Origin of the sequence: Mesorhizobium sp. M0016, assembly GCF_040324035.1 — a bacterium.
Lineage (GTDB): Bacteria > Pseudomonadota > Alphaproteobacteria > Rhizobiales > Rhizobiaceae > Mesorhizobium.
Map to the genome: position 1 here is coordinate 1 of NZ_JAMYVM010000016.1, position 56,390 is coordinate 56,390.

The 56,390-nt window shown below is 59.8% G+C and carries 54 protein-coding genes, 4 pseudogenes and 1 other annotated feature (1 of these 59 running past the window's edge); of the genes and pseudogenes, 33 read left to right on the forward strand and 25 right to left on the reverse strand.

Annotation, left to right across the window (positions count from 1 at the left end; genetic code table 11):
* Both NKJ88_RS21445 and NKJ88_RS21450 read right to left on the reverse strand, forming a co-directional pair.
* Positions 1-1,711, reverse strand: a 1,711-nt coding sequence (locus tag NKJ88_RS21445) for a DUF4347 domain-containing protein (RefSeq protein ID WP_352445329.1), incomplete at its 3' end; no start/stop codon positions are given.
* A 91-nt stretch (positions 1,712-1,802) separates the two neighbouring features.
* Positions 1,803-2,117 (reverse strand): hypothetical protein, encoded by a 315-nt coding sequence (locus NKJ88_RS21450; protein WP_155923361.1) that lies wholly within the window; start codon positions 2,115-2,117, stop codon positions 1,803-1,805.
* A gap of 982 nt (positions 2,118-3,099) precedes the next feature.
* Between NKJ88_RS21450 and NKJ88_RS21455 the strand changes: the two genes are divergently transcribed.
* Both NKJ88_RS21455 and NKJ88_RS21460 read left to right on the forward strand, forming a co-directional pair.
* Positions 3,100-6,819 carry a glycosyltransferase gene (locus NKJ88_RS21455; RefSeq protein WP_352445331.1) on the forward strand — a complete coding sequence of 1,240 codons (3,720 nt, stop codon included), beginning with the start codon at positions 3,100-3,102 and terminating at the stop codon, positions 6,817-6,819.
* Positions 6,820-6,829: 10 nt separating this feature from the next.
* On the forward strand, positions 6,830-7,957 hold the full coding sequence (locus tag NKJ88_RS21460) for a tetratricopeptide repeat-containing glycosyltransferase (protein WP_352445333.1): 1,128 nt from the start codon (positions 6,830-6,832) through the stop codon (positions 7,955-7,957).
* A gap of 80 nt (positions 7,958-8,037) precedes the next feature.
* Here NKJ88_RS21460 and NKJ88_RS21465 read toward each other — a convergent pair whose 3' ends face one another.
* Together NKJ88_RS21465 and NKJ88_RS21470 are read right to left on the reverse strand one after the other, a co-directional pair.
* Positions 8,038-8,766, reverse strand: a complete 729-nt coding sequence (locus tag NKJ88_RS21465; protein WP_081726976.1) for a glycosyltransferase family 25 protein — start codon at positions 8,764-8,766, stop codon at positions 8,038-8,040.
* 103 nt (positions 8,767-8,869) lie between these two features.
* Entirely contained in the window at positions 8,870-10,057 is a 1,188-nt protein-coding gene (locus NKJ88_RS21470) for an FkbM family methyltransferase (protein ID WP_352445335.1), read from the reverse strand.
* Between the two features lie 647 nt (positions 10,058-10,704).
* Here NKJ88_RS21470 and NKJ88_RS21475 point away from each other — a divergent pair.
* From NKJ88_RS21475 to NKJ88_RS21495, 5 genes and pseudogenes are all read left to right on the forward strand, one after another.
* Positions 10,705-11,424 carry a class I SAM-dependent methyltransferase gene (locus NKJ88_RS21475; RefSeq protein WP_156940827.1) on the forward strand — a complete coding sequence of 240 codons (720 nt, stop codon included), beginning with the start codon at positions 10,705-10,707 and terminating at the stop codon, positions 11,422-11,424.
* Between the two features lie 127 nt (positions 11,425-11,551).
* The gene (locus NKJ88_RS21480) at positions 11,552-12,460 is read left to right on the forward strand and encodes a hypothetical protein (RefSeq protein ID WP_352445336.1); all 909 of its coding nucleotides are present in this window, start codon (positions 11,552-11,554) and stop codon (positions 12,458-12,460) included.
* Positions 12,461-13,068: 608 nt separating this feature from the next.
* The gene (locus NKJ88_RS21485) at positions 13,069-14,487 is read left to right on the forward strand and encodes a coiled-coil domain-containing protein (RefSeq protein WP_023699089.1); all 1,419 of its coding nucleotides are present in this window, start codon (positions 13,069-13,071) and stop codon (positions 14,485-14,487) included.
* 1,050 nt (positions 14,488-15,537) lie between these two features.
* Positions 15,538-16,009, forward strand: a pseudogene (locus NKJ88_RS21490) (FecCD family ABC transporter permease); the annotation flags it as partial.
* A 23-nt stretch (positions 16,010-16,032) separates the two neighbouring features.
* Positions 16,033-16,353, forward strand: a complete 321-nt coding sequence (locus NKJ88_RS21495) for an ATP-binding cassette domain-containing protein (protein ID WP_023825271.1) — start codon at positions 16,033-16,035, stop codon at positions 16,351-16,353.
* Positions 16,354-17,983: 1,630 nt separating this feature from the next.
* Here the strand turns inward: NKJ88_RS21495 and NKJ88_RS33025 are convergent.
* Positions 17,984-18,238, reverse strand: coding sequence for an exopolysaccharide production repressor protein (locus NKJ88_RS33025; protein WP_023699083.1), 255 nt, complete (start codon positions 18,236-18,238; stop codon positions 17,984-17,986).
* Between the two features lie 105 nt (positions 18,239-18,343).
* Positions 18,344-18,667 (reverse strand): annotated as a pseudogene (locus NKJ88_RS21505) (SulP family inorganic anion transporter); the annotation flags it as partial.
* A gap of 70 nt (positions 18,668-18,737) precedes the next feature.
* Positions 18,738-18,793 (reverse strand) — a sequence feature (sul1 is cis-regulatory element that is thought to sense ions involved in sulfur or methionine metabolism; They are found in Alphaproteobacteria).
* A 159-nt stretch (positions 18,794-18,952) separates the two neighbouring features.
* Between NKJ88_RS21505 and NKJ88_RS21510 the strand changes: the two are divergent.
* Complete coding sequence (locus NKJ88_RS21510; protein ID WP_502896648.1) at positions 18,953-19,174, forward strand: DUF302 domain-containing protein; 222 nt, start codon at positions 18,953-18,955, stop codon at positions 19,172-19,174.
* A 318-nt stretch (positions 19,175-19,492) separates the two neighbouring features.
* Positions 19,493-19,654: a GNAT family N-acetyltransferase gene (locus tag NKJ88_RS21515; protein ID WP_352445341.1), complete on the forward strand. Its 162-nt coding sequence runs from the start codon at positions 19,493-19,495 to the stop codon at positions 19,652-19,654.
* A gap of 11 nt (positions 19,655-19,665) precedes the next feature.
* On the opposite strand, the gene NKJ88_RS21520 is transcribed toward NKJ88_RS21515, so the two are convergent.
* Complete coding sequence (locus NKJ88_RS21520) at positions 19,666-19,884, reverse strand: carboxymuconolactone decarboxylase family protein (RefSeq protein WP_352445342.1); 219 nt, start codon at positions 19,882-19,884, stop codon at positions 19,666-19,668.
* Between NKJ88_RS21520 and NKJ88_RS21525 the strand changes: the two genes are divergently transcribed.
* A complete protein-coding gene (locus NKJ88_RS21525) occupies positions 19,817-19,981 on the forward strand; it encodes a hypothetical protein (protein ID WP_352445490.1) in 165 nt (54 codons plus the stop codon). The genes NKJ88_RS21520 and NKJ88_RS21525 overlap by 68 nt on opposite strands.
* A gap of 503 nt (positions 19,982-20,484) precedes the next feature.
* On the opposite strand, the pseudogene NKJ88_RS21530 reads toward NKJ88_RS21525, so the two are convergent.
* From NKJ88_RS21530 to NKJ88_RS21570, 9 genes and pseudogenes are all read right to left on the reverse strand, one after another.
* A pseudogene (locus NKJ88_RS21530) lies at positions 20,485-20,613 on the reverse strand (DUF736 family protein); the annotation flags it as partial.
* Between the two features lie 453 nt (positions 20,614-21,066).
* The gene (locus NKJ88_RS21535) at positions 21,067-21,759 is read right to left on the reverse strand and encodes an amino acid ABC transporter permease (protein ID WP_352445343.1); all 693 of its coding nucleotides are present in this window, start codon (positions 21,757-21,759) and stop codon (positions 21,067-21,069) included.
* Between the two features lie 14 nt (positions 21,760-21,773).
* On the reverse strand, positions 21,774-22,490 hold the full coding sequence (locus tag NKJ88_RS21540; RefSeq protein ID WP_352445345.1) for an amino acid ABC transporter permease: 717 nt from the start codon (positions 22,488-22,490) through the stop codon (positions 21,774-21,776).
* A gap of 67 nt (positions 22,491-22,557) precedes the next feature.
* The gene (locus NKJ88_RS21545; RefSeq protein WP_352445346.1) at positions 22,558-23,385 is read right to left on the reverse strand and encodes a transporter substrate-binding domain-containing protein; all 828 of its coding nucleotides are present in this window, start codon (positions 23,383-23,385) and stop codon (positions 22,558-22,560) included.
* 25 nt (positions 23,386-23,410) lie between these two features.
* Entirely contained in the window at positions 23,411-24,151 is a 741-nt protein-coding gene (locus NKJ88_RS21550) for an amino acid ABC transporter ATP-binding protein (RefSeq protein ID WP_352445348.1), read from the reverse strand.
* Between the two features lie 57 nt (positions 24,152-24,208).
* Positions 24,209-24,772, reverse strand: coding sequence for a peroxidase-related enzyme (locus NKJ88_RS21555; protein WP_352445350.1), 564 nt, complete (start codon positions 24,770-24,772; stop codon positions 24,209-24,211).
* The gene (locus tag NKJ88_RS21560; RefSeq protein WP_352445352.1) at positions 24,769-25,251 is read right to left on the reverse strand and encodes a CMD domain-containing protein; all 483 of its coding nucleotides are present in this window, start codon (positions 25,249-25,251) and stop codon (positions 24,769-24,771) included. The genes NKJ88_RS21555 and NKJ88_RS21560 overlap by 4 nt, the downstream gene beginning before the upstream one ends.
* Complete coding sequence (locus NKJ88_RS21565; protein WP_352445354.1) at positions 25,248-26,717, reverse strand: NAD(P)-binding domain-containing protein; 1,470 nt, start codon at positions 26,715-26,717, stop codon at positions 25,248-25,250. The genes NKJ88_RS21560 and NKJ88_RS21565 overlap by 4 nt, the downstream gene beginning before the upstream one ends.
* Complete coding sequence (locus NKJ88_RS21570) at positions 26,714-27,685, reverse strand: LysR family transcriptional regulator (RefSeq protein ID WP_352445356.1); 972 nt, start codon at positions 27,683-27,685, stop codon at positions 26,714-26,716. Before NKJ88_RS21570 ends, NKJ88_RS21565 begins: the two co-directional genes overlap by 4 nt.
* Positions 27,686-27,916: 231 nt before the next feature.
* On the opposite strand from NKJ88_RS21570, the gene NKJ88_RS21575 reads away from it, so the two are divergent.
* Entirely contained in the window at positions 27,917-28,987 is a 1,071-nt protein-coding gene (locus NKJ88_RS21575; protein ID WP_352445357.1) for an NAD/NADP octopine/nopaline dehydrogenase family protein, read from the forward strand.
* A gap of 138 nt (positions 28,988-29,125) precedes the next feature.
* Here the strand turns inward: NKJ88_RS21575 and NKJ88_RS21580 are convergent, their stop codons facing one another.
* Together NKJ88_RS21580 and NKJ88_RS21585 are read right to left on the reverse strand one after the other, a co-directional pair.
* On the reverse strand, positions 29,126-29,818 hold the full coding sequence (locus tag NKJ88_RS21580; protein WP_023708294.1) for a flavin reductase family protein: 693 nt from the start codon (positions 29,816-29,818) through the stop codon (positions 29,126-29,128).
* 39 nt (positions 29,819-29,857) lie between these two features.
* Positions 29,858-30,538: a GntR family transcriptional regulator gene (locus NKJ88_RS21585; RefSeq protein WP_352445360.1), complete on the reverse strand. Its 681-nt coding sequence runs from the start codon at positions 30,536-30,538 to the stop codon at positions 29,858-29,860.
* Between the two features lie 171 nt (positions 30,539-30,709).
* Here NKJ88_RS21585 and NKJ88_RS21590 point away from each other — a divergent pair, with 171 nt between their 5' ends.
* The 6 genes from NKJ88_RS21590 to NKJ88_RS21615 all read left to right on the forward strand — a co-directional run bounded on the left by NKJ88_RS21590 (position 30,710) and on the right by NKJ88_RS21615 (position 37,477).
* Positions 30,710-31,900, forward strand: coding sequence for an amidohydrolase family protein (locus NKJ88_RS21590; RefSeq protein WP_352445362.1), 1,191 nt, complete (start codon positions 30,710-30,712; stop codon positions 31,898-31,900).
* A gap of 151 nt (positions 31,901-32,051) precedes the next feature.
* Entirely contained in the window at positions 32,052-33,629 is a 1,578-nt protein-coding gene (locus NKJ88_RS21595) for a nickel ABC transporter substrate-binding protein (RefSeq protein WP_352445363.1), read from the forward strand.
* A 12-nt stretch (positions 33,630-33,641) separates the two neighbouring features.
* The gene (locus NKJ88_RS21600) at positions 33,642-34,577 is read left to right on the forward strand and encodes an ABC transporter permease (protein WP_352445364.1); all 936 of its coding nucleotides are present in this window, start codon (positions 33,642-33,644) and stop codon (positions 34,575-34,577) included.
* Positions 34,568-35,476, forward strand: coding sequence for an ABC transporter permease (locus NKJ88_RS21605; protein WP_031196315.1), 909 nt, complete (start codon positions 34,568-34,570; stop codon positions 35,474-35,476). Before NKJ88_RS21600 ends, NKJ88_RS21605 begins: the two co-directional genes overlap by 10 nt.
* The gene (locus NKJ88_RS21610; RefSeq protein ID WP_352445366.1) at positions 35,469-36,464 is read left to right on the forward strand and encodes an ABC transporter ATP-binding protein; all 996 of its coding nucleotides are present in this window, start codon (positions 35,469-35,471) and stop codon (positions 36,462-36,464) included. Before NKJ88_RS21605 ends, NKJ88_RS21610 begins: the two co-directional genes overlap by 8 nt.
* Positions 36,461-37,477: an ABC transporter ATP-binding protein gene (locus NKJ88_RS21615; RefSeq protein ID WP_352445368.1), complete on the forward strand. Its 1,017-nt coding sequence runs from the start codon at positions 36,461-36,463 to the stop codon at positions 37,475-37,477. The genes NKJ88_RS21610 and NKJ88_RS21615 overlap by 4 nt, the downstream gene beginning before the upstream one ends.
* A gap of 157 nt (positions 37,478-37,634) precedes the next feature.
* Here the strand turns inward: NKJ88_RS21615 and NKJ88_RS21620 are convergent, their stop codons facing one another.
* The 3 genes from NKJ88_RS21620 to NKJ88_RS21630 are packed head-to-tail and all read right to left on the reverse strand — an operon-like array spanning position 37,635 to position 39,492.
* The gene (locus NKJ88_RS21620; protein WP_352445370.1) at positions 37,635-38,282 is read right to left on the reverse strand and encodes a transmembrane anchor protein; all 648 of its coding nucleotides are present in this window, start codon (positions 38,280-38,282) and stop codon (positions 37,635-37,637) included.
* 37 nt (positions 38,283-38,319) lie between these two features.
* Complete coding sequence (locus tag NKJ88_RS21625) at positions 38,320-39,054, reverse strand: HupE/UreJ family protein (RefSeq protein WP_352445371.1); 735 nt, start codon at positions 39,052-39,054, stop codon at positions 38,320-38,322.
* Between the two features lie 48 nt (positions 39,055-39,102).
* Positions 39,103-39,492, reverse strand: coding sequence for a hypothetical protein (locus tag NKJ88_RS21630; protein ID WP_050590885.1), 390 nt, complete (start codon positions 39,490-39,492; stop codon positions 39,103-39,105).
* Between the two features lie 103 nt (positions 39,493-39,595).
* Between NKJ88_RS21630 and NKJ88_RS21635 the strand changes: the two genes are divergently transcribed.
* The 10 genes from NKJ88_RS21635 to NKJ88_RS21680 all read left to right on the forward strand — a co-directional run bounded on the left by NKJ88_RS21635 (position 39,596) and on the right by NKJ88_RS21680 (position 49,302).
* Positions 39,596-39,877: a metal-sensing transcriptional repressor gene (locus NKJ88_RS21635; RefSeq protein ID WP_023669876.1), complete on the forward strand. Its 282-nt coding sequence runs from the start codon at positions 39,596-39,598 to the stop codon at positions 39,875-39,877.
* Between the two features lie 11 nt (positions 39,878-39,888).
* Positions 39,889-41,226: a cation diffusion facilitator family transporter gene (locus NKJ88_RS21640; protein ID WP_502904761.1), complete on the forward strand. Its 1,338-nt coding sequence runs from the start codon at positions 39,889-39,891 to the stop codon at positions 41,224-41,226.
* A gap of 69 nt (positions 41,227-41,295) precedes the next feature.
* Entirely contained in the window at positions 41,296-42,618 is a 1,323-nt protein-coding gene (locus NKJ88_RS21645; protein WP_352445374.1) for an MFS transporter, read from the forward strand.
* 9 nt (positions 42,619-42,627) lie between these two features.
* The gene (locus tag NKJ88_RS21650) at positions 42,628-43,068 is read left to right on the forward strand and encodes a YqaA family protein (RefSeq protein WP_023722123.1); all 441 of its coding nucleotides are present in this window, start codon (positions 42,628-42,630) and stop codon (positions 43,066-43,068) included.
* Positions 43,069-43,201: 133 nt separating this feature from the next.
* Positions 43,202-44,764, forward strand: a complete 1,563-nt coding sequence (locus NKJ88_RS21655; protein WP_352445376.1) for an ABC transporter substrate-binding protein — start codon at positions 43,202-43,204, stop codon at positions 44,762-44,764.
* Positions 44,765-44,792: 28 nt separating this feature from the next.
* Positions 44,793-45,734 (forward strand): ABC transporter permease, encoded by a 942-nt coding sequence (locus tag NKJ88_RS21660; protein ID WP_352445378.1) that lies wholly within the window; start codon positions 44,793-44,795, stop codon positions 45,732-45,734.
* 4 nt (positions 45,735-45,738) lie between these two features.
* Positions 45,739-46,647, forward strand: a complete 909-nt coding sequence (locus NKJ88_RS21665; protein WP_352445380.1) for an ABC transporter permease — start codon at positions 45,739-45,741, stop codon at positions 46,645-46,647.
* The gene (locus tag NKJ88_RS21670; protein ID WP_352445382.1) at positions 46,644-47,657 is read left to right on the forward strand and encodes an ABC transporter ATP-binding protein; all 1,014 of its coding nucleotides are present in this window, start codon (positions 46,644-46,646) and stop codon (positions 47,655-47,657) included. The genes NKJ88_RS21665 and NKJ88_RS21670 overlap by 4 nt, the downstream gene beginning before the upstream one ends.
* Positions 47,650-48,633, forward strand: a complete 984-nt coding sequence (locus NKJ88_RS21675) for an oligopeptide/dipeptide ABC transporter ATP-binding protein (protein ID WP_352445384.1) — start codon at positions 47,650-47,652, stop codon at positions 48,631-48,633. Before NKJ88_RS21670 ends, NKJ88_RS21675 begins: the two co-directional genes overlap by 8 nt.
* Before the next feature lie 141 nt (positions 48,634-48,774).
* Positions 48,775-49,302: a hypothetical protein gene (locus NKJ88_RS21680; protein ID WP_352445386.1), complete on the forward strand. Its 528-nt coding sequence runs from the start codon at positions 48,775-48,777 to the stop codon at positions 49,300-49,302.
* 40 nt (positions 49,303-49,342) lie between these two features.
* Here the strand turns inward: NKJ88_RS21680 and NKJ88_RS21685 are convergent, their stop codons facing one another.
* Positions 49,343-49,768, reverse strand: coding sequence for a TetR/AcrR family transcriptional regulator (locus NKJ88_RS21685; RefSeq protein ID WP_502904762.1), 426 nt, complete (start codon positions 49,766-49,768; stop codon positions 49,343-49,345).
* Positions 49,769-49,853: 85 nt separating this feature from the next.
* A pseudogene (locus NKJ88_RS21690) lies at positions 49,854-49,928 on the reverse strand (hypothetical protein); the annotation flags it as partial.
* An 88-nt stretch (positions 49,929-50,016) separates the two neighbouring features.
* Between NKJ88_RS21690 and NKJ88_RS21695 the strand changes: the two are divergent.
* The 3 genes from NKJ88_RS21695 to NKJ88_RS21705 all read left to right on the forward strand — a co-directional run bounded on the left by NKJ88_RS21695 (position 50,017) and on the right by NKJ88_RS21705 (position 51,366).
* Complete coding sequence (locus NKJ88_RS21695; RefSeq protein ID WP_352445388.1) at positions 50,017-50,610, forward strand: CatB-related O-acetyltransferase; 594 nt, start codon at positions 50,017-50,019, stop codon at positions 50,608-50,610.
* Positions 50,611-50,685: 75 nt separating this feature from the next.
* The gene (locus NKJ88_RS21700; RefSeq protein ID WP_352445390.1) at positions 50,686-50,910 is read left to right on the forward strand and encodes a hypothetical protein; all 225 of its coding nucleotides are present in this window, start codon (positions 50,686-50,688) and stop codon (positions 50,908-50,910) included.
* Positions 50,911-51,150: 240 nt separating this feature from the next.
* Positions 51,151-51,366: a hypothetical protein gene (locus tag NKJ88_RS21705; protein ID WP_352445391.1), complete on the forward strand. Its 216-nt coding sequence runs from the start codon at positions 51,151-51,153 to the stop codon at positions 51,364-51,366.
* Between the two features lie 46 nt (positions 51,367-51,412).
* On the opposite strand, the gene NKJ88_RS21710 is transcribed toward NKJ88_RS21705, so the two are convergent.
* Both NKJ88_RS21710 and NKJ88_RS21715 read right to left on the reverse strand, forming a co-directional pair.
* Complete coding sequence (locus NKJ88_RS21710) at positions 51,413-51,883, reverse strand: chromate resistance protein ChrB domain-containing protein (RefSeq protein ID WP_352445393.1); 471 nt, start codon at positions 51,881-51,883, stop codon at positions 51,413-51,415.
* Entirely contained in the window at positions 51,880-52,839 is a 960-nt protein-coding gene (locus NKJ88_RS21715; RefSeq protein WP_352445394.1) for a Fe-Mn family superoxide dismutase, read from the reverse strand. Before NKJ88_RS21715 ends, NKJ88_RS21710 begins: the two co-directional genes overlap by 4 nt.
* A gap of 201 nt (positions 52,840-53,040) precedes the next feature.
* On the opposite strand from NKJ88_RS21715, the gene NKJ88_RS21720 reads away from it, so the two are divergent.
* From NKJ88_RS21720 to NKJ88_RS21730, 3 genes are all read left to right on the forward strand, one after another.
* Positions 53,041-53,940: a chromate resistance protein ChrB domain-containing protein gene (locus NKJ88_RS21720; protein ID WP_352445396.1), complete on the forward strand. Its 900-nt coding sequence runs from the start codon at positions 53,041-53,043 to the stop codon at positions 53,938-53,940.
* Between the two features lie 17 nt (positions 53,941-53,957).
* On the forward strand, positions 53,958-55,373 hold the full coding sequence (gene chrA / locus NKJ88_RS21725) for a chromate efflux transporter (protein WP_352445397.1): 1,416 nt from the start codon (positions 53,958-53,960) through the stop codon (positions 55,371-55,373).
* Positions 55,374-55,459: 86 nt separating this feature from the next.
* Positions 55,460-56,390, forward strand: partial view of a Cj0069 family protein gene (locus NKJ88_RS21730; RefSeq protein WP_352445399.1) — the 5' portion only. It continues 107 nt past the right edge of the window; 931 of the gene's 1,038 nt are visible here — the first part of the coding sequence; its start codon is at positions 55,460-55,462; its stop codon lies off the right edge, out of view.

A 56,390-nucleotide genomic window follows, 5' to 3' on the forward strand; every position in this document is an offset into this window, starting at 1 on the left:
TCGAACCTGTCGCTCCCGTATCGCCGGTCGCACCTGTGGCTCCGGTTGCACCAGTCGCGCCAGTAGCGCCCGTTGCTCCGGTCGCGCCGGTATCACCGGTTGCTCCGGTCGAGCCAGTCGCACCAGTCGAGCCGGTGGCGCCGGTCGAACCTGTCGCTCCCGTATCGCCGGTCGCACCTGTGGCTCCGGTTGCACCAGTCGCGCCAGTAGCGCCCGTTGCTCCGGTCGCCCCGGTATCACCTGTTGCTCCGGTCGAGCCGGTTGCACCGGTAGAGCCGGTCGCACCTGTCGCTCCGGTATCGCCGGTTGCTCCGGTCGAGCCTGTTGCTCCAGTCGAGCCAGTCGCACCAGTAGAGCCAGTCGCACCAGTAGAGCCGGTTGCTCCGGTCGAGCCGGTGGCGCCGGTCGCTCCCGTATCGCCAGTTGCACCGGTCGCGCCGGTATCACCGGTTGCTCCGGTTGAGCCTGTCGCTCCCGTATCGCCGGTCGCACCTGTGGCTCCGGTTGAACCAGTAGAGCCAGTCGCTCCGGTATCGCCGGTCGAACCTGTGGCGCCCGTTGCACCGGTCGAACCAGAAGCACCCGTCGCGCCAGTCCCACCAGAAGCGCCCGTGGCGCCGGTCGCGCCAGTTGCACCGGTCCCACCCGAAGCACCTGTCGCGCCCGTCGCACCGGTCACACCTGAAGCACCCGTGGCGCCAGTGGCGCCAGTGGCGCCCGTTGCACCGGTCCCGCCTGAAGCACCCGTGGCACCTGTCGCGCCAGTCGCGCCCGCGCCTGTGGCGCCCGTCGCGCCGGTCGCACCCGTTGCACCCGCGCCGGTCGCGCCTGTGGCTCCGGTCGGACCGGTGGGGCCTGCCGGGCCTGTCGCGCCTTGGCTCGTAACAGCCAGGTTGCCGCCAACAAACGTATCACCGTTTTTGCCGTTGTTGGTAGAATCGGGGCTGAACGCGAACGCAGTTCCGCCAGCGCTGTGTATAAGCGTGCCATATATGTTAAAGCCGCTGTCATATATTGCATAGTCATGCAAAGTATCTGGGATCGAAATCGTTATAGCAAAATTTGGGGCAACAGTATTAGCGGAGGATGGAAGAACGAAGCTGCCGACAACGGTGTTGGTTGTTGTATCGATAATGTAAAATGTATTGATGCTTTTACTGCTTCCGGATGAGACAGTACCAGTGAGCGTCAAATTGCCCCCTGCCAGGACCTCAGTGTAGGCCGCCACGCCAACCGATGTCATCGGCGGCAAGCGCGAGCCGGCCGAGTTTTCGGGCATCTCCCATGAGCCGCCCAGCTTGGCTGCGCCAACCAGCGACCTGGATGCGCAAACGTCCGCGCCGATGGCTTCTTGCAGCGCCGTTACGAAGGTCTCGCCCGCAACCCCCGATGCCGTCTCGCAGCTCCACAGCCGCAGTTCACCGTCCGCGGCAAGCGCCCTGCCGATTGCGGCAAGATCCTCAGCATCTTCCTTCAGTGTGGCGGCCGACCACTCTCCGGCTGTGAAGCTAACCCGGCCAGGCGCGCCATGCGCCATAATATGGATCGCGTCGAGCCCTTCATGCCCTGCGAGCGCCGCAGCGATCTGCCGCGCCGCCGGCCAGCGGCCGTCGAGCACAATCGCTTGAACCTCGGGGCGCACGTTGCCGAGAACCGTCTGCAGGTCGGAGACTGAAGGATCGACAAAAAGAATTTCAGAGGCACGGGCCATGACTGGCTCCTGTTGGCTTCGAACTCAGTTCAAGCGGAAACCGCCCACCGGCCTGGCTGGCGAGCGCTCGGGATCAGCGGCTTGAGAGGCCTCATCTTCCGGACGGTCCGACGGCGCCGTCGGGATGTTCGACAGCGGGGCTCTCTACGCGGAGGAAGCTGCAGGCCTGGAAATTCCCGCCATCGTCAAACGTGCCAATCGCCAATGAACCGGCTGCGGCCGGAACCTTGACGGTGACAGCGACGGCGAGGCTTCGCTTGACGGCCTTGGGAAGAATGACTTGACCGACGACGGCGCTCTTGGCCGTGTCCAGGATAAAATATGGCACATTTTCGGTCGTGTCGCCGATGGGCAAGACGCCTCTCACGGCAACTTCCATGACCGCAAACCCCGTTATATAGCTCATGATTTCCTCCTCGGTCGGCAGCGGCTGCGCCGCCGTTTGTCTTGTTTCGTGCCTAGGTTTCTATCGCTGCCGAGCGCCCGCGCCAGCTGGGGCCTGTCGCAGCTTCTACGGGCGCTCGAGCCGCGTGCATTGAGCAGCCAGCAGCTCCGCACACCAACGGGCGCCGTGCAGGGCGACGAGCAATACTCATCAAGCGCCATGCAATCTTTGCTGGCGGCCAGGTGCAGATAATTGGGGGATTGATCGAAGCAGAAACCTGCGTTCGTTTCGCACTTGGTGTCACACCGACCACAGCCAACTCCCAACACGCGTGTCAACTTGCGAGGGAAATCGACTACTTGCGAGGGAACATCAGGTTGGGAAAACGTTGGATGACGTCTTCCTTGCGCCAAACACTTTCTGCGCCCTCACGCACGAAGTGGCACTTGCTCCAGATACTCTCCTGGCTTCGCAGACAGCGCGAACCGACAGGCCTACTGCCCGGTCCACGGAAACCCTCCCATACATAAGGCATTAGTAAATTATAAAATTAGCAACTTGTAAATAACCTGTTTACAATTTGTTAATTGCCCAACCACGATTTACTACCTTGGAAAACATCGAGATGGCGCGGATACGGCCAAATGCATCGAAAAATCCGGGGCTTAAGATACACCACCTTCGTTATCGACGAACGCTTGATATCGCGGCGGGGGTGTACGTAGCGATCGAGCCTACAGGGCAATTCGCAAAGCCTCGCCCAGGGTGACCGCGAGACCCTTGCTGCGGCGGAAGGTGCTGGCTAACAATGGATCACGCTGAGGTAGCATCCAGATGGGCCGAGGCAGGGGAAAATGTGCATGGGACATGAAGGCCGGATAAGTCCGCACTGGAACGGATCCCTGTCCCCGATGGCACCATGGCACAAATGTAACCGCTTCAGCCCGCAGTCATGGGGGTCGAAAGTCAGCATATGACAAGCGGTAAGCGCCTCTGCCTTAACATGATCGTCAAGAACGAGATGGCGAACCTTCAACGCTGTCTCGGGGCGGTTGTCGACCACATCGACTGCTGGGTCATCGGCGACACCGGCTCGAACGACGGAACCCAGGATTTCATCAAGGCGTTCTTTGCCGTCCACAACCTGCCTGGCGAGCTGCATGAGTTCCCGTTCCACAATTTCGAGCAGGCCCGCAACGCCGCGCTCGATCACGCCTATGCCTCGCCGCTCGCCTATGACTATCTGCTGTTCGACGATGCCGACATGGAGCTGATGGTTGAGGATACGGGGTTCCGCGAGGGGCTCGACGGCCCGGGCTACCGGCTGTTGCAGCGGTCGGATTCCGGCCTGGCCTATTGGAACACGCGCCTTGTCAAACGCGACGCCGGTGCCCGCTACCATGGCGTGACCCACGAATATCTCGACGTGCCCGGTGGCGTGCAGGAACTGAGGGGTGCCTGGTACAAGGACCACGCCAGCGGCTCGAACCGGGTGGACAAGTTCGAGCGTGATGCCAGGCTTTTGCTGGACGCCCTTGAGAACGATCCGGAAAATCAGCGCTACTGGTTCTACCTGGCGCAGTCCTACCGCGACGCTGGGCGGACGGCGGAGGCGGCGGTGGCCTACGCCAAGCGTGCCGCGATGGGCGGCTGGGACGAGGAGGCGTGGAATGCCCGCCTGCAGGAGGCGCGCTGCCTGCGCAAACTCGGCGACGAGGCTGGCTTTGTTCAACAGGCGCTTGCCGCCTTCAATCAACGGCCGCAACGCGCCGAGCCACTTTATGACCTGGCACGGTTTTACCGCGAGAAGGGGATGAACGACGCCAGCGTGTTGTTCTCCGAAGCAGGGCTGGCGATCAAGCGGCCGGAGCAGGACATCCTGTTCCTCGAGGATTTCGTGTACACGACAGGCCTGCGCGAAGAGTATGCGATCGCGGCGAATTATGCGCGCGACCCGGTGCGCAAGGATCGCGGTTTCGCGACTTGCAACTGGTTAGCGCTGGACCGTAGTATCGGCGATGGACCCAGGGATCTCGCGTGGTCCAACCTGTTCTTCTATGTGCAGCCAGCCAAGACAACGATGCCGTCGTTCAGCGCTCATCCGATCGTTTTCGCTGCGCCCGAGGGCTACAGGCCGTCAAGCCCCTCGGTGGCGCGCCTGGGCAAGGAGATTGTGCTTGCTCAGGCAGCGGTGAACTACACCACAAGCGAAGACGGCGTCCATCTCCGGACGAAAGGCGGCGAGGCGATCCTCGCTCGGAATTTCCTTCTGCGGTTGACCAATGGGCTCGCCGTCCGATCGACAACCGAGATGCTGCCGCCGACAAACATGCGCGAGGCCGGCGTCGAGGACCTGCGTCTGTTCGCCTGGAAAGGTAAGCTGTGGGGCTCGGCCTCCGTCCGCGATCTGGCGGACAGCGAGGGCAAGCAGGTCATCATGCGCGTCGACGACAGCGAAACCAGCCACCACCGGATGACCGACCTGCGCGTGCTGCCCGCGACGGGGCCGAGTGCGCACGACGGGAGATGGATGACGCAGGTCAAATCAGGCGAAGCCGGCGAGGAGCGGCTGCAGTTGGTCTGTTTCGGCGATCCAGTTCGGGTGGCGGATGAGCAAGCTGAAACGATCAGCGAGAGCTCTCCTGGAATTGCGGCCCAACGATTCAGCGGCGTAAGCCAACAGGTCGCTTTCGCCGGCGGTTGGCTAATGTTGATTCGCGAGGTGCAATGGAGACCCTCCGAGAACAGGCGATACTGCCTGCATCGGTTTGTTTGGTTCGACGCAATGAACCTGCTGCAAAAGGTGAGCCGTCCCTTTTACTTCAACGAGAAGGGCGCCGAGTTCGCTGCCGGCTTGGCTTGGCATCCCGATGAGAAGCGCTTGCTGATTTCCTACAGCGTTGCCGACAGCGAGTGCTGGATCGCGACCGTCGATGATGCGGATGTGGGAGGGATGCTAGAGGATGTGGATCGCCTGTCGTCGGTGGCTGATCCAGGGACGAAACAGACACTGTCGACGCCGGCCTTGCGCGCCCCTCCAACGAAAGCCGGGATCAAGCCTGGCCGCGCCGACGGTGGGGCCATGGGTGATGCAAACCGGGCGCCGTTGGAAGGTAAGGACTTCGGCACCGGCAGCATGAAATCGACAGAAGAGATCTTTCATGAGCTCGCGCCGTTTCTGCGCGACGCCGATTCTCCGCTGGAACGACTGCAACGATCGCGCCAGTTCGACGCGCGGATTTATCCCTTCCTTGGCAGCGACGACACCGCACTTCCGCAGATCAACTGCTTCTATGAAGTGATGTCCGACAAAGCTGAGCATCGTACCTTGATTGGCGCCACAACGTCGATGCGAGCGGCTGGCCATCCGGTGCGGGTGTGGAGCTATGCGCCAGAGAAGCTCGAATTCCTCGTCCCGCACGGGATCGAGGTCCGCAATGCCGACGACGTCATGCCGCGGGCCCTGTTCGAGCGCATCGTCGCCGGCTCCGAGATCAGATATTTCAGCGATATTTTCCGCTACGCCCTGCTCTACGAACATGGCGGCCTGTGGATGGATTCCGACGTGATCCTGCTGCGGCCGTTCCCCTTTCGCGGCGATCACTTTTTCAATCTGCAATGGCGGGGAGCACACAAGGGCCACTTCATCTGCGGCAACGTCATATACGCCAAGCCCTACAGCCGCCACCTCAGGGCGCTATACGAATTGTCGCTCGAGCGTTTCCAAGAAGCGCGCGGCAAGGAGTTCGGTGACATCGGCCCGAAGCTGCTCTCCGACTACATCGCGACCGCAGCCGGCGCCGAGCTGCGCGACCAGGTATTCAGCCCGATGTTCTTCAACGCGATCGATTGGACCGAGATCGACAGGTTCGACAGGCCGTTATCGGAATTGACCGATTATCTGAACGATGCCCGCGTGTTCGGTATCCACCTGTGGACGGCCCGCAACGACGCCCGGCCGGGCGGCGAGGGGGCACCGTTGATCTCGCAGCTGATCAACCCACTCGATAGTTTCCCGGCATTCACAACTCTCGCCGACCGCTTCAATACCGACAAGAACCGGCATACGGGCAACCGTCATGCCTATGCCAGGGTCTACGATCGCCTGCTGTCGGGCAGAAGGCTGGCCATGCGGCGGCTCATGGAAATCGGGCTTTGCCGCAGGCTGGCGGACAACCAGAGCGAGACACCTTCGGTCGCGCTATGGCAGAGCTACTTTCCGTTTTGCCAGGTGGTCGGCGTCGACCTGACGGACTTTTCCCGCCTGAACAATGAACGTTTCAAGTCGTTCGTCGGCGACCAATCCAAGCTGGATGATCTGCGCGGAGTCGCGGCGAAACTCGAGCCGCGCTCGTTCGACGCGATCATCGACGACGGCAGCCACGCCTCGTTCGACGAGCAGCTCACCCTGCGCGAGTTCTTCCCGCTGCTCGCGGAGGGCGGCTGGTATTTCATCGAAGACCTCGACTGGCAGCCGCCGGGCGAGGATCTTGGCAAGATCACGCTGACGAAGAACTTGCTGCGGGAAATCCAGCAGTACGGCAGCGCGCGGTCGGTCGATCCGCTGGGCGTGAGCGCGCTTGCCGGTCAGTTCGCCGAGATCCTGTTCTTCGACAGCCACTACGAGTTGAATCGGGCGAAACTGCTGGGAGGCCTGGTGGCTATCCGCAAGGGCGCGTCGGGCATGTCCGCCAGGCGAAATCTTGCACCAGCGCGTGAGTGAGCAGAGCGCCGTGAAAGTCGCTGTCTACACCATCGCCTTGAACGAAGCCGCAAACGCGGAGCGCTGGGCCAATTCGGCCGTCGACGCCGACTATCGCATTGTCGCCGACACGGGCAGCACCGACGATACGGTGGAACGGCTGACCGCTGCCGGCGTTACCGTGCACAGGATAGCGGTCCGCCCATGGCGTTTCGACGATGCCCGCAACGCCGCGATGGCACTGATCCCGCACGACGTCGATGTGTGCTGCACAATGGACATGGACCGGTTCCTTGAACTTGGCTGGCGGGCAAAGCTCGAGGCTGTCTGGACTCGCGAGACGACAGCCCTTTATTGTCAGACAGTGTACAGAGCGAGCGTCGACGACCCGACCCCACTTCGCAACTGGCCAGCGAAAAACTTTCATCATCGCTGGGGATATCGTTTCAAGAGGCCTGTTCACGAAGCCCTGGTCTTCACGGGAGAGAGGGAGGTCACGGCCAGCAGCAGCGACATTGTCATGTTCGAGGTGCAGGACCTTACCAAGCCAACAAGGAGCAGTTACCTGCCGCTGATGGAAGTGGCGCACAAGGAAGACCCCGCCGACGCACAAATCTGCTTCTGGCTCGGGCGAGACCTGATGTGGGCCAACCAGAAGGATCGGGCTGTCGAGTTGCTTGAGCGCTATCTTGCCTTGCCGACAAGCACGTGGGGCGAAGAACGAGCCGAGGCCATGCGTTATATCGCGCGTATGCGCCCGGAACAGAGCTTGTCCTGGCTGGACAAGGCGCGGATGGAAGCGCCGCACCGCCGCGAGATCTGGGCCGACCTGGCCGAAGAGCTCCACGGCAAAGCGGACTGGTTGAATCTGTTTTGGGCTTGCACCAACGGTATCGAGAGGACGCACCGCACCGGAAGCTATCTGGACGATCAGAACTGCTGGGGATTTCGGCTGTTTGACCTCGGCGCCATCGCGTCATGGCATCTCAATGCGATGGACCGTGCGGTAGAATGGGGGCAAAGGGCACTTGAACTCGACTCAGTTAACCAGAGACTCAAGAACAATCTAGAGTTTTTCGTTCGGCTGCGGGAGGAGGAGCGGACCGGAGATATCGAGACACGAGCACCCACAGATGCCGCAGCCACGCAACGCGGCTGAGCCGCAAATGCAGATCTACTGCGAAGGGCTAATCTGGTTCATGCGACTCTGCGTGGGCGCCTGCTTCGCAGGATGTCACTTCATGTGTTGATCCGAACCGATTCCTCGGGTCGTTCATCGCTGATCGCCAGAGGTGGAAGGCACACATACGCTTTCAGCGACGGCATTACCCCATTCATGATGCAGTCAATTCCAGCATTGTTCAGCCTCAGGCCGAATCCCGCGAAATCGATGATCATCGGCCGTATTGGAAGGCACCAGTCGAGCAGCGCGCGCGCCCCGTTTGGAGAAACTGAATAACATACAAGACCCAAAAGATGGTGTGCTCGCAGAAGAACGGGTTCCGTTTCGGCCTCTTGAAAATCCTGGACATGTGTCATCACCTCTCCAGAAAAGAACTCAAGCCTCGCGCCAGTTCCGCCTGGGAGGGCATCCAGCCAAGCGTAACACCGCAGGCTTGCGCTCCAAAGGATGAAGTCCCAGTCACGAATGTTAGCCAACAGTGAATGCATGTGCGGTTCGAAATGACGAGAAAAGATGGCATCGTCTTCGGCCACGGTTATTGCCTCACTCCGTCGAACAGCTTCTTTCCAGAGCGCGACGTGAGAAACGGCGCAGCCCAAACTTCCAGCCGCGTAATCTAGATCCGGCGAGATGATTTTGTCCTGTACAAGCCGATCACGGTCCACAAGTCGACCATCAGTTCCAGGAAATCTCCGAATACTTCTAAGATGATCGTTCGTCTTACGAAATCTCTCGAGACGATCAACGCTGCGATCAAGGTTGATTACGTGAACGTGATCTATCATTCGTCTCACCGTATCCTCGCCAGGCAGTGATTTTCGTTCTCACATGTAACGGACTGAGCGCGACCAATTCAAAAATGTTGACTGGACGACGCAGGCATCTCTGTCAAAAGTATGGATCAATCTCCAAGACCTCGGTAATTGTGGCAAACTTTCGCGTTGCCGACTCGGAAAAAGCGATAGCCCTGTCGCGCCGTTTCGTAAAAAGAGCGTCAAACTCAACGGCGTCGCCGTCGAAATGCGGAATTTGCTCGATGTCCCGTAGGGAAAATCCGAAAAGTCCAAGCATATCGATGATATCACCGAGTAGTTTCTGACCTTTGTATATAGGGACTACGTGCGTCTCCAGTTCGATGGCCAGGCAATTTTCCAGAAGGTGCCCAAAGCCCAGCAGAACTTCGTATTCAAGACCTTGAACATCTATCTTCATCACGTCCGGTGACGGAGCGGCGTGCCTTCGGAACAAATCGTCATATCGAACGCATTCGACGTCTTGCGTGCCGACCACGACAAAAATTGGCGCTACCGAATACTGCTGCAGCACGTCGAAGTTTGGCTCCCTCAAGGAGGAGCAGCTTGTATCCGCTGTAATGTGGAGCTTCTGAACGCCTGTGGTGTGGGCCAGCGCCTTTTCTATTACCTGAGCGCCGGGGATTCGGCCAAGGGTTTGCCTTAGCACTGCAGCCTCCGACGGTATGGGTTCGAAAACCACCGGCGTAATCTGATCGGCTCTCAGCATCCACTTGAGTTGCAGGCCCCCTTGGCCACCGACATCGACAAGCGTAATGCGCTCCTCTGCTGGCGTACGGGACAATTCAGGATACGCGTCAAACGTCTCAACCAGAACGCTGACGAGGACGAACTGTTCGCGTCCAGTGCCAGCATAGAAGGGGTGGCGGTTTTTGGAGCAGCCGATGGACAGGGTTGAATGGCAGCTCAGGAATGTCGCCTCTACCTCAAGTAGCCCCTCGGAACTCTTTTCAACCGCTATGCTCCTGCAAATGCCATCATTGACTATGGACCCGTCCGCAGAAATTTCCGCTACATCGATGGAGCCATAGTGATGGATGTAGAAATTGGCGGTAGCGTCAGGGCGAAATTTCAGCAAACATTTCAGTCTGATAGTTCTAAATAGAAAAGCTGAATGATGGAGGCGCAACAGGTGCCAGTTGTGCCGCTCCGTATCCGAGACGACAAGGGATCCGTCTTCAAGGCGAACTGACATTTCATTCGCCACCTGCCAACTTGAAAAAGCATCCCCTGTGTATGTTCGCGAAAAAATGGCCTCGCCCACTCCTCATCCCCCATTTCCCGAGCCTTCGCCTTTATGGACTGACATGGTATTTTAAAACGTGGCGGTCGGATATTGGGAATCGAAGCGCGGCGCGGGATATCGTTACACTGTTTGGGGGCGACAGCTTGATTTCCGCTGCGCTGACCGGATCGGACCCGCCAGCAATAACTATGCCGCCATGACGCCGACCAGTGTACCCCCGAAGTTGCTTTGCGCTCCAATCGACTATCAGCCGCACCTTGCTGATCCTCGAAAGCGAATTTTGCCAACATAGACAAGAAAGGGTTCGGTCGGCGACCCGGTCTAGAACTCCCCCTTAACTTGTTGCCTCATATCGGATGCCATTTCAACGGAGCGTACGCCATGTTGATGGCACAATCGACATCGTCATGCGGCTTTGACGCCGAAACACGAAAGTCGATAAGGTCAATTAACCGTGGATAACGAACTGGGTACCGAGCCCTTGGGTTATCGAATCGTAGAGATCTGGTTCTTCTTTGCTCAAAATTGGACACAGTCGTGCTAATGTACGGGCTGCGCGCCGATCGGTCGCACAGGATGTCAAGTCGTCGTCCGGCATCGGCAGTTGATTCTACGCACACATCGATAAGTGACCAAATACAAAGGCCGTGGCGGGGGCAAGTTCGATGGGTGTCGATATATACGTTATGGATTTTCTCTTGAAATTCCGCGGGCGGTCTCTTGGCGAAACCTTGTGGTTAGGACGTCAAGGTTACCACATTCACGACAGCACCTTGGGAAATTCCGTCCTTCGTTCATATGACAGACGAGTATCGATCGAAAATATCAAGGGAGAAACGGGATATTGCGAGGAATTATTCAAGTATCTGGGAAGCAAGGCGATAAGGTCACTCGATTATTCTGATTTCGAAGGAGCCGACATCACTCACGACTTGAACGATCCGATTCCTGATGAACTTGCAAATCAATTCGACTGTATTTTCGACGGCGGGACGATTGAGCATGTGTTTGACACGCGCATGGCATTTTCGAACGTAAAGAGGATGCTAAGAGTCGGCGGCATATTCTTGATGGTGGACGGCGCAAATAACTTTCTTGGACATGGCCTTTACCAGTTTAGTCCTGACTTGTTATGGCGAACATTTTCTCGCGAAAACGGATTCGAGATAGAGCTGATGCAATTGGTCGACGACGTGGGGAAGCCCAATCCACGAGACGTTCCCGACCCGGCTGTTCTCGGACAGCGCTCAAACATGACAATGAGCACTGCTAGAACATACGTCCTCATGGCAGCCAGGAAGACATTCGAGATTTCTGACGGCGAGCAGAAAGTTTACCAAAGTGATTACCTTGCGGCGTGGCAAAGGTCAGGAAAGGATGATTGAGCGCGCAGCCAGCAAAGGCGTTCGCAAACCGCGGTCAAAAGCTTGTTTGAAACGCACCATGCGTCCCGACCCTTTGCCTTACGGATCAGGTATTCTAAGTTCGAGCGGTCGGACATCAGGAACCCAATTGCGGCGACGAGATTTCGTTACACTGTTTGCGGGCGCAGCGATCCGCAACTTGATCCCAGCGGCATTGACGCAGCCGGGAAGAGCAGGCACAAGCTACGCGGTGTCCGTGCCGCCCCTTGCCGTTCCCTCCACCCTACTAACCGCCCCGATCGAACTCGCCGGCGACTGGGGTCACATGCTTCCGCGCTCCGCAGATCAGGTCGTCGAGCGCACGCGGCACGCCTGCCTGGATGGCGTCCGCCTGCTCTCCGATGGCCAGCCTACGCGACTTCGTGTCGACGAGCACACTTCGGGGCAGCCGGCGATCTGGCTGCACCCCGACGGTAGCAGCATGGCGTGGATCATTGTCGACATTGGCGAACGGGATTGGTCAAAGCTCGCCTACCAATTCGGCCATGAGCTCGGCCACGTCATGGCCAACAGCTGGCAGGCGGACGCCAAGCCGGCGCCGCCCTGCCAGTGGCTGGAGGAAGCGTTGGTCGAGGCCTTCTCGCTGCGCGGTCTTGGTCGCTTGGCGAAGGACTGGAAAGAGAGTCCGCCATTTGCCGGCGACAACGCGTTCGGCGATGCCATAGCGGCGTATCGCGACAACATCGTCCGCGGCTACGCCGCGCTCGCCGACAGCCAGGGGCTGAGCCGCGACCCGGCCGCCTGGTTCGCCGATCATCGCAGCGAAATCGAAATACCCGGTCTCAATCCGTTTGCCCAAGCAATCTCCCAGACCATCCTCACTGAGTACGAGGCGGCGCCCGACTGTGTCGAGGCGCTGGGCGCACTGAACCGATGGCCCGGCCGCACAGGTGTACCGATCGCCGAGTATCTGAATCGATGGGAGGCGAGTTGCGCCGAACTGCAAGCCTCGCCCCGACTGCCGGTCCGGCTGCGCGAACTCCTGCACATCGCTTGATCGGTAAGGGGTGAGGAACAAACCAACTCTGATCTTCGGAACTGCACCGAAGGCGGCAATTGCGAAGCGTTGACGCGCACGAGACAGCATCCTTCTGCGAAGCCTTGCACGGGCCGCGGCAGAATCCACTCCGCTAGAGCCAGCGGGGGAGGAGGAGATGGCGCCGCTCGCCGCCTGTAGTATGCTGCGGTTGGGCAAAGGGATCGCCCGGCCAGGCCCGATCTCTATTATAGATCGGGCGCACGGCGAACTCGACCTCGCAGAGTATATGCAGGCTGTTCTCCGATCGACCATGTGGAAGGGCATGATACGACCGGGAACGTGGACGATCAGCTGCGGAATGTCTGGTATGCGCCTTATGATCGGCGCCTGCGCGCCAATGTCGGCCGTTGAGGCTTCCTTGGTCGTCTCCCGAAAGAAGACGTTCGACTTGGCGGCATGATCACCGGATTGATCCGAAGCAGGCACTCCCCCCTTTGCGAGCGTACTGCTTTAGAATGATCTAATATAGTCGATTGCATGGCAGTCGTCGTTCCCGGAGCGGTATATGGTGTGTAATCGTTGGTTCCAAACCATTAATTCAAAGTGGTGCGCCGGGAGAGCTTGTCATGAAACTATCGAACCTGATCAAACGTTACGACAATGTGGAAAGAGCCGCCGAGGAACTCGAGACAGAGCTAGTCGAGGCTTTGAACATCTCCCTGAGCCTTGACGAGGTGTCACCATCAGACGACGGCAGTGCCTCGAAAGACAGCCTCGCAAAAGGGACCGATGCCCTGCAACCCGAGGGCACTCCCAATGAAACCCCTCGCCAGCTAACTTCCCATACGCAGAGCCGGCTGGCTGCTTTGAGCTCATTTGAGATGCTCATTCAGGATGCGGAAGGCCATTTGGAGGATGTCAAAGCCAAGCTAATGGAGGTTGCAACTTCGCACCACTACACACGCGATTTTTTTCAGATCCTTCAAGCGGACTTCTTTCGTGCCAACGAACTGGAAGTGGCAAATGCCAACCTGACGAGAGAACACATGGTCCTGTCCGAACAGCTGCACGATGCGATGAGGAAGCAACGTGAGCACGACAGCGCGTTCGGAGCCATACAGCAGCGCGAAGTAAGCTTGGCCCAGGACAGGGACGCTCTTCGTAGTGCGCTCGCCGCCGTAAGGCTGGAACTCGTAGAAGCGGCCACTACCATCGCAATAAGGGAGGCGGACTTCGGCGAGGCGGCCAAAGCTCTTTCGGCCAGAACAGCCGAGGCCGATAGACGGGCGCGCGAAAACGATACCTTGCGAGAAAAGCATGTCAGACTCTCGATCGACCTCGACAAGTCGCAAAAGCGGGAAGCTGAGGCGAGGCGGAGGCTTGATGAGCTGTCGACGATCCACGCCAACGATGCGGTGCGGCATTCCGAACTGCTGGCTGCGCTCGGCAAGAGCGAGAAGGACGAAACGCGGTTGCAGAAGTCGCTTGAGATCGCGCAGGCGAAACTGTCGGAAATGGCAGAGGCCGCACGCATCATGGAAGATGACACGGGAGCCGAACGTGCATGCAGTCTCGCAGAGATGCGAGGTTTGCGATCTGAAATTCAAAGTCTTCAATCGCGACTGGATGCGGCAACGAACGAGGCAAGCGTAGCATCCAGTGAAATCGCCAGGCTGACGGCTCAATGGAGCGATACCATGGCCGAAAAGCAGGTTGCGGATGAAAGGTATTCTGATCTCTTGAAAGAGAGCGAAGCCGACATGACGAGCCTTTCGAAGCTGACTGCGGACCTCTCGCACATCTCGGCGCAATACGCCTCCGAGCAGATGCAGCACGAAGTCCAGAGGCAGGAATGCGAAGATTTGCGGGCAGAAATTGTTGCGCTTGGTACGCGGGTCAAGGAGTTGCTGCCCTATGAGCGTTTGCACAAAGTAACGAGTGCAAGGGAGCGTGAGGGCGTTGTTGGTGTTGGCAGCATGGCAGTGGAACCAACCCGCTCCACAACCAGACGACGTTCCCGCCCGAGCTTGCGTGCAGCGTCGTAGGGAGCGACGGCGGTACTGATGCTGGTGGTCACAAAGTGATCCTTTTGGGCGCGCAATCCAGCGCCAGGCGTCCCGTTCACACTTGGCTCTAGTAGAACCGAAGACAGCAAAGCAGGCGTGCGAACTTTGTCTGGCCCGCTCGTTTTTCCGGCCTCAAGGAAGCAGCGACGCAACCGCCGCATTATAGTTCCGCAGCGCAGCAAGCGCGGGTAGTTGAAGTCGATCTTGCCTTCGAGAAGTTTGGCAGCGACACATCTGCTTCACCACCAGCAGAGATCACGAAGGTCACGGAGGAGGCCCTTCGAGCAGCAGGGCTGATGGGTTGACAATTGATCCGGTGTGATCGTGCTGCGGTGCTACAACAACCATGAACGCCCGACGGGCGCATCACCCATTCAACGCTTCGACTTTGTCAGGTCGCAACTTTGAGTGTGAGATCGTCGAGCCCGCGCCTGGGCATGGTCGAGAAGGAGGTCGAGGTCCTGCTCAATGGGACATTCTTGCCGATGTTTCATCTTTGACGAAACCCCGGCCGGCGTGGACGTCGGAACCAAACGTGAGGTCTACTGCCTTCTTTGCCGAGCTGTTGAGTGGCGCAGCGATCCTTTGATCTCGTCCTACCTGACGGAGGTCTATGAGTCAGCGATCGCCGTGTTGTCACCTGTCGCGGACGCGCTGCCTGAACTTTCGAAAACCCCGGTTCAATCAGCCAGGACGACGTCCTGGCTGCCGCCATTGACAACTAGAGGAGAACTCCATTTCTGACACGGGCCCCCGCAATCAGGTGCGGACTGCAGCGTCTCCGTTTTGGTCGCCTTACAGTCGGCTTCGCCTATCAAGTTTCGTGGATGGCCGGGGCGCGCGCGTGTGCCTGGCGTGGTCGCGAACCGTTATTCCGATGGCGACGCCCAGACCTACGGCAAGGCCCACGACAATCTTGGCGACCATATCGAGGGCGAAGGCGCGGACAAGGCGCCACGCGTTTTGCGGCTCGCTGCGAGCGGTTGGGGGAGAGATCGTCAAAGATTGTTTTCCGGCAGTTCCGCATACCTCACCTTCTGGCAACTGGGCTCGCTCGGCGGCGCGACCTGGCCGAAGATCGCTTCCGTCGGACCGATCATCGTTTTGGCGGTGGCGGCGATGCCGTTCCTGGCCAAGGGCTCAACGCGCTGGCGCTCGGCGAGGCGACGGCCGGCCATCTCGATATCCCGGTACCACGGCTGAAATACACCGCGATCGTCGGCGTCTCGGCAGCGGTCGGCGCCTCTGTCGCAGTCAGCGGAGGCATCGGTTTCGTCGGCATCGTCGTGCCGCATCTGCTGGGGCTGCTGATCGGCCCGGACAATCGCTATCTCTTGCCGGCATCGGCGCTGCTTGGCGCCTGCATGCTGCTGATCGCCGATGCCGTTGCCCGATTGGTCGTAGCGCCGGCCGAACTGCCGATCGGCATCGTCACGCGATCGCCGGCACGCCGTTCTTCCTCTGGATTCTGCTGCACAAGCGCGGCGTAATCGACTTGTGAGATTTGAAACCTATGAGGCCGGCATGATCGAAGCACGCGATGTCTGGGTAGCGATAAGCGGCAAGCGCATTGTTACCAATGTCGATTTCGTTGCGAGGCCGGGCGAGATCGCCGCCTTCGTCGGACCGAACGGCTCGGGCAAGACGACTTTCTTCAAGGCGTTGTCGGGCGATCTGGCGTTTACGGGGACAGTGGCCAACGACCGCGACCTCTCCGCGATGAAGCCAGTGGAGGCCGCGAGCGTGCGTGCCGTGCTGGCGCAGGCATGGTCCGATCCTGATCGAACCGTGTTCGATGTGAATCCCTCTTTTGTTCCCATGGCAGGCCGTTTGCACGCGCAGTAATAGTTGATTCAACCGTTGCTGGCATAATGTGGGATGTGGGTGGCGGCTCCGACAGTTCGGCGGGCGCTGAGTGCCGAAGCCCGCCTGCGCAGTCCGGTTGGGGTCCGACCGCGCCGTCCTATTCTGGGACAGCGCGGTCAACGTTTCGTTAAAATGTTATGAGGTAATTAAGTGCGTGCTAATTGAATCGCCGTTCGCGATTCGGTGCTGCATGCTTGTCCCAGCAGTTGGTTTCGCTGCGCTGGGTTGGTGGTCCTGTGAAAACTGATCCATTTCAGCGCTAACAAAGTGACACCGGTCTTGCATAGATATTTGCCGGCTGACCCCGGTCCTGATCCGATCATTGATCCAGGTCAGGCTCGCCGGGCTCGAGGTGGTCGGGGTATCGCCCGGCGAGCTGTCTACCAAGCGCGGAACGATCTGGCCGCGGGGACGGCCCGGCTTTCTTTGGGGGTAGAGAGCAGCCGGGCCTAACCGGCTGGGGACATGGCCGGCTGCCAAGTTATATATGCTCATGCTAATATGAGCGCACCACACCTTTATGGTCTAAGCGAAGGTGGAGCATGCTCGACGAGTCGGTGGCGACCGCTCAACGGTGTTTCACACAAAAGCCAAGACCAAGGCGCTGGCCTGGGCGAAAAAGATCGGCGACAGGTGAGGGTCGACGAGATCACCCCGAAGCGCCAATCGCCATTCTGGGCGGAAAAGTCTGGGGCCGGCGCCCTCCTTTTGAACCTGAACAAACCAGAAGGGCGCCGAGCCTTTTTACCAGACAGCGCTTTGAGGGAAGCGGCGCCGAGTAGCAGGAGTGTATCTCTCTCGTTAGAGTTGTTGGAACACAGCCTTTTGGACGATGGCCCGCAGCGAATGCTCGAGAAGCCGGCGCCAGGTGGGATCTGCTGGGCTGTGCGGCGGCGGCCAAGCAGACATCTGGTCCGCCGCAGCTGAAGTCATGACCTATTCGGTCGATCGGCGTTATGGCGTGATCACCCAGGAGGCCCCGCGCGCAAGCTGGCTGCCGCGGATCGCTTGACGACTTGGGATGGAGAGCGTCAGCGGGAACGCGCGCCCGCAGAACCCTCCGAGTGAATTCGAGGACGACCGACCACACGCTGAGTTCGGAGCCCCTGGACTAACATCGACGGTGGCCTAATCCACCTGTTGGATGAACTCGTGGGTGCTGAGTGTCTGAGTGGTGTTGTCGTCGGTGCAGCGCCGCCATTGACTAAGCGATGCTCTTTCGTTCTCGGCCTATCTGTCGGCCACTCATGGCGTCGAAGCCGACCATATTCTGGTATTCAACGACGGTATTCCTGTCCGCTGGTGCCACAGCATCTGTAGCGTCCAAGTTCCTGCGTCATTTCTCGTCCTATTCGGCCAGTCGCCGCGATCCCCAGGGCAGCATCGCCGATCATGTGCAAACGCAAGCCTCGGCCCGGCTACCCAATAACAGTGGGGAGATCGTTGCTTGCAAAGACAGCATCATCGGGCGTGTGAGGCACCTGCGCCGCGAGGAAGGCTTGCGTCATTCCTCTGCAAGATTTCAGGGAGGCGCTTGCCGCCCAAGGGTGGCGCGGTTTAAGACGATCCCCGGCGATTTGTCGATGCTGCGTGGCCGGCTTGTCGGGCATCATCGGCCGCCTTTGGATGAGACACCGCCGTCTCGACGGGTAGGCTCGGCGGTGTTCGGTTTTTCTTCGGTTCTCTTCGTCCAAAGCGTGTGGAAAAGCGCGAATGAAAACAGGAAATATCCAACCTGGAATATGATCAAAATCAGCAAGGTCCATGCAAGCGACTTCCAGAACGAACCCGTTGCTAGATAAATCCATAACGCCACCACGGTCGACGTGGCAAACATCCCGACCAGGAATCGCGGAAAAAACATTTATGTTCAATGCCGCCCCATATTGGACCGACCGGTCTCTCGTCTACTCCCAGAAACATTTAAGATTTCACTAAATTAGTTATTGCGCAAGCGCCATGCTGAGTTAATGAGTCCTGCGCCAATCTGGATGACGCCGGCCAGCACGGTTGCAGCCAGCAGATACTGCAGGACGTGGTCGCGGACCACCGTGACACGGGACCACCGCTGTGGCCGCCGTGGCCGCTGAAATCATGCCCGGCCGGCCCGCCGGTTATTACGGAAATCACGCAATCGAAAACGAAGCATAGAGCCCGATTTTTGGTCAACGCCGGCAATGATCGAGAACGCGATCGCCTCGGGGATAAGCGCCGGCGCGACAACGAGGCCTGCGAGCAGGTCACCTCGGATGTTGCCGAACCACTGGTCGCGATAGCCATGCAAAGAAAACATTGGATTCCGGTCAAACTACTAACCGCACGGACCAAACGGGGCCTGTCCTGCAAAAAGCGTCATGCGGTTGAGTTGTCCGGCGGATTGGCGGCCGGAAGAGCCACCCGGAGTTTCACCGGGTCCAATCGAGATGACGCACTTAACACATATCCCGCACCGCGGAGCCGGTTCGATGCGCAACGCGCCGTCAGGTTTGGCAAAAGTCGACTACGCTGAGCCGCTAGACGGACATGAGTTCCAGCACGTGATCACTGCGAGCTCGTCATTTGAGACCGTCTCGAGGCCATTCGCGCCGTGCTACGCGAGGCGGATATCTGGATCATTCATGAAGTCGATCCTCAGATGCTGCTTAAACCTGGCGGCTATATCATCGCGCGCACGAGGCAGATCCTCTTCTTTCAGCCGCGCTACATGGTTCACATGCTGGGCGCTGATCCGGCCGCGCTTTTGGAGGCGCTTCTGAAGGTCGTGGTCATGAAGGATGCGAATGGGATTACGGTGAGATGACCCTTCTCGGGCCGCTGTTCGACCGCTATCGTCACGATGAATTGTCGGCGCTCGGGTGAGAGCTCGATTGATCTACCCCGCAATCGCCGCCAAGTTGACCTGAGGACCGCGCGCGGGCTGCTTCGCAAACGGCACGGGCGGTCAAGTCGGCGGCAGCGGGCCGCAATTCGGTTCAAACGAAGTTGGGTTGCGCAGGGGAGAGATGCAGGAATAATTTGTTGCCATGTCGGACCTCACGATCCTCCCCGTCTCCATTTCCTCTGACCTCGGCGCTCTCGCTCTCGAAGTCAGGCGCAAGGTGTTCATGGTGGAGGGAACGTGCCGGAGGCACTGGAACGGGACCGCTACGACGTAGACGCCATTCACCTCGTCGCAATGCAAGACGGCGATGTGGTCGGCACGCTGAGCTGCGCCATGCAGCTCGGCCATGAATATGAGGATCGCCAGTGCGTTGACGAAGCCGGTCATGACCGAGCGTGAGACGAAGCGCATCACGTAGCCAAGCTTGATGAGCCGTCAGCATGGACGACGATGCAGCCGTCGCATCGAGCAGTGACTGCTACGGCGAGCGCAATCAGCTCCCGCGTCTTGACCGAAAGCTTCTGCGTTATCTCACCGGCAGTGCTGAGAATCTTGTAGCCTTTGAGCGTATCCGGCGTGCGTCTGCCCCAATTCCCGGATGCGGCCAAGCAGCTGTTTGTGATGGCCATTCCGATCGATCATCACGACCGAGCTCCTTCGTTGGTGGAAGCGATGATCCACAAAAGCGAAGTTGCCACGCAAAGGAAATTGCCGATCCGCGTTTAGGCCCTATGCATTTTCGTCTGGGGTGGACCGTCGGGCTCGAGAGCGCAGGATTTCTTGCGATGCCAGCGGCGAGGAGTCGCGCTGCCGCCTGCACGCGCGGCGTGTTGCGAACCTCGGCGTGAATGCCCATCCAGATCTCGCGCGCCGGGACGGGCAGGGGAGTGTTCACCCAAACGAGGACAGTCGTGTTGTCTCCGATGTAGCGCGGCAGGCAGGCTAGGCCGGCGCCGGCTACCGCCGCATGTGCGTGTGCTTCGCGACTATCCGTCTAGCACGGTGCTAACTGCGTAAGCGATCTCTTCGAGCCAGGCGAGATGGGCAATCGCATCCAGCTCGCCACTCGTTGCAATGATGGCATGACCTGCAAAGCCTGCCCCGAAGTCTGGCTCGCGATGCCGGCTGAGATAGGCTTAGGCGGCGTAAAGACCAAAGGCCAAGCCACCGAGTCGCCGCTGGACAACCTCGCCTTGGCCCTGGCCTTCCGGTTGGGCTTTACGCGGGCCTTAGTCGCCGCGCCGCCCGTTGGGGCGGGACCAGATCAGGGAGAAGGTGTCACCTTCCTCGCCGTCGCAGAGGTTAGCGTAGATGGGCGTTGAAGTTCGGATCGTCGAGCTTGGGCCCAGATAGTCGCGTCTCCCCCGGGAGACATCGCCTCCGGTGGACAGCTTATCGGAACCGAATCTCGCGCGTTGTCACTTCGCGGGTCGGGTCAAAGCGGGTATCCTGCTATAATAAGACGTGGAACGACTTAGCATAACCGGCGCGGGGACCGATAGTCCCAGGTTCTTCAATATTGATTCGTGGCTCGCCGCACCGAGTACGCTTTCGAGATCTCCATGCCACTTGCTGGAGACGGGGCTTCCTGCCCTGGTCGGCACAAGCGCAACGTTGCGTCCGCGCAATTGGTGCATACTCGGCATGATGCCGGTCAGCAGCGACAAACGATGCTATCAACCAAACGCATGAAACTCACCGGTACATACACCGGCTACTTGGGTTTCTCCTCAAGCTTTTCATCCCCGAAAGAATTGCCTCCAAGCTGCGGCTCGATATCCGAAGCTTGACGATCCTATCCCAGATCCGCCTCACGTCCGCACCCTCAGCGCCTGCTCCAGCCTGTCGGCAATCTGTGTGACAATATAGGCAATCACCATATAGATGACGACGGCAATCACGAAGGCTTCAAGGTAGTAGTAGTTCAGAGCCGCGGTCAACTGGGACTGGGCGAAGATATCGACAACCTCTATGGCGAATCCGAGAGAAAGGGCCTTCATGATGACCATCATGGAAGTTGTCAGGTCAGGAATTGCCGTGAGGGCCACCTGGGGAAATAGGATACGTCGGAACAGTTGGCCGCTCGTATAGCCCAGCGAATGGGCTGCGTCCGACTGTCCGGTGTCGAATGCATTCAGGGCTCCTTTGATAATCTCCGATTGGAACGCGGCGACACAGCCGGTAATCGCAACTACAAGGATGACCCAATTTGGAGTTTCGTGGGCGTTGAAGTTGATCCCGAGCAATGAGAACAGGAACTGGAATGCGGGCGGCAAACCGAAATAGGCGAGGAAGATCACGATGACCATGGGAACGCCCTTGAAGACGATCTTGTAAGTCATGATGAGCTCTCGCAGCACCGGCACCCGTCTGTATTCGATAAGCGCGAATATGCTGCCGACTATCGTCGACAGGACGAAAATCATGAGCGCCATTCCAATTGTCACGGGTACGGCACTCAGAATTTCCTGCGTGTCCTGGAGCAAAATATCGGTATCAAACATCGAATACCCTTACGTCAGACGCTCGCAAGGAGCTGGTTCTTGATCGGAGTTGTTGTCGTCGCCTCAGGCGCTTGCATCGGTGATCGAAGCTCGAAGAAGCGTACGATGAGCCATGCGACCAGGCACATCAGCGAATAGATGACCGCCAGGACGAGGTAGGTTTCGAACTGGAACTGGTTGTAGTCGCGCTCCATGATCAGATGCGCAGTCGCCATGACGTCGGCCGCCCCGATGTACATGACCAGCGCAACGTTATGGATCAGGTAGATGATGGAGTTCCCATAGCCCGGCAAAGCGAAGTGCACCGCTTGCGGGCCGATGACGCGAGTAATTTTCTGTCGGAACGTATATCCAAGGCTGTCGGCCGCATCGTGCTGGCCGCGATCGACGGCCAGGTATGCGGGCCGCATGACTTCCGACAGATAGCCGCCGTGGTAGAGGCTCAACCCCACCATGGCAGCCATCGTCGCTGAAATAAAATCTTTGGCGCCGAATAGGATCACCAACAGCGGAAGCCCATAAAACGTGACGAACAACTGCAGTACGACAGGAACACTGCGGGCATAGGACACGTAGAGGTCCACCAGGTGACTGATGACTGGCACTCTGCGGACCCGGAGGGTTGTCGCGATGAGAGCCAGGCAGAACCCGGAAATGAGGGCTGTAAACGTGATGGCGAGCGTCAGCGGCAGTGCCGAGAGCAACTCGGGAATCATAGCAGATACATCCACTTTGAAACGCTCCTTCTTGCAATTCAGCCTTGCCGCTGACTAGCGCATATGGTCGTCGACGGCCGTGCTATTTCATGTACTGGACGATGCCCTCGCCGAACCACTTCTGCGAGAGCTTTTCGATCGTGCCGTCGTCTTTCAATTCCTTGAGAACCTTGTTCACATCGTCGGCCAGAACCTTGTTCTCGTCAGATCGGTGGATCAGCATGTAGGTGTTGTTGCTGAACACTGGTTCGGACGCCACGATATCGAGTTTCTTTTGCTCGATGACGGTCTGCTCACCGAGATTCGACGGCAGGACGAGAGCGTCGAACTTGCCGTTCTGAACTTCGTCAAGCCGGTTCGGGTAGGGGATACCGGCACTCGATGCCGTGACTTCGAGCTTGTATTGCGGGTTTTCTTTCTGCCAATTCATGATGAATTTGTAGGTCCCGCCGCCGGCCGTGGTCGGAACGATCCTCTTGCCGACCAGGTCTTTCATTTCCTTAATGCCGCTGTCTTTCTTGCTGTAGATCTTCATCAGGCTGGCGCCCATGGGATTTTCCGGAATGAGGAACTGCTTGGAGCGCTCGGGCGACTTGTAGTAGCCACCGACCGCGATGTCGTACTTGCCCGTGGCGAGGCCGGTTTCCTGGGCAATGTCGGAGACACCTTCCATTTCGAACTTGTACTGCGGCAGCTTTGCGTTGATCGCCTTCAGAAGATCGGGCTCATAGCCTTGCGGCTCGACGCCGATCGCGCCCCATGCCAGTGGCTTGGATTCGGCAGACGTGGCGATCTTGATCGTCCGAACGGTCTGGCCATGGCTGATCCCCGCTGTTGCAAGGGCAATTGCGATGCCGCCGGCGATGGCCAGGGCATAGCGGCGAGAAAAACTGGATATGATTGCAGACATTTCTTAAGGTTCCCTTCTTGTTGGATTATTGAAAAGCGAGTTCTGACTGCAGAAATTGAGCAAGTCGTGGGCTGGACGGTGCGTCGAAGATATCAGCCGGGCTGCCATCGGCGGCGACCACGCCACGGTCCATGAAGACGATCCGGTTGGAGATGTTCCTTGCGAATTGCATCTCGTGGGTCACAAGCAGTGAAGTGATCCCTGACGAGGTGACGTCCTTGATCACCTTCAGGACTTCACCGACGAGTTCTGGATCCAGCGATGACGTAGGCTCATCGAAGAGTATCACGTCGGGACGAACCGCCAGGGCGCGCGCAATGCCGGTGCGCTGGAGCTGGCCGCCCGACAGTTGGGAGGGATAGCTGTCTCGCTTCGGGGTGAGGCCGACCCGCTCGAGCTCCCGCAAGGCGATCTCCCGCGCCTCGTCCGCGGACTTGCGCTGCACGACGACCAGTGGATCCATCACGTTCTGCAGGACCGTCATGTTCTTGAAGACGTTGAATTGTTGAAAGACCATCGCCGTTCGCAACCGGATCGCCTGGACAGCTGTTTTGTCGGCACGCTGGTAATCCATCCGGATCTGATCGAACGCGATGGTTCCTGACGACGGCTTGGCCAGGTAGTTGATGCATTTCAGCAACGTGGTCTTGCCGGTGCCGCTGGGGCCGATGATCGAAACCACGTCACCCCGCTTTACCGAGAGATTGACGCCGTTCAGAACCTGCGTGCTTCCGTAAGACAGCTTTACATCTTTGAGTTCAAGCATTGCTGGTTGGCCCTTCGGAAAGTGTGAGACGGACTGCTTCGACCGCATGCGACATCATCACCCGCTTTCCGCATGGCCGAGAACGTGCATCAGCCGGTTCGCCCAGCCGAAGATCGATATGGCGTGGATCAGGTCGATAATCTCGCGGTCGTCCATGCCGACTGATCGAAGCGCGGCGATATCGTCTGCCGTCGCTTCCGACGGGGCCGCCGACAGGCGGCGGGCAAAACTGTAGATTGCCGCATCGCGTGGGCCGAGCGCTTCAGGTTTATCGAGATAGAGCGCGGTGACCACTTCGTCGTTCTTGGTCAGCTCTGCATGCCTGCGAGCGTGAACAACGGCGCAGAATTTGCAGCCATTGACGGTGGACGCACCTAATGCACCAAGCTCGCGGTCAGGGCGGGCAAGCCCGCCTTCGACATACATGATTGCGTTGAACAGAACCGTGCGGGCAAGGTAGCTCTCAGGGTCATGCGCAAGGGTGCGCACATATTCCGAAACTTTCTTGGCTGATGGCGTGACCTTCATCGCTTCAAGCTGTTCCGGCGTGGCCTCGGATAGCTCGACCGGCGCTATGTACGGATGCCAATTCAAGGGCTTCAGGCGCACCGCGGAAATCATGCCGTCCTCAACAATCGCAGGCCGGTTGCCACCCGCGTCTGGAAATTGACGAAGGCGATGAGCTCGGAAAGGGCGACGATCTGAGGATTGTTCAATCCAGCTTGGGCGAGCAGGGCGATGTGGCCCGCTTCCGCCTTTTTCGGTGTCAGCGTAATCAGGTCCACATGACGTGCGATGGTCGCCAATGGCTCTTCTAAATCCGTTTCCCCCTGGGCTAAGGCCAGAAGCTGCTCAGTCGGATCGAGCTGAGCCAGCAGCACATCGTATTCGGCCATCAGGACCGGATCGGCATTCAGAGCGGCCATGCGACGGGCCAGAGCACCCCGCAAATTAGGCGCAAGCCCTTGGTCGTTTGCTGGCTGCAGGACGGAGAGGCGACATTCCTCGGCCCCCAGCACGAATTCAGGCCGAAACCGACGCGCGCTGAAAAGCGCATCGTCCGGTGATAGACCGGCGGCCTTGTCCATTGCGTCGATCACAGCGCGGCCTCCTTCTCCAACGAGGGTGTTGAATCGACCCATTCGTCGCCCAGAAGTTCGGGCGTGTCGTAAGCGATCAGGTTGGCGAAGTGGGTTTCGACATCTTCGGCAAACAGCGATGCGGCAATGCCGCGGACCAGGCGGTCGGCACCCGCGCTGACGGCTGGGATATCACCGGAGACCTTGCCGTGCGTCAGCATGGCGGCGTCGTTGAAGCAGTGGATATGCGACAGCATTGAACAGGAGCCGGGGACGCGCTCACGAAACTCGAAGGCGGGACCGAGATCCGGTGCATCGGACATGCCTGCACGCGGCAGCCCCATTTCCGGTGAATAACGACCATCTGACCAGGTGCGGATATGCGGTGCGAGGGCTGCAAATTCCGGGCGGCCGCCGAAGTCGTTTGAAAAGCCGGTTGCCGCGATCAGGAAGTCGTAGCGCATTGGCCCTTGTGTTGTTTCGATCAGCAGGCCATCCGGATCTTCCCTTACCGCTACGATGCCGCAGTCGAGAAAGAACCGGGCATTCGCGTGGCGAGACACGCGAAGCGTGGATGAACGCGGCGGCGGCGTCTGGGTGGAGGCGGTGTAGTCGAAGAACTTCCACTTCCAGGCATCGGGCAATTCATGCATGCCGAGTACGACACCCGGGCTGCCGATGCCGGTCAGCTTGTTGATGCGCGGCATCTCCTTGCGCCGGATCAACATGTCGACAGAGCCGGCGCCCGCCTCAAGCGCCGTCGCGGCATTGTCCATGGAAGAGGCACCGGCGCCAATAACTGCCACACGCTTGCCTTTCAGCGTGTCGAAGTCGATGTCGTCGGCAGAATGGGCCCAATAGGCGCGATCGACGCCGCTGAGGAAATCGGGCACGGCAAAACCGCCCAAACCGGACCGACCGGTGGCCAGAACGAGACGACGGGTGAGAACCCGGCCGGATTCCGCGCCTTCGATATTGATCGAAATCAGATCTCCAACAGGTGCCAGTCCGGTCATGCGCACGCTGTTGCGCACCGGCAGGCCAAGAACCTTGCGGTACCAGACAAGGTAGTCCCTCCACTGGCCCTTGGGGATTTTGTCCAGCGACCGCCAGGCCTCAACGCCCCATTGCGCCGTGAACCAGGCGCGAAACGTCAATTGCGGCAGGCCGAGCGACGGACCGTTGAGAGTCTTCGGGGACCGGAGCGTTTGCATGCGGGCAAACGTTACCCACGGCCCTTCGAGCCCTGCCGTAGCCGCGTCATAGGCGACGACGTTGGTAATCCCGGTAAGCACCAGCTTTGCAATGGCTGCAAGTCCGCACATGCCAGCGCCGATCACGACGACATCACGGACCGGGGCGCCCTCATGCATGCGTGTGGGGACCCAAGGCTTGGCAGGCAATTCGAGGAAGTCGAGATCCTGCGCGAGTTGGGCTTCCAACGCGGCAAGGCCTGTCGATGCTGCCGGGGTAGGAGTATGCTTCATATTCCCGTTCCGTTATTTGTGCCCGACGCGGGATCGTTCACCAATTGGCTGGCCAAGGCCGGATCGAGTTTCTTGAAGCCGACAATCGACCGTTCAGCCACCGCTTCGACCGCCTCCATCAGCGCCTGCGCGACTGGGCGAAGGGGACGTTTTGCGGCAGCCACGACACCCCAATAAAAGAGAACGGTCGCGTCAATCGGGCGGATGGCGACCCCAGGCAAGGCCACGCCGTAGGCGGTGAGGGGATCAATGACAGCGGCAACGCCGGTCCGGCGTACAAGCTGCAACGCGCCATAGGCAGTATTCGTCCGGATCACTGGCCCGGTGTCGATGCCCCTGGCCGCCAATGCCTTGGAGACATGCAGTTGGAAACGCAGGGGGTTGAGCAACGTGGCGACGCGGCGACCGGCAAAAGCTGAAAGCGGTATGACGTCAAGTTCAGCCAGCGGATCGTCCTCCCGCACAGCAGCGACATCGGGCGCCGAATAGAGCCGCAGGACATCCAGACCGGGCGTATCGAGCGGCAGGCTTGAAAAGCCGATCTCGGCACGACCGCTGCGCACTTCCTGGGCGACGATGGAGGGAAGAAACTGTCCGAGATGTGTCTCGTGCGGAAGCTCGATACCCTTGAGCTCGGCCATGGCCGTCGGGATTAGGCCAGTGCCGATCGCAGAGGTTGTGACAATCTGCAGGATCCGACCCCGGCCGGCGGCGATCATCTTGGCCCGCGCCGCGAGCTCGGTGAAGGACATCAGCAGTCGCCGCGCTTCTTCTTCAAATGCGACACCCTCTTCAGATAGCTGCACCCGTCGACCGACCCGGTGCAGCAATTCGAAGCCAAGTTCTGCCTCAAGATCCTGAATGGTGCGTGTCACCGCAGGTTGGGAACGCCCGAGCATGTCAGCCGCCTTGGTAATGCTGCCGCTGGCAGCAACCGCAAGGAAGGTCTGAAGGTCCCGAGTTTCCATCTTCTCCCTACATGTGAAATCCGTATGATTGACATCGTCTCATTCATTTTTGATATATGTCAAGCGGAAACTAATGTTCACAGCGGCGCTTGCCGGCTCAGAGCCGGAGCCCTTGATCGAAATAGCTGGGGGCAACCGACGTGACTCCAATTCGAACCTCGTGATGAAAAAACTTGTAGGCGGGGACGGCAAGGATTCTCGAACCATAAAGCCTGCAACAGGAGGAATGTTATGCGCGTGAGTATTCTGGGCGCCGGAGCAATTGCCTATGGCCTTGCGGCCTATTTGGCACAATCGGGACACTCGCCAACGCTTTGGTCACCGTCGGGACACCGCACCAGAACGTTGGCTACTGGCGAATTATTGAAGGCGACGGGGGATATCGAGGCGACGGTGCCGGTGCGCATTGCCAAGGATTGTAGAGATGCTATCGACCACGCGGACGTGGTGGTGATCGCGCTTCCGGCTTACGGCCACAAGATGGTGATGGACGCCGCCGTCCCTCATCTGGCAGATGGAATTCCGGTCATCATCAGTTCGCACAGTTCGTTCGGGGCGCTGTATCTCTCCAAGCGGTTGGCCGAACGCAAAGTCAGGTTGCCGATCGTCGTTTGGGGCACAACACTACTGACTGGTCGCCAGCTCGGATCAACCGAAGTCAATGTCACTTCCATTCGCCAGAAGCTTGATGTTGCGACGCTGCCTTTCGATGCGCTCGACCAAGGGTACGAGCTTTGCACGGCCTTGTTCGGCGATCGTTTCGTCAAGCGGGATGGTCTGCTGGCGATTGCGCTCAGCAACCTCAATCCGCAGAACCATCTGGGAATTGCCCTTCTCAATCTCACACGCATGGAGAAGGCCGAGCAGTGGAGCCAGGGGGGAAATGTCACTCCTGCCGTTGGCCGCTTTATCGAGGCTCTGGATGCTGAACGGTTGGCCATAGCTGCCCATTTCGGTATCGCCGTTCGTACCGTCCAGGAACATTTTTCATTGTCGTTTCATGTGCCCATGAGCACTGTTTCGGACATGAACCAGGAGATGGATCGTCAAGGTCGGGGCGGGTTTGGTCCGACAACTATCGAAAGTCGCTATATTCTTGAGGACGTTCCGTTCGGCTTGTTGCCGACGGCAGTCCTTGGGAAAATCAGCGGAAATCCGGCCATACTCCATGAATCCGGAATTTCCATCTTGTCGGCGGCTTATGGCCGGGATCTCAAGGGAGATAATGATATTCTTCCTGCGCTCGGCATCGAGGAAATGACAAAGGCGGATCTTGAAGCCCTTTGCCGCAAGGGGTTTTAACAGCTTCCAGTGCGCTGTAGCCCAGCTGCAGTGAATATTCTCCCAGCCCGGCATCGGCAGAGTCCTTGGCCGCAAGCAGCGTTTCTGCCCGATCAGGAAGGATGATTGAAGCGACGAGCGCGTTGCGCGATCAGGGCCCTATCCATCGGTGTTGGGTGGCATAGGCCTCATTGCCAACCATTGCTCATGCGACATGGTTGGCAGGTCAAACTGGTGGCGGGTGGTCGAATAACCGTGTCCACCCATTCTGCCGACGGCGTCTAGCGCGAGTTGATCGATATAGAAACGCTCTTGGTCAACAAGATCCTCACGAATGTGCATCCGCATAACTTGACCAAGGACAATCTCGCGCGACTTACCAAGGCCAAGCGTCAAATGTCGGCGGCATTCGAAGGCTATAGGCGCTTCGAAAATGTAGGGGCATTGGACCGTCTCACCGGGCGCAGGCGTCAGCCCGGCCTCGGCCAGTTCGTCAATGTGGGAAGGAAATGGGACGGCACAGACGTTCATGGCGTCAACCAGCGCATGGTCCACGATGTTGACTGTGAACTCCTCAGTCAGTCGGATGTTGAGCGTCGTATCCTTGAAGGACATGTCATTATGGTTCTCCACACCCAGGGCTAGGATTGGAGGATCGGCCGAGAGGCAATTGAAGAAGCTGTAGGGCGCAGCATTGACAGTCCCGTCGGGGTGTCGTGTGGTCACCAGAGCGATTGGCCGAGGCACCACTGCCCCGATCAGCAGCTTGTAGCGTTCGCGTGCCGAGATGCGGGCGAAGTCGATGCTCACGTGGCTCCGCTGCCCCACCGGCTCGGGTTGGGGGTTGAGCATTATATCCTCCTGAATTTTGCCAAGCTGCTTGAGAGTTGGTTACCCTGCCTGAGCGTATGTGCTCAGGATGGAGCGAACGTCGGGCTCAGTTTGATCGCTGATTTGCGCCCGCGCCTCGAGTGCCTCGAGATGGTGTTCCATCGCATGCATGGCGCGCTCGGGATTGTGTTGGCGCAGCGCCTGAATGATTTCGACGTGTTCGTCGACGCCGCACTGATCGGAGTGCGGACGGCTGTACAAGGCTAGGATCAGCGAACAGCGCGATACAATCTCGCTGACATAACGGGTCAGCGGCTTCGATCCCGTGAGTTCGGCCAGCAGAATGTGGAATTCGCCCGCCAGCCGTATCGATAATGGTCCGCTCGTGTTTACTGCGTCCCCTTCAAGTTTGACGTGGGCCTCAAGTGCCGCAAATTGAGCGGGTGTGATCTTTCGCGAAAGCCGGTCCACTACCTCGCGCTCCAGGCAGCGTCGTAGGGAAAATATATCTAACGCTTCCTCGAGCGTCGGTTCGGCGACGCAGGCTCCGCGATTATTCCTGACCTCCACCAAGCCTTCGGCACTCAGTCGGACAAGCGCGTTTCGTACGCTGGTCCGGCTAACGCTGAACTGCTCGCCGATCGCGTCTTCGGGCAATTTCATACCGGGGCGAAGCGCCTGCTCAATGATGGCGCGACGCAGCGACAAGTAGACGTTTTCGGCTCGACTCGATTTGGTCATCGCATTCCCCCTAAGCTCCCGCAACTTATCGATCAAGACATATTTTTGTCAATATGGGATACGATTTATCTTGAAATAGGTATACAATTATGCGGTAGTTGCGTACACGGAACTGCAGGCGGTCGTCGCCGTGCCGCAGACGATAGGCTGCCTCTGGGAGGAGCGCCCCGCATGACAACCAATTTGTTGATTAGAAATGTGCGCCCGATGGCTGGCGCCAATGTCGATATTCTTATTGAAAATGGCCGCATTACCCGCGTCGAGCCGGAGCTTTCACCTTTGGGAGGGCTGGTGGAGGACGGCGGAGGTCGCATCGTCGTTCCGGGCTTGGTCGAAGCGCACACCCACCTCGATAAATCGATGATCGGAATGGCGTGGTATCGAAATGAAGTCGGCCCTCGCTTGATAGACAAGATCGACATCGAGCGTGAAGCCAAGATCCGCTTGGGTATCGATCCGGTCCGCCAGTCGCGTCGACAGGCGCTTGCCTCAGTGGCGCAAGGCACCACCCATATTCGTAGCCACGTCGATATCGACACCGTGCACGGCCTTGCCGGTGTAGAGGGCGTCATGCGCACTCGTGACGAGCTACGAGACCTCGTCGATATTGAGATAGTCGCCTTTCCTCAAAGCGGTATGATGATCCGGCCTGGCACTGTCGAACTTATGCGACGGGCGTTGGAAATGGGCGCCGAGGTGGTCGGCGGGCTGGACCCTGCTGGGGTTGATCGCGATCCCAAAGGGCACCTCGATGCAATTTTCGACCTCGCTCAACGCTTTGGCCGGCCCATAGATATCCATTTGCACGAAGCGGGAGAGCTTGGCGCCTTTTCGCTCGAGCTCATCATCGAACGCACCCGTGCACTCGGCATGCAGGGAAGGGTGGCAGTCAGCCATGCCTTCTGTCTCGGCATGCACGATGCCGACTATGTCGGCCGACTAATCGACGAGTTGGCGGAGCTTTCGATCCATATTCTTACCACCGGGCCGGCATCGCAGCCGTCGCCTCCGGTCGCCAAATTGCGCTCTGCTGGAGTGGTCGTCGGCGCCGGAAATGACGGCATCCGTGACATCTGGGGACCTTACGGCAGTGGTGACATGCTGGAACGCGCGATGTTTGTCGGCTTGCGCAACAATTTTCGCCGCGACGATGAACTCGAATGGGCCCTCGACGTCTGCACGCGCGGCGGTGCCGGAGTTCTTGCGCTGGAAAGGTACGGACTCATGCCTGGCTGCTGGGGGGACATGGTTTTGGTGGAAGGCGAGACACTCGCCGATGCCGTCGTGTCCCACCGGCCGCGCGCGTTGGTCGTCAAGCGCGGCAAGGTCGTCGCGCGAGCCGGGGTTGCGGTGCAGACCTAACCTGCGCAAATGAGCACAAAATCTTATATCAAAGGGATACGATGTCTTAATTAGATTGTATACGATGATGTACTATGTCTATAAAAAAGGCCCCAGTGCCTTTCGAGGCAACCTGGGCCCCAGGGAACAATAAGCAAGGAGAGGAGCAATCATGTCATTCAACAGGCGTACATTTCTGCAGATCGGATCAGGGGCGTTAGGACTCGCCATAACCGATGCTACCTTCACCAAGTTTGCCTTTGCCGAAGGGGCGGCGGGCACATTGCGAGTGGCTATCGCCAAGCCTGCGGGCAATCTCGATCCGCAGAGCCACTACGCGATCTGGGCCATTCAGGACCTGATGTTCGATCCGCTGGTGCGGTACGGCAAGGGCGGCCAGATCGAGCCTTGCCTTGCGACCGACTGGAAGATCGAAGACGGCGGCAAGACACTGCACCTTACATTGCGCAAGGGGGTCACTTTCCAGGACGGCACAGCGTTCGATGCAGCCAGCTGCAAGTGGAATCTTGAGCGCTGGCTGGGACTCGATCAGTTCAGCTGGATGAACTGCTCCAAGTATTTTCAATCACTAGAGGTGGTCGATGACCACCAAGTGGCCCTTCATTTCAAGGAGCCGCCGCTGGCGCTCATGCAGGAGCTTTCATACACGCGGCCGCCGAGGTTCCTTAGCCCCAAGTCGGTCGATGCGAATGGCAAATTTGTCGAACCCGTCGGCACCGGGCCTTGGCGTCAAATTAGCGCTGACGATACACAAAGTGTTTTCGAGCGCTACGACGGCTACTGGGGCGACAAGCCGACTTATCAACGTCTCGAAGCCAAGGTCATCCCTGATCCGCGCGCGCGGGTTGCAGCCCTGCGCGCTGGCGAGATCGATCTCGTCGGCGGGTTTTGGATCGCGCCGCTGACCCCCGTTGAGGCAAAGCAACTCGAGGCCGCAGGGCTCAACGTAGTCATCGATCCCGGCAACGTCACACTGGTGATGGCTTTCAATCCCGATCGCACCGAAGCGCTTAAGGATCCGCAAGTGCGCAAGGCCATCAGCATAGGGATCGATCGCGCGGCGATTTCCCAGGCGCTCTACCAAGGCTTTGCCCGCCCGGCGGGCAACCTGTTCTCCGATGCATTGCCATTTGCTGGCACCCAGCATGATGCCCCAGTTCGCGACGTTGCGGCCGCATCAGCGCTCCTGGAGAAGGCGGGTTGGACGGGTGGGCCCGTGCGTTCCAAGGACGGCACACCACTGACGCTTGAGATTGTTGTCAGTCCCGACGCCGTTCCCGGCTCTCGCGTCGTGGCCGAAGTCATACAATCCGAGATGAAGGAAATCGGCATCGATTTGATCGTCCGCTCTGTCGACCACGCTTCCAAGCACACCGACATGCTCGAACGGAAATACGATCTCGGCTTCTTCTTGACCTATGGGGCTCCTTACGATCCGTTCGGCACGGTGGTGGCCTTGTGCCTCTCGACCTTCAACAACGATGTCGAAGGCAAGCTGTTCACCGATCCGGCCAACCTGGACCCGCTGATCAACGCGGCGACGGCAGCAACTGGTGATCAGATAGAGCCATCGATCCAAAAGGTTTACGACTGGCTGCGTGACAACGACGCGATAGCGCCGTTGGTTTACGTTCCCAGCATCTGGGCGCACTCCAAGCGGGTCCAGGGCTTCACCAGCCCGGTCACCGAATACGACATGCCATACGAAAATATCGTGCTGGCCGAGTAGAGGGAGGGCGTTTTGATCCACTTCATCAGCAAGAGGCTGAAGCACTCCCTCGTACTGCTGTTCATGGCGTCTCTGGTTTGCTTTACCCTGGTTGTTTCGGCTCCGGGAAATGTCGCTGTTCTCATCGCTGAACTCAGAGGAGCAGTCGCAACACCGGGTTATGTCGAAAAGGTTGCCGAAGAGATCGGACTGCATAAGCCGCTGCTGATGCGCTACGCGGGTTGGCTTGGCGATGCAGTCCGAGGAGATTTTGGCATCTCCTACAGAACGGGCCAGGAAGTCAGTGCGGATTTGCCAAAGCGCATGTTGGTCACCGGTACCCTTATCGGTGGCAGCGGCGTGATTGCGACCCTGCTCGGCCTGGCTCTCGGATTCCTGGGTGCCTTCTGGCCCTACAGACTGCCGGACCGCGTTTCGCGCGGTTTGGCTCTTCTCGGCGCATCGACACCGACATTCTTCGTCGGTGCGCTGATGATCTATGGATTCTCCGTCACCTTTCAGCTCTTTCCATCCTTCGGCTTCGGCGGTCCGGAAAGTTGGGTGCTGCCATGGGTCACTGTCGCGGTGCTGCCCGCCGCCGTGCTCAGCCGTGTCGTTCGTGTGGGACTGGAAGAGGCTATGGCCAGCCCCTTCGTGTTGACGGCCAAAAGCAAAGGTCTGGGACGGACCGCCATCCTGTTCCGGGACGCGCTGCCAAACATCATACCTGTGTTCATCAATGCACTGGGAACCCAGGTCGGCCTGATGACCGCAACGGCTATCATCGTTGAACCGCTGTTCGCCTGGCAGGGCGTGGGCGACTACTTTCTCCAAGGCGTGAAGTTCCGGGACTTCATGGTCGTGCAGGCCTGCCTGTTGATCTTCCTCGCCTTCTTCATCGTGGTGAATCTGATCGTAGATCTCGCAGTTCTGATGACCGATCCCCGTATCCGGCGCCAATGGAGCTGACCATGAATAGATTCAAGCCTGCACTTGCCCGGTTGAACAAGATGCCCCGCGTGGCCTTGATCGTGATCGGCCTTTTCGTCGCCCTGGGCAGCTTCGCGCCATGGCTCGCCCCACAAGATCCCAGCGCACAGAACTTGCTGGAGACCGGCCAGGGACCAACTGCCCCACACTGGCTCGGCACCGACCATCTTGGGCGCGACACGCTCAGCCGCCTGATCATCGCTGCGAATACGTCATTGGTCAGCGTTGGCTCGGTCCTCATCATTGCAATGACGATCGGTGTCGCCATGGGGACCATCGCGGGCTATCACCGCGGTTGGGTAGACGACCTGCTGATGCGCATCGTCGACGTCGGCCTGTCCATCCCAAGCCTGATCACTGCCCTTGCCGTAATCGGGATCGTCGGGCCGGGCTACTGGACCATGGTACTGGCTCTGTCACTGGCATGGTGGCCGATGAGCGGTCGTATCAGCCGGGCCGTGGCCGTCAGCATCATGAGCAAGCCGCATATCGAGGCCCTGCGTGTACTGGGCGCCAGCCCATGTCGCATTTACTTCGGCCATTTGCTGCCCGGCACCATCGGCGCGGTGATGGTCTATGCGACGGCGGATGCCGGGACAGCCGCTTTGGCTGTCGCAACGCTCAGCTTCCTTGGTCTGGGCATTCAGCCGCCCACGCCAGAATGGGGACAGATGCTTGTTGATGCTTTACCGTATCTCGAGTCCGATCCGCGCCAGGTTATCCTGCCCGGCCTAGCCCTGACTGCTGCGGTGATCGGTTTCAACATCCTCGGCGAATCCATAGCACTTAATCGCATTCCCAAGCCGCTTTCGAGGCGGACGCTCGCCTTGCGCAGAATTGAGATCGCCGGCTGGGCCAAGGAGAATTCCGATGCATGACGAACTCCTTTTGAAAGTCAGCAATCTGACGGTCGATCTCCTCACCGCCAAGGCCGCGGTACGTCCCGTCGATGGCGTCAGCTACACCGTCCGGCAGGGAGAATGTCTTGCCATCGTCGGCGAAAGCGGTAGCGGCAAGACTGTAATGAACTTCGCGCCGCTCGGGCTAATGCCGACCGGCGTGACGACGAACTTGTCGGGATCGGTGCGCTTCGACGGGCGCGAACTGATCGGCTTGCCGGAATCCGAGATCCGTAAGATACGAGGCAAGTCGATCGGATTCATTTTCCAGGATCCGATGAGCGCGCTGAACCCCGTCCGCCGTGTTGGAAGGCAGATCGCCGAGATGGCGGAACTCCATCTCAAGATGACCCCGCGCGCCGCGGAGGAGCGGGCGTTGGAACTCATCAAGCTGGTCGGCATCTCGGATCCAGCAGCGCGACTTCGTCAATTCCCCCACGAACTGTCGGGTGGTCTCAGGCAACGCATCGTAATTGCCATTGCGCTGGCCGGCGAGCCGAAACTTCTGATCGCGGACGAGCCTACGACCGCTCTCGATGTGACGGTCCAGGCTCAAATCCTGCGCCTGCTCAAGGACCTGCAGCGGCGGCTCAACATGGCCATGGTGCTGATTACTCACGATATGGGGGTAGTCGCCGGAGCGGCCGACAACATCGTTGTCATGTATGCGGCTCGGGCCGCCGAACGAGGTCCCGTGGACAAGGTCCTCGTGACCCCACGCCATCCGTACACGAGAGGGTTGATCAACGCGATCCCGCGGCGGGAAGACCCGATCGGTTCGGAGTTTCGCGGTCTTCCCGGGATACCGCCAACGCTGGGCGCGCCATTCAAAGGCTGTGCCTTTGCGCCGCGCTGCGAGCTCGCAATTCCCGCATGCACCGCAAGCCGCCCTCCACTTGCGCGGTCGGCCGACAGCGCTGTTGTCGTGGCCTGCGCGGTTGTCAACCAAAGGAAGGCAGCAGCATGACGCACGGTCCTGTTCTGAAAGTCGAAAATCTGCAGACGCGCTTCAAAAGCGTTCAGCGAGGCAAGTTCATCCATGCCGTCGACGACGTCTCGATCGAGCTCTATCCGGGCGAGATCGTCGGTCTGGTAGGCGAGTCCGGTTGCGGAAAGTCGACGCTCGGCCGCACCATTGTGGGTCTCGAAAAGGCAAGTGCGGGACGAGTCCTTTTTGATGGAGTGGACCTCACCACACTCTCCGGTGCAGCACTGCGCGAAAGCCGCAGGGCGCTTCAATACGTGTTTCAGGATCCATATTCGTCCCTGAACGACAGACAGACGGTCGGTGAGACGATCGATGAAGCGTTGCTGATCAGCGGGTTGAAATCACAATCCGACCGCAACCATCGTACCAAGGCGCTCCTGGATCAGGTCGGACTGGCGGACGCTTTGAAGGATCGGCACACGCGGGAACTGTCCGGAGGGCAGCGCCAGCGCGTTGCGATTGCCCGATCCCTTGCCGTGAATCCAAGAGTGCTGATCTGCGATGAACCAGTTAGCGCACTGGATCTGTCCATCCGAGCCCAGGTGATGAACCTTTTCCTGAACCTGCAGAAAGATTTGGGGGTGGCGTGCCTGTTCATTGCCCACGACCTTGCGTTGGTCAGGCAGGCTGCATCGCGCGTCTACGTGATGTACCTCGGCAAGATCGTGGAGCACGGGCCATCGCAGGAACTCTACGATCACCCTGGCCATCCCTATTCGCAGATGTTGCTGGCCTCGACACCGGAGGTCGATCCGATCGCTGAAAAGCAGCGCAGGGTTCCGGTCATGATCGGGGAGGTGCCGAGCCCTACGAATCCACCATCCGGCTGCAGGTTCCGGACTCGCTGCCCCTTGGTGGTCGAAGAATGCAAACAACAGATGCCACCGGCCTTGAAGCTATCTCCTGGGCACAGTTCGGCTTGCGTGTTTGCCAAGGATCTCCATCGCGGCAAACGTTCGGCGCTGATTTCGCCAACAGCCAATGCGGAATGATCACGTTGAGACAGCCTAGCGGCGCACCAATTCACCACGCCGCCGCCCACCCGACACGAATGCTCACGGGACGGTGGTGCGCCAAACAGTGAGGTCGTGGCAATGAACAGCGCGCCACTCCGGCGCCAAACGGCGCCGGATAAGATTGACGTATCGTTCACATCATCCGTTTGATGTCGGTGTAGGCACCGTTCGTCTTCAGCGTCACGGTGACGTCGGCATCGGTGCGGTTACGCCAGAACCAACCGTGATTGCCGTCAAACGCTGCCTCAAGTACGCCCTCGTCCTCTGCAGCCCCGCGTCCCTTCTCGTATGAAATGTTTTCGCCGCCGCCGTCACCATGGGTGTCGAAGTTCACCGCCGCGCCATTGGCCGTCCAAGAGTATTTTGCCTGTGCGCCCTTGGCCATGACGAGCTTGATCTCAGCTCCTTCGCCGGGCTTCAGGGTGACCGACATTTCGTCCGTCCGGAGTTCCTGGGCAGAGGCGGAACCAATCACCAGTTCAGCGAAGACGCGCTCCAGAAGACTCGACTGCTGATCTCGGGCTGGCACTGCGGTCGGAGTGCCGTTCTGCAGTTCGCGAAGGCGGTCCTGCTCGGCCTCTTCGGCGAGTTGTGTCTTGACCTCGCCCATCTCGGTGAGCTCGAGCGCTCGCCCAACGCCGGTGGGGTCGATGGCGTATTCGGCCGGCAGCACGATGGTCACAAGGATGGCAGCTGCCGCGAGAATTGCGATGACGGTAGAGCGAAGGAGCTGCATGGATGTCGGCAGTTCGGCGCGGGTCGGGATGTCGGTATTATACATAGGAGAATTCCTTTTTTGTGGATCTTTACTTGGAGGTTCAGGAGACGACCCAGCCGGTGAGCTGATAGCCGATCAGCACAAACCCGGCGGTCATCATGATGGTGTTGGCGGTGTATGCGTGGCGCCAGAAACTATCGGTCCGGCGCCAGTAGCCCATGACAATAAGGATGGCAGCGAGCGCCAGAAGCTGGCCAATCTCAACGCCGACGTTGAAGGCAAGAAGATTGGGCACTAGCCCGTGGGGCGAGATGTTGTATTCGATGATCTTCGTCGACAGGCCAAAGCCGTGGAAAAAGCCGAAGATCAGCGTCGCGATCTTGGTGTTCGGCTGGAAACCGAGCCACCTCTGGAAAGCGCCCATATTGTCGAGCGCCTTGTAGACGACCGACAGGCCGATGATTGCGTCGATGATGTAGCTGTTGATGCCGAAGTTGAAATAGACGCCAAGCAGCATGGTCGTGGAATGGCCGAGCGCGAACAGGCTCACATAGATGCCAATGTGCTTCATCCGGTAGAGGAAGAAGATCACGCCGAACAGGAACAGGATGTGGTCGTATCCCGTCACCATGTGCTTGGCGCCGAGATAGATGAAGGGCAGCAGATTGATGCCCGTGATCTCCTGGATATAGCCCTTGTCGCCTTCGGCAACGGCATGGGCGAGGGCAGCTCCCCCAAACAATGGGAGGGTCAGGAGAGCGAGCAACACAGGTAGGGCGGGTCGCCAGCGCGCGCAAGGCGAGCATGGCAGGCCCTGATAGCAGGATCCTTGCATGAGAATTCCAATCTTCGTCGTTGAGGGTGGCCGCGCATGCGGCCGCGATCATGCGGTGAGGATCGGTCTCGGAGGGCGATCGAGCCGGGAACTTGCTTCCGGATCGGACAAGGAAGGCGGATAAATCACCCAGGTCCGCCCGGCCGCAGGGACGGTCGGTGAAAAGTCCGGAAGCGTGCTCGCCGTCTCGTGCGAGTGGTCGGCGGGATTGTGGCCGTGAGAATGGCCGGATCCCTGCTCCTCGGTTGCACCGTCATCGTGGACGTGCCCGTGGGCTTCGATCTGTCCCGCCAGTTCGGCGTGACGGTCGGCCTCGGCGGCAGCGAGCGCGATGGGATCGTGCGAGACCGAACCGCCCATAGGCGACAGCAGCATGCCGAGCGCCATCGCGAAAGCGATGACGAGGCGAAAGGCTGCGCTATGGATCCAATTCGGCATGCTTAACGATTATTCTCTAAAATCCTAACGAATGGTTGCGTGCACCAGAATCGAGGCCACTTTGAGGCTTGGAATATCCTCTCTGGGGGGATAGCATCAAGGCATGAATGAGCGTCCCCACGTCCACGAAACCCATCCTGCCATCATCAAGCGGCTGAAGCGCGCCGACGGCCATCTGCGCGGGATCGTCGAGATGATCGAGGCCGGCCGACCGTGCCTCGACATCGCCCAGCAACTTCATGCCGTGGAGAAGGCCATCGCCCAGGCGAAGAAGACGCTGATCCAAGACCACCTCAACCACTGCCTTGAGGACGTCGTCGGACCGCTGGCGCTCGAGCAGCGCCGCTCGATCGACGAGTTCAAAGATATCACCAAGTACCTGTGAGAAGCGCCATAATGGACAAAGTTCGCGATTGGTTCGGATTCGGCCCGATGACGCATGGCATGGGCGGCCACGGACATGATCACGGCGAGGGCGGCCATGGTCACACCCATGGCGTCATCGACCCGACGATCGCCACGACTACGCGCGGCATCTGGGCGATCAAATGGTCATTCGTCGTTCTGGCCATCACGGCGGCGCTTCAGCTCGTGGTCGTGTTCCTCTCCGGCAGCGTGGCACTGCTGGCCGACACGATCCACAATGTCGGCGACGCGGTCACCGCCATCCCATTGTGGGTCGCCTTCATGCTAACCCGTCGCCAACCGAGCAAGACGTTCACCTACGGGCTGGGCCGCGTCGAGGATCTGGCCGGAATTCTGATTGTCCTCATCATCCTGTTCAGCGCCATCGTTGCCGGCTACGAGGCGATCGACCGGTTGATCAATCCGCAGCCGATCGCATTTCTCGGCTGGGTCGCCATAGCCGGCATCATCGGTTTCTTAGGCAACGAAGCCGTTGCAGTGTTCCGTATCCGGGTCGGCCGCGAGATCAACAGCGCGGCGCTGATCGCGGATGGCTACCATGCGCGCACCGACGGCTTTACCAGTCTGGCGGTTGTGCTGGGTGCTATCGGCGTATGGCTGGGGTTTCCGCTGGCCGATCCGATCATCGGGCTCTTGATCACGGTGGCCATCTTCGCGATCGTCTGGCAGTCTTCGAAGGCAGTCCTCACGCGCATGCTCGACGGTGTCGAGCCCGGCATCGTCGATGAAATCCATCATGCCGCCGAACACGTGCCCGGCATCGAACGTGTCCAAAGCGTGCAGGCGCGCTGGATCGGCCACCGCCTGCATGCCGACGTCGCCATCAGTGTCGCCGACGCGGCGACGGCCAAGGATGTGCTGGGCGTCACCGAAGCCCTCAAGGAGGAACTGTTCGCCCACTTGCCGGCGTTGGCGGAAGCGAATGTGCGTCTGGAAAGCCCGGACGGATCTGCCGAAAAGGGCACGGAACCCTCTCACGCTCATGGTCATCATGCGCCGGAGCCGTTCAAGGTCGACTGCGATCTGGCTGCGGGGACACTGGAGATCGTCGACACGCCTGCCGGCGAGCGGATGCGTCTGACGATCGACCGGCACGCCGACGATTTGACGGCGACGGTGATCATCGACCGGCCAGAGGGGCCGGAGACGTTGCACCTCGATCCTGTCGCCGACAATCATCATCGCCTTGAGAGCACGTTGGCCCCTGCCGAGCCGCATGAATTCGAGGCAAGACTGGTCCTGAAGGCCAAGGATCGCGAACAGGTGCTGCCGTTCAAGATGGTCGAACCCGAAGGCCACGATCACTGAGATCCGTGTGCCGGCTCGTACTCCGTCTCTGGCTCGACGAGCCGTCTCGAACTGCAAGAAGACAAAGATATGCTTCAGGTCTTGGCCAATCGCACCTACCGTCATCTCTTCCTGGCCCAGGTCATCGCCCTGATTGGCACTGGCCTTGCCACCGTGGCGCTCGGGCTGCTGGCCTATGACCTTGCCGGCGCCGATGCCGGCGCGGTGCTCGGCACGGCGCTCGCCATCAAGATGATCGCCTATGTCGGCGTGGCACCCGTTGCTGCCGCGTTCGCCGAGCGCCTGCCACGCCGTACCATGCTGGTTTCGCTCGACCTCATCAGGGCAGGGGTCGCCGTGTTCCTGCCCTTCGTCACCGAAGTCTGGCAGATATATCTTCTCATCTTCATCCTGCAGTCGGCGTCAGCAGGCTTCACCCCGACGTTCCAGGCTTCGATCCCTGACGTGCTGCCCAAAGAGAAGGACTACACACGGGCCTTGTCGCTCTCGCGACTGGCCTACGACCTGGAAAGCGTCGTCAGCCCCATCCTCGCGGCTGCGCTGCTTTCAGTCATAAGCTTCCATAGCCTGTTCGCCGGCACGGTTGTCGGGTTCCTGGCGTCAGCGGCTCTGGTCGTCTCTGTGGTTCTGCCCAGCCCGCAGCCCTCGGAGCCGCGCGGCATCTATGAACGCACGACGCGCGGGATCCGCATCTATCTGGCGACGCCGCGTTTGCGCGGCCTGCTGGCCCTTAATCTTGCCGTCGCGGCGGCCAGCGCCATGGTGATCGTCAACACGGTGGTCCTGGTGCAGGCGCAATTTGGCCTCTCCCAAACCGACACGGCGCTGGCGCTCGCAGCCTTTGGCGGTGGATCGATGATTGCAGCTCTTGCCCTGCCGCGGTTGCTTGAGAACGTACCGGACCGGGTTGCGATGCTCTCGGGCGCCGCGATACTGGTCGCCGGGGTGCTGATAGGGCCTCTCGCCAGCAGCTACTATCTGCTGCTGCCGCTCTGGTTCGTGCTCGGGCTCGGCTATTCACTGGCGCAGACGCCAACGGGCAGATTGATCAGGCGTTCCGCCGATGCCGTCGATCGGCCCGCTCTGTTTGCCGCTCAATTCGCACTGTCTCATGCCTGCTGGCTGATCACCTATCCGATTGCCGGCCGCGTCGGGGCGGCAATGGGATTGCCCTTCACATTCATTCTGCTTGGCGTCATGGGCGCCGCCGCCCTGATTGCCGCGATCTGGCTGTGGCCGAAACACGATCCGGACGTGCTTGTGCACACGCATGTCGATCTGCCCAAAGACGACCGGCACATCGGCGACGCGGTATGGTCGGAAGCAGCCTATGAGCATTCGCATGGTTACGTTGTCGATGATCGGCACCCGCAATGGCCAAAAGCAAGTTGAGCGCCCGGCATGCCTGGCGATCTCGCCGTCTATGGCGGTCTTTTTCTGACCGCGTTCGTGGCGGCTACAATCCTGCCGATGCAATCAGAAGCAGCCCTTGCGGGACTGCTTCTGACGGAAAGCTATGCTCCGGCTCTGCTCATCGTCTCCGCAAGCGCAGGCAATGTGCTCGGCTCGATCGTCAATTGGTGGCTTGGCCGGGGCGTCGATCACTTTCGCGACCGCAAATGGTTCCCGGTGAAGCCCTCCGCACTGACGCGCGCGACGCGATGGTACCAGCGCTATGGACGATGGTCGCTGCTGTTGAGCTGGCTGCCCCTCGTCGGCGATCCGCTGACGATCGTGGCGGGCGTCCTGCGGGAGCCGTTCTGGAGCTTCCTCGTGATCGTCACGATCGCGAAGGTTGGCCGCTACCTAGCGCTCGCGGCGGTGACACTGAGCTGGATGTAGCGGCTCATGGCAACACATTCGCGACCATCGCTTCCGACCTTTCTCTTGAGCCGACGCAGACCGAATAAGTATAGACATATCGCATATCCGAGTTAGCATGATTCAAAATCAATCAAAAAAATGGGGAACTGACATGATCACTCTCGACCGCCGCAATTTCCTTGTTTCCACTGCCGGACTTGCCTTCGCCGCCGCGCTGCCACGCAGCGCCTTTTCCGAAACCAACGACACGCTGAAGATTGCCATCGCCGCGGAGACCGGCGATCTCGATTTGCTGCAGAACGTGTCGACGCTGAGCACCTACACCATCGTCTTCGATGCGCTGATCCACTACGGCCAGAACGGCGCGCTCGAGCCGGGACTTGCCACCAAATGGACTGTCGCGGACGATCAATTGTCAATCGCTTTCGATCTGCGTGAAGGCGTGACTTTCAGCGACGGCACACCGTTTGACTCGGCTGCGGCCGAATGGAACCTCAAGCGCTGGTTGGGGGTGAGCGACTTTTCCTGGATTGGCGTTTCCGATGCATTCGACAGCATCGTCACGGACGGACCGAACAAGTTGACGGTCAAGCTGAAGCGGCCAGTGCCGGCGGCACTGCTTGAACTCACCATCGTGCGGCCGGTCCGTTTTCTGTCGCCCAAGGCGGTCGACAAGGATGGCAAGCAGACGGCGCCAATCGGCACCGGTCCGTGGATCGTCGAAAAATACGATTCGAGCGGCACCAGCCTCGTTCGCAACGACAAATACTGGGGTGAGAAGCCGCTCTTCAGCCGCATGGAATTGAAGGTGGTTCCGGACGAACTCGCTCGCGCCAATGGTCTGCGCTCGGGCGACCTCGATGTCGTCGGTGGCGACTGGGTGGCGACTCTGTCGCCGCGCCGCGCTCGCGCGCTGGAAAGCGACGGCATGAAGGTGGTGGCCGAGCCGGGCACGGCGACGATGCTGCTCGGCTATTCGCCGAAGTCGAAGATCATCGCCGACAAGGCCGTCCGCGACGCCGTCTACGCATCGGTCGACAGGGCGGCGATCGCCAAGGTGCTGTTCGAGGGCTTTGCCGACCCGGCCGCCGATCTGTTCCCGGCAAACGTGCCTTCGTCGGGCAAGCGGCATGACGTGCCGGTGCGCGACGTGGCGGCGGCCAAGAAGATCCTCGCCGATGGCGGCTGGGTCGACAGCGGCGGCGCCTGGACCAAGGCTGGCTCTCCGCTGGCCATCGACTTTCTCGTTTCCGAAGAATCCCTGCCAGGGTCGCGGCGCATCGCCGAAATGATCCAGGGTCAGTTGTCCGAGGTCGGTTTCCAGGTCCAGGTGTCCTCGGTGGACAATGCCACCATGCATGAACGGCGTCCGGCCTTCAACTATGACCTGGCTTTCTTCACCACCTACGGAGCGCCCTACGATCCGCACGGCACGCTGGGCAACGCCTTCGTCTCGACCGCCGACAGCGGCCCTGACGGCAAGATCTACGTCTCCGACGCGCTCGACGGCGTCGTCAAGGCTGCGCTCGAGGCGAGCGGCGCCGAACGCGACCTGAAGATGCAGGCCCTCTACGACTGGCTCCACGACAACACCGCCATCTGTCCTCTCGTCGTCAGCCAGAGACTGTGGGCCCACAATCCGCGCGCGGAAAATTTCTCGCTCCCGGCGACCGACTATGATCTGCCGTTCAAGGCGATCACGCTGAAGGCCTGAAGACTTCGAGCCCAAGCGAGGCCTGACGATGAAACGCACGATCGTGCGACGGATGCTGCTTGCCTGCCTTTTGATCCTGGCGGCATCCGCGCTGACATTCGCCCTGGTTGCGGCGGCGCCGGGCAATGTTGCGGCGCTGATTGCCGAGCGTGCGGCAGGCCCCGGCGCGGACGCCGAAATGATCACCAGGATCGGCAACGAGCTTGGCCTTCATGACCCGCTGCCGATCCGCTATGGACGCTGGCTGGCCAGCGCGCTGGCCGGCGATTTCGGCATTTCGTTGCGAACGGGAAAGCCGATTTCTCAGGAGTTTGCCGCCCGCATTCCGATGACGGCGGCGCTGCTTGCCGGCGGCGGTGTTCTCGCCTTCGTCCTGTCGATCACGCTTGGCATTGCCGGGGCCGTCAGCAATGGCGGCTTCATGGACAGGTTTCTGCACGCATTTTCCCTGATCGGCGCATCGACCCCGAACTTCTTCGTGGCGGCGCTGCTGGTCATCGTGTTTTCGGTGATGCTTGGCTGGGTGCCCACCTTCGGCACCAGCGGCTTGACCTCATGGCTTCTGCCATGGGTGACGATCGCGCTGTTCCCGGCTTCCGTTCTCAGCCGCGTCGTTCGGGTCAACCTCCAGGAAGCGATGTCGCGGCCGTTTGCGACGACGGGCTTCGCCAAGGGCTACACGAGAACCCAGGTGCTGCTGCGCGAGGCGCTCCCCAATATCGCCATTCCGTTCCTGACGACGTTCGGAGCGCAGTTTACGCTGATGATCATCGGTTCGATCGTCGTCGAGACGGTATTTGCATTGCGTGGCGTCGGTGCCTTCTTCATCGAGGCGATACGCTTCCGCGACTTCATCGGCATGCAGTCGGTGCTGCTGCTGTTTGTCGTCTTCTTCGTCATGGTCAATTTCATCGTCGACATGATCTGCATTGTTGCGGATCCGCGAATGCGCCGGGCGCGGGGAGCATGAGGCGATGAACGATTCCGCAATCAAGGATATCAAGGGCTGGCCGTGGCTGGTGCTGCTCCCCGTCATCGGCTTTGTGCTGGTCGGCATCTTCGCTCCGATAATCATGCCTTACGATCCAAGCGCGCAGGACTATTCGGCGACACTGGAGGGCGTGAGCTGGAGCCACTGGCTCGGCACCGACTATCTCGGCCGTGATGTGCTTAGCCGCATCATTGGCGGCGCCCGCATCTCCTTGGTGGCCATGGTCATCGTGCTTGTCGCCGCTCTGGCGATCGGCGTGACGATCGGCTCCTTCGCCGGCTATGTCGGCGGCCGTGTCGAACTCGTCCTGATCAGCCTCATCGACATTGCGCTGGCGCTTCCGAGCCTGGTGATCGCGCTGGCGCTCATCGGCATTCTGGGCACCGGCTATTGGTCGATGATCACGGCGCTCACTTTGGCGTGGTGGGCGAACTACGCCCGAATGAGCCGCGCTGTCGTCACGGCCGAGCTGCAGCAGCCTTATATCGAGGCGGCCAGGGTCATGGGCGCTGGCCATCTCTGGATCTTCGTTCGGCATATCCTGCCGCATGTGCTGGCCCTCGTCGTCGTCTACGCAAGCGCCGACGCCGGCGCCCTTGTGCTGGCCATCGCTACGCTCAGCTTCCTTGGCCTTGGCGTTGCACCCCCGACACCAGAATGGGGCCAGATGCTCGTCGACGGCATGAGCTACATCGAGGAGGTTCCACGCCTTGTCGTGCTGCCCGGCCTCGCGCTGACGCTGGTCGTGGTCAGCTTCAATCTGCTTGGCGAAGCCTTCGCGCTGCAAAAGGTGCCGCGGCCGGTTCGCGGCGCGACGTTGCGCAAACGTCGAAGGGCGCGCGCTCGCGAAGAAGCCGAGCGCAATGCCGTCGAAACGGGAACGACCTCATGAGCGACGATCAGCCGATCTACTCGATCGAGAACTTGGTCATCGATCTCTACGCCACCACCGTTTCGGTGCGGGCGGTAGACGGGGTGTCGTTCAGCGTCCGTCCTGGAGAAACGGTCGCGGTCGTCGGCGAAAGCGGTTCGGGAAAGACCGTCATGACGCTCGGCCCCCTTGGCCTGCTGCCCGAGGGTGTGACGGTGGACATGAGGGGTTCGGCGCGAGCCGACGGAAGCGAACTGCTCAGCATCGGTTCCCGGCAATTGTCGGATCTGCGCGGACGCTATTTCGGCGTGATTTTCCAGGACCCGATGAGCGCGCTCAACCCGATGCTGAAAATCGGCCCGCAACTGGCGCGCCAGGCGCGCCGCTTTGCCGGCCTGTCGCGTGAGGCTGCGCGCAGGCAAGCGGTTTCGCTTCTGGCACGCTCCGGCATTCCGGACCCTGAGGATCGCTACAACCGCTATCCGCACGAAATGTCGGGCGGCATGCTGCAACGCGCGATGATCTCGCTGGCGCTTGCGGCCCGGCCGCGCGTGCTGATTGCCGACGAGCCGACTACGGCGCTGGATGCCACCGTCCAGGCGCAAATTCTGGAGCTCATTCGCCAGATCCAGCGCGAGGACGGCATCGCGGTCGTGCTGATCACGCACGACATAGGCGTGGTTGCTTCCGTCGCCGACCGCGTCATCGTGCTTTACGCCGGACAGGTGGCGGAGGAGGGGACGGCGATGGATGTGCTGACCCAGCCGGTCCATCCCTATACGCGTGGGCTGCTCGCATCGGTGCCGGATTTTCGTGCTGACGACAATGTGGCTACGCGCGAGATACCGGGCCTGCCGCCAAGCCAGACCAGGCTGGAGCCGGGTTGCCGTTTCGCCGACCGCTGCGAATTGGTCGAAGCCGGTTGCCGAAAACACCGACCTCCGCTTCAGACGATATCGATCTCGGCAAATCCGCATCGCGTGGCCTGCCCGGTTGTGCTTCGGCGGGAAGGGATTGCCGTTCATGTCTGATGTCGCGGCGATCGAAGTCAGGGGATTGAAGGTGCATTTCGCCAACCGCTCGGGCACCGGCGCGGTGAGGGCGGTCGACGGCATAGACCTGACCGTCGCGCGCGGAGCGTTCCACGGCATTGTCGGCGAGTCCGGTTGTGGCAAAACCACGCTGGCGCGCACCATCGTCGGCCTGCAGAAGGAGAGCGAGGGCACTGTCCTGATTGGGGGCAGAGATCGCGCCGAATGGCTGAAATCGGACAGAAAGTCGTTCAGCCGCGAAGTCCAGTTCGTCTTCCAGGATCCTTTGGGGTCGATGAGCCGCCGCCAGAGCGTCTATCAGACGCTCGAGGAGCCGCTGCAGATCCATCGCTTCGGCTCATCAGTCGAGCGCCGCCGCCGCATCGCCGAGCTTCTGGACCTGGTGGCGCTGCCTGAGACCGTGCTCGACCGTCTCCCACGCTCGCTGTCAGGCGGCCAGCGCCAGCGTGTTTCGATTGCGCGCGCACTCGCCCTCAAACCATCCATATTGGTCTGCGACGAACCGCTGAGCGCGCTCGATGTTTCGATCAGGGCGCAGATCGTCAGCCTGTTTACGTCGTTGCAAAAGCAGCTTGGTCTGACCATCGTCATTGTGGCGCATGACCTGGCGATCGTGCGCGAAGTCTGCTCGAACGTGACGGTGATGTATCTCGGCCGCATTTCGGAAGCTGGCGTGACCCGGCCGCTGTTTCGTCAGCCGGCCCATCCTTACAGTCAGGCGCTGCTGTCGGCTGTTACTTCTCCCGATCCTCGCATCGAAGCCGGGCGCCGCCGGATCATTCTAGCCGGCGATCCGCCAAGTCCGAGCGCGCCACCTCCGGGGTGCCGGTTCAACACTCGCTGTCCGGTGGCGATCGATGTCTGCCGGGTCGAGGAACCGTTGTTGCGATCCGTGCCGCATGGCGGCGTTGCCGCTTGTCACCTGGCCGATAGCGGCCGCCGGCCGGTCATCTGAAAAACAGGCGTTCAACTGCAGAGGCGGTCTTCGACCGTTCGATGCCGCGCAAGGACTGGGCTTCTTGACTGCGGTCGCGAAGGCACCATTTCCTGCTTGATGATTAGATTACCTCGTTTTCCAGCCCCGAGGTGCGGTTCAATGCTGAAAGCTTATTTTTTCCTGATGCTTGCGAGCGGGTGCTTGGCATCACCCCTGTTGTATGCCGACAATGTTGATCTGGCGCTCGAAGCTTTTCACGAGACCTGTCTTGCGCATGGAGCCGACTTCGAACGAACCGCGGCCACCGCCAGAAAACGCGGCTGGACACCGTTGTCCGGTGAAGCTGGGCTTGCGCCGGTTGATGACGTCGATGCCTTCCAAGGCTGGGCCGTGACGGGCGGCGATCTACCAGCCGGAACCATGATCGCGGTGACCAAAGCCACCTTGGAAGGCAAGGCCGTGCAGACCTGCTCTATAAGGCTGTTCGGCGTCGACCGCACGGCATTCGAAGAGCGTTTCTTCGCCCGGACGGACGCCGAAAAAATCGGCGAGGACCGGAATGGAGATCAGGTCTCCAAACTCTACATTTTGATTGCGGGCAACCGAAAACAGCTTGTCCATTTGACATCGCCGGTCGACATGGGGCGACCGGATTCGATCATTGCAAGCTCGATAGCCGACGACTAGTCACACGCCGATGCCTTTTCCCGCCATCCTCTGGAACAGATCATCTACCTGTGTCGGTGAAAGGTTCATGTCGGTGGCGACCACCAGGCGAGGACCGCGAGAAATGCTCCGGCGATGAATTGAATGGCGAATTCGGCAGGCATGCCGCGATCGCCGATCCGTTTCTCGACGAGTTCTTCCCGGACGGCTCGCCGGATACGCTCGCGTCGTGGATCGTATCGCCGGTGCTTGCAAGCAATGCGTGGTGAAGCCGTCGGAATGCATGGGCGTGCTCCAACATGGGCAAGCTAAACTCGAACAGGCGGCTACCTGTTTCTTGACTTGCCGCCTCGCGCCTGCGGCCTATCGACCGCAGATGCGTCTCGATGCTCGCGCTGCGCAGAGCATCCTTGTCGGCATCGTGGGTATAGAAGGTCGACCTGCCAATATTTGCCCTCTGGCAAATGTCCTCGACCGTGATGGCCACATATCCCTGCTCCGGGATCAAGGCTATGAGCGCGTCTTGCAGCAGGCCGCGCGTCCGCGCGACGCGTCGCGCCTCTCGTGACGCCCTTCATCGTCGGGCCGCCAGTTTTCGTGTTGTCTGAATAGCCGCCTTCGCGCGAGCAGCTTCGCAAGCGATTCATTCTCACGGCAAACAGCCATTACAATTCCTCTTGGCTTGTGTTGATGCTTGTTTTCCGGCTATGCCGTTCGGCAGAGGCGGATCGAAGAATGTCGGCTATTTCGAAGTGGATTCGGGACGCGCGTGCGAAATTGCCCGAGCATGTTTCTGTCGGCCGTCACACCTATGGCGTCACTTGGCGGAAGGTGCTTTTTCCAACTAGTGAATCTCCCCTCAACGTCGGGAGCTTCTGCTCAGTTGCTGGCCAAGTCCTCTTCATGTGTACCGGTCAACACCAGACAAAGAGTGCGACTTCATTCCCGATTTATAGCCGCCTCCTGAAGCAGCCTGAGCCAATACCCAACGCCGGGAAGCCTGGAGGCATTACGATTGGCAACGATGTTTGGATAGGCCACGGCGCCATCATATTGCCAGGCCTGACCGTTGGCGACGGCGCCGTTGTGGGTGCCGGCTCCGTGGTCACCAAGTCTGTCGAGCCGTATTCAATAGTCGCCGGCAATCGTGCACGAGTCATCCGCAGTCGGTTCCCTACTGATGTCATTGCACAGTTGCTGGAAATAAAGTGGTGGCTATGGGAAGAAGATAAGATCAAGAGCGAGGCAGCTATTCTCACCGGTCCGATCGAGACTTTCATTGCTAAGCACGCGACCAGAACCAAGTCGGTGTCGAGCCGGAAGGTCTAGCGATCTGGGCCATCGGCGCGATGCGATGTCGTCACGCCTGAACCTTCCTGGGAACAAGGGATTGGTGTAGAAACGATGATGAGAAATTTTACGCTGAAATTGCTCTACCAGTATGATGCCTATTTCGCGGGGCTGGCTGCAGCGGCGACCGGCCTATCTGCCTACAGATTGGGTGCCGGATACTGGCTCTCAGGCATTGCCGCGCTGGCTATTTTCCTGTTCGTCGCCATAGCGGTTGACCAATATTTTCTCTGGTCATTCGATAATTACCGCGACCGGCAAAACAGCAGGACCGGATAATCACCAGGCCCAAGTCTCTACGGCGAATCGGAACAGAATTAGGTTTTGCTGGGCGGCCGATAAGGACACCTTGTTCGGCTACATCGCCGGGGGCCAATCATTGATACCACCGCGTCGTAGGCGCGAGGACGATTGCAGGATCGAGCGCTCGGTCCCAGCTGCTTTTCGGCTGGCCGGCCACACTCAGGCATTTTTGTGGAAGCCGTTTGGGGGCGCAATCCTAAGCCATGGGCACCCAGGATGCCGGCGCGCACTTTTGTGATGACCTTCGCGGTATCAGAGGCGTTTCGCCCGGCCGGCATCCTGTTTGCAATGACTGTTATGTTTGGCGTGGCGCTGACGCTGTCTTGCGTGGTGGTGTTGTCGATCCGGTTTCGGGAGCGCCTGGTGGACCATCGAAGGATCGCCGGCCTCATTCTAGCTGGTGTTGCCGTTTGGCAGTTTTCATCGCGCTGAGAGGCATATGTGCGGCGCCCCCGCGGCAAACCGAACCCGCTCAGCATCATGCCACGGCCGGCTTCGAGACTGGCGGCCAGCTATGCGTCTCAGCCTTCCGGCGCGAGGCCCAGGCGTAGAGCGCGTCATAGATTATGAACCCGTGTTTCAGAACCTCGTGGTCATCAGACGTCAGGTCCCGCAGCCCCATCGAGATCGCGAGCAAGCCCGCCGATTGTGGTGTGAGATCGTGCTGGTCGGTATCGGCGCCGCGCACAATCGCGGCAATGGTCACGATCGCCTGGTCGCGCTCGAGTCCGTATTTCGCGACGAAGGTATCGAAACTGCAACCGTCGCCGACATGGGTGAACTCAACGCCGGCTACGTCGTATGGCGTCGCGCCCGTCTCCTGGGCAACTGGGATCACTTGATCAGGCGACACAAAGAGAAACTCAGGTTCCTTGTCGATAAAGCGCGCAATCAGCCAGGGGCAGGCAATGCGATCGATGACCGGACGTTCGCGCGTAACCCATTTCATGACGCAATCCCTTCTTCGCTCATCACCAGAGGGACGGTTGGTGCGCCAATCGCATGCCAGGCAGCGATGCCGCCTGAAAGCGCACTTGCGTCGACGCCGCGGCGGCGCAGTTCAACGACGGCGTCGCCGCTGACCTGGAAACCGTAGACACAGTAGACGATGACGGACCTGTCTCTAGGCAGTTCACCCGCCCAATCGGCGATCGTCTCGGGAGCTCGCAGCTTGGCTCCTGGCAGCATATCGCTGCGTTTAGCCAGATCCTCGGCAAGGCAGACGTCGAGCACGACGAGATCGTCCCCTTTATCGAGACGCGCCCGCAGTTCCTCTGGCGCGATCGCTGGAACCGTGTCGTCAGATGCAGATCCTGTTGAAGGATCACGCTGCAAGAGAGCCCGGCGGTGGCGGGCAGAGACTCGTTCCCAATGGATGTTCTTCATGAACGCGTCGACATAAGCGCCAGACTTGGCGCCGAAATCCATGTGGTAGGCGTGTTCGTACATGTCGAGCGCGAGGATCGGAATGCCGCCGGCAAGACAGTTGGTGTGATCCGCGGCCCATTGTATCGTTAACCGGTCGCGGCGCTCCGACCAGGTCAGCAGGGTCCATCCCGAGCCGCCCGCTTGCGCCTTTGCGCAGGCCATGAACTTGGCGCGCCAGGCGGTCACGCTGCCAAAGTCGCGCTCGAGTGCTGCCGCGAAGTCGCCGCCGGCATCTCCGGAGCCACCGAGCCCATCGAAATAGATTTCGTGGAGAACCGCCGAATTGGCGGCAACCAGCTCCTCGCGCTTCAGGCCGTTGATGTCGAAGGCCGGCGCTTCGCCCCAGTCGAGTCCGTCGAGCCGTTGTTCGATCGCATTGAGGCGGCGAACGGCACCGCCGTAATTGTTTTCGTAGTGGCTTGCCAACAGCCGCTCGGACAGGCCGACGAGGCGAGGCGGCTTGAACGGCAGCGGCATGATCTGGTGTGGCATCGGTTCCCCCCTTTGCGGCACGGCCCGTCCGTGAGGAGACGAACGTTATGCTCAAATGGAAGATGATACAAGTGTTGCAATTCAGATCCCTCATGATACGGTTCGCCTATGATTGAGGGGCAAGCACAGGAGCAGCGCTGGCTGCTTTTGATTCATCAACTGCCAAGCAAGCCCGCTTATTTTCGGGTGAAGATCTGGCGACGGTTGCAAGGCATCGGCGCGGTTGCAGTCAAAAGCACCGTCTACGCCTTGCCGGCCAATGCCGAGATGCAGGAGGATTTCGAATGGCTCCTCCAGGAAATCGTCGCGGGCGGTGGTGAGGCGATGTTGTGCGAGGCACGTCTCGTCGACGGCCTGTCGGATGCCCAGGTGAGGGCGCTGTTCGACGCCGCCCGAGACGTCGATTACGCGGAGATCATCAAGGAAGCGCGCGAACTGGCCGATTCGATTAAGATGAACCCGACATCGGGGAGACATGCGGAAGCGCGTTCGCAACTCGGCCGCTTGCGCAAGCGGCTTGCCGAAGTCGTTACGATCGATTTCTTCGGCGCAAGCGGTCGCCTTGCTGTCGAGGGACTGATCGCCGAGCTCGAGGCACAGCTTATAGAGGACAAGGCCATGACCAAGGAACAAAAGAACGCGGCCGAGCCGGGTGAGCTCAAGGGCCGGACCTGGGTCACGCGCTGGGACGTGCATGTCGACCGGATCGCCTGCAGTTGGCTGATCCGTCGCTTCATCGATGCCGATGCAACGATCCGCTTCGTGGCGGGCAAGGGATACGTGCCGAACGAGGGGGAATTGCGCTTCGACATGTTCGAGGGCGAAATCACCCATGAGGGCGATCGCTGCAGCTTCGAAGTTCTGCTTACCCGCGCCGGCATCAATGATCCGGCACTCCAGGCCATCGCCGAGATCGTCCATGACATCGACCTCAAGGACAACAAGTTCGGTCGCGAGGAGGCGACTGGGATTGCCAGTCTGATTGCAGGCATCGCCATGGCGAACGAGAGCGACGAACAGCGGATCGCGCAGGGTGCTCCTGTCTTCGACAACCTCTATCAGTATTTCCGCAAGAAACGCGGATGACCGCAGGGACTCAAACTATGGCCAATCTGGAGCAGTCCGTCACGACGCCGCCATCTCTGGCCGAAACCCACGACCATGACATTTCGTTTGCGGACGCCATGCGAGTATGGGCCCGCGTTGCAATGCTCAGCTTCGGCGGCCCGGCCGGCCAGATCGCCATGATGCATCGGATCGTCGTTGAGGAAAAGCGCTGGATCGGCGAGACGAGATTCCTGCATGCGCTCAACTACTGCACGCTGCTGCCCGGTCCGGAGGCGCAGCAATTGGCCATCTATATTGGCTGGCTCATGCACAAGACCAAAGGCGGCCTCGTCGCGGGAATCCTGTTCGTGCTGCCAGGCGCGGTCGCCATCATGGTCCTGAGCTGGATCTACGCCATCTTCGGCAACGTTGGCGCTATCAAGGCGCTCTTCTTCGGCCTGAAGGCGGCGGTTCTGGCCATGGTGCTCGAAGCGGTCCTGCGGATCGGCAGGAGGGCGCTCAGGAACAATGTGATGGTCGGCCTCGCTGCGGCAGCCTTCATCGCCCTGTTCTTCTTCCATGCACCGTTCCCGCTGGTCATCCTGGTTGCGGCCGTGATCGGCTACGTCGGGGGCAAGATGGGTTGGGCCGCATTCCAGCCAGGCAATGGACATGGCAAGCTTGGTGGCAAGCAGGTCGATGATGTCGACTCGGCGCTTGGCGAAGGGATGCCGGCGCATGCCCGGCCATCCATCGAGTGGTCGCTGAAGATTGCGGCGGTGTTTCTGCTGCTATGGTTCGTTCCGGTCCTTTTCTTGTTGCTGTTTCTTGGGCAAGGCAATGTCTTCACCGACATCGCCATCTTCTTTTCCAAGATGGCGGTGGTGACGTTCGGCGGGGCCTATGCGGTGCTTGCCTATGTCGCCCAGCAAGGAGTCGAGCACTATGGCTGGCTGAAGCCTGGAGAAATGCTGGATGGCCTCGGCATGGCCGAAACAACGCCGGGTCCGCTGATCATGGTCACTCAATTCGTTGGTTTCATGGGAGCATTCCGGGAGCCGGAGGTTCTTAACGCGTTGGTCGCTGGAACGCTCGGCGGCCTTCTGACGACGTGGGTGACCTTCGTCCCGTGCTTCCTGTGGATATTTCTCGGCGCGCCGTACATAGAGACGATGCGCAGCAACAAGGCCCTGTCAGCCGCACTGTCGACCATCACGGCAGCGGTGGTTGGAGTGATCCTGAACCTCGCGGTGTGGTTCGCGCTTCATGTCCTGTTTCGCGATTTGCATGAGATCGGCTTGCTGGGCATGAGGCTCGACGTGCCAGTCCTCGGTTCCATCAACATTCCGTCTCTCGTGCTGACCCTCGGTGCGATGCTGGCGGTATTCCGCTTCAAGGTCGGCGTGATCCCGGTGCTAGCGGCATGTTCGATCCTGGGCGTGCTTTTCGGCGTCGCGGCGGGCTCGATCTAGGCCGATCTTTCTGCTCGGATGCGAGCATCGCAGTCTATTTCGTATCGGGGCTGTCTGATGGGCGAGCAAGTAGGAGGCGAGGTATAATGGGCACGAGGCGAGTGGCTGTGGTCTGGCGCGGTGACCGGGAGGCGCGTCGCACGGCTACACCGCAGAACAACCGGTTTCATCGCGTGTTCGAGGAACTCGCTGCGATCGGTGTTCACGCCGAACCGGCCGTTTATGACGAAGAGTTTGCCGAGGAGGTTCGGACCCAGCTCCTGGCGACGGACGGCGTGCTGGTCTGGGTCGATCCCTTGCACGAGGGAAAAACCCGTGCGGTGCTTGACCCGCTGCTGCGCGACGTGGCGGCACGCGGCCCCTGGGTGAGTGCACATCCAGACGTGATCCTGAAAATGGGCGTGAAGGAAGTTCTGCACCGTACGAAGCATCTCGGATGGGGAACCGATACTTACCTCTACGGCTCCGCCGAGGCTTTTCGCGAGGCGTTTCCGGAGCGGCTTCGAACGGCCGGTCCACGGGTGCTGAAGCAGAACCGCGGCAATGGCGGCCAGGGAGTATGGAAGGTCGAGCTGATCGGTTCGCTTCCTGGCGGAGAGCCGGCGGTTCGGGTGCTGCACGCGCGACGCGGCAGTATGCCGGAAGAACTCGCACTGCCGGATTTCATGGCGCGCTGCGAGGTGTATTTGACACCCGATGGCTGCATCGTGGATCAGCCATTCCAACCGCGTTTACCCGACGGGATGATCCGCTGTTACATGGGCGCCGACAAGGTGGTCGGCTTTGGCCACCAGTTCATCAAGGCCCTAATCCCACCACCTCCTGAAGGGCCAGATTCCGAGGCTGCGCAACCAGGGCCGCGGATAATGCATCCCGCCACGGCCGAACCGTTTCAGTCGCTGCGGACCAATATGGAAACCGGGTGGACGCCGCAAATGATGGCTGTGCTAGGCGTCGATGCCAGGTCGCTGCCGATCATTTGGGATGCCGATTTTCTCTACGGACCACGGACTGTGT

Bases quoted from the DNA above. Each gene is read 5' to 3' on its own strand.
- NKJ88_RS21450 (WP_155923361.1), bottom strand. From the start codon at position 2,117: ATGAGCTATATAACGGGGTTTGCGGTCATGGAAGTTGCCGTGAGAGGC.
- NKJ88_RS21455 (WP_352445331.1), top strand. From the start codon at position 3,100: ATGATCGTCAAGAACGAGATGGCGAACCTTCAACGCTGTCTCGGGGCG.
- NKJ88_RS21465 (WP_081726976.1), bottom strand. From the start codon at position 8,766: ATGATAGATCACGTTCACGTAATCAACCTTGATCGCAGCGTTGATCGT.
- NKJ88_RS21475 (WP_156940827.1), top strand. From the start codon at position 10,705: ATGGGTGTCGATATATACGTTATGGATTTTCTCTTGAAATTCCGCGGG.
- NKJ88_RS21485 (WP_023699089.1), top strand. From the start codon at position 13,069: ATGAAACTATCGAACCTGATCAAACGTTACGACAATGTGGAAAGAGCC.
- NKJ88_RS21495 (WP_023825271.1), top strand. From the start codon at position 16,033: ATGATCGAAGCACGCGATGTCTGGGTAGCGATAAGCGGCAAGCGCATT.
- NKJ88_RS33025 (WP_023699083.1), bottom strand. From the start codon at position 18,238: ATGTTTTTTCCGCGATTCCTGGTCGGGATGTTTGCCACGTCGACCGTG.
- NKJ88_RS21520 (WP_352445342.1), bottom strand. From the start codon at position 19,884: ATGGCCATCACAAACAGCTGCTTGGCCGCATCCGGGAATTGGGGCAGA.
- NKJ88_RS21535 (WP_352445343.1), bottom strand. From the start codon at position 21,759: ATGTTTGATACCGATATTTTGCTCCAGGACACGCAGGAAATTCTGAGT.
- NKJ88_RS21545 (WP_352445346.1), bottom strand. From the start codon at position 23,385: ATGTCTGCAATCATATCCAGTTTTTCTCGCCGCTATGCCCTGGCCATC.
- NKJ88_RS21550 (WP_352445348.1), bottom strand. From the start codon at position 24,151: ATGCTTGAACTCAAAGATGTAAAGCTGTCTTACGGAAGCACGCAGGTT.
- NKJ88_RS21555 (WP_352445350.1), bottom strand. From the start codon at position 24,772: ATGATTTCCGCGGTGCGCCTGAAGCCCTTGAATTGGCATCCGTACATA.
- NKJ88_RS21565 (WP_352445354.1), bottom strand. From the start codon at position 26,717: ATGAAGCATACTCCTACCCCGGCAGCATCGACAGGCCTTGCCGCGTTG.
- NKJ88_RS21570 (WP_352445356.1), bottom strand. From the start codon at position 27,685: ATGGAAACTCGGGACCTTCAGACCTTCCTTGCGGTTGCTGCCAGCGGC.
- NKJ88_RS21575 (WP_352445357.1), top strand. From the start codon at position 27,917: ATGCGCGTGAGTATTCTGGGCGCCGGAGCAATTGCCTATGGCCTTGCG.
- NKJ88_RS21580 (WP_023708294.1), bottom strand. From the start codon at position 29,818: ATGCTCAACCCCCAACCCGAGCCGGTGGGGCAGCGGAGCCACGTGAGC.
- NKJ88_RS21585 (WP_352445360.1), bottom strand. From the start codon at position 30,538: ATGACCAAATCGAGTCGAGCCGAAAACGTCTACTTGTCGCTGCGTCGC.
- NKJ88_RS21590 (WP_352445362.1), top strand. From the start codon at position 30,710: ATGACAACCAATTTGTTGATTAGAAATGTGCGCCCGATGGCTGGCGCC.
- NKJ88_RS21595 (WP_352445363.1), top strand. From the start codon at position 32,052: ATGTCATTCAACAGGCGTACATTTCTGCAGATCGGATCAGGGGCGTTA.
- NKJ88_RS21605 (WP_031196315.1), top strand. From the start codon at position 34,568: ATGGAGCTGACCATGAATAGATTCAAGCCTGCACTTGCCCGGTTGAAC.
- NKJ88_RS21610 (WP_352445366.1), top strand. From the start codon at position 35,469: ATGCATGACGAACTCCTTTTGAAAGTCAGCAATCTGACGGTCGATCTC.
- NKJ88_RS21615 (WP_352445368.1), top strand. From the start codon at position 36,461: ATGACGCACGGTCCTGTTCTGAAAGTCGAAAATCTGCAGACGCGCTTC.
- NKJ88_RS21620 (WP_352445370.1), bottom strand. From the start codon at position 38,282: ATGTATAATACCGACATCCCGACCCGCGCCGAACTGCCGACATCCATG.
- NKJ88_RS21625 (WP_352445371.1), bottom strand. From the start codon at position 39,054: ATGCAAGGATCCTGCTATCAGGGCCTGCCATGCTCGCCTTGCGCGCGC.
- NKJ88_RS21630 (WP_050590885.1), bottom strand. From the start codon at position 39,492: ATGCCGAATTGGATCCATAGCGCAGCCTTTCGCCTCGTCATCGCTTTC.
- NKJ88_RS21635 (WP_023669876.1), top strand. From the start codon at position 39,596: ATGAATGAGCGTCCCCACGTCCACGAAACCCATCCTGCCATCATCAAG.
- NKJ88_RS21640 (WP_502904761.1), top strand. From the start codon at position 39,889: ATGGACAAAGTTCGCGATTGGTTCGGATTCGGCCCGATGACGCATGGC.
- NKJ88_RS21645 (WP_352445374.1), top strand. From the start codon at position 41,296: ATGCTTCAGGTCTTGGCCAATCGCACCTACCGTCATCTCTTCCTGGCC.
- NKJ88_RS21650 (WP_023722123.1), top strand. From the start codon at position 42,628: ATGCCTGGCGATCTCGCCGTCTATGGCGGTCTTTTTCTGACCGCGTTC.
- NKJ88_RS21655 (WP_352445376.1), top strand. From the start codon at position 43,202: ATGATCACTCTCGACCGCCGCAATTTCCTTGTTTCCACTGCCGGACTT.
- NKJ88_RS21660 (WP_352445378.1), top strand. From the start codon at position 44,793: ATGAAACGCACGATCGTGCGACGGATGCTGCTTGCCTGCCTTTTGATC.
- NKJ88_RS21665 (WP_352445380.1), top strand. From the start codon at position 45,739: ATGAACGATTCCGCAATCAAGGATATCAAGGGCTGGCCGTGGCTGGTG.
- NKJ88_RS21670 (WP_352445382.1), top strand. From the start codon at position 46,644: ATGAGCGACGATCAGCCGATCTACTCGATCGAGAACTTGGTCATCGAT.
- NKJ88_RS21675 (WP_352445384.1), top strand. From the start codon at position 47,650: ATGTCTGATGTCGCGGCGATCGAAGTCAGGGGATTGAAGGTGCATTTC.
- NKJ88_RS21680 (WP_352445386.1), top strand. From the start codon at position 48,775: ATGCTGAAAGCTTATTTTTTCCTGATGCTTGCGAGCGGGTGCTTGGCA.
- NKJ88_RS21695 (WP_352445388.1), top strand. From the start codon at position 50,017: ATGTCGGCTATTTCGAAGTGGATTCGGGACGCGCGTGCGAAATTGCCC.
- NKJ88_RS21700 (WP_352445390.1), top strand. From the start codon at position 50,686: ATGATGAGAAATTTTACGCTGAAATTGCTCTACCAGTATGATGCCTAT.
- NKJ88_RS21705 (WP_352445391.1), top strand. From the start codon at position 51,151: ATGCCGGCGCGCACTTTTGTGATGACCTTCGCGGTATCAGAGGCGTTT.
- NKJ88_RS21710 (WP_352445393.1), bottom strand. From the start codon at position 51,883: ATGAAATGGGTTACGCGCGAACGTCCGGTCATCGATCGCATTGCCTGC.
- NKJ88_RS21715 (WP_352445394.1), bottom strand. From the start codon at position 52,839: ATGCCGCTGCCGTTCAAGCCGCCTCGCCTCGTCGGCCTGTCCGAGCGG.
- chrA (WP_352445397.1), top strand. From the start codon at position 53,958: ATGGCCAATCTGGAGCAGTCCGTCACGACGCCGCCATCTCTGGCCGAA.